At 59.2% G+C, this 57,671-nt stretch carries 49 protein-coding genes and 1 other RNA gene (1 of these 50 running past the window's edge); 34 read left to right on the top strand and 16 right to left on the bottom strand.

Going from position 1 to position 57,671, the window contains the following annotated elements; genetic code table 11:
- Window positions 1-1,578, bottom strand: partial view of an ATP-dependent RNA helicase HrpA gene (gene hrpA / locus HX812_RS14020; protein WP_038848016.1) — the beginning only. It extends 2,334 nt beyond the left edge of the window; only the first 1,578 of its 3,912 coding nucleotides appear in the window; its start codon is at window positions 1,576-1,578; the stop codon falls past the left edge of the window.
- Window positions 1,579-1,858: 280 nt separating this feature from the next.
- Between hrpA and HX812_RS14015 the strand changes: the two genes are divergently transcribed.
- Window positions 1,859-2,113: a hypothetical protein gene (locus HX812_RS14015; RefSeq protein WP_152514734.1), complete on the top strand. Its 255-nt coding sequence runs from the start codon at window positions 1,859-1,861 to the stop codon at window positions 2,111-2,113.
- Between the two features lie 70 nt (window positions 2,114-2,183).
- Complete coding sequence (locus tag HX812_RS14010) at window positions 2,184-2,747, top strand: hypothetical protein (protein WP_038848014.1); 564 nt, start codon at window positions 2,184-2,186, stop codon at window positions 2,745-2,747.
- Between the two features lie 53 nt (window positions 2,748-2,800).
- Here the strand turns inward: HX812_RS14010 and aceK are convergent, their stop codons facing one another.
- Complete coding sequence (aceK, locus tag HX812_RS14005) at window positions 2,801-4,516, bottom strand: bifunctional isocitrate dehydrogenase kinase/phosphatase (RefSeq protein WP_038848011.1); 1,716 nt, start codon at window positions 4,514-4,516, stop codon at window positions 2,801-2,803.
- A 389-nt stretch (window positions 4,517-4,905) separates the two neighbouring features.
- On the opposite strand from aceK, the gene HX812_RS14000 reads away from it, so the two are divergent.
- From HX812_RS14000 to HX812_RS13945, 12 genes are all read left to right on the top strand, one after another.
- Entirely contained in the window at window positions 4,906-6,531 is a 1,626-nt protein-coding gene (locus HX812_RS14000; RefSeq protein ID WP_038848009.1) for a methyl-accepting chemotaxis protein, read from the top strand.
- A gap of 52 nt (window positions 6,532-6,583) precedes the next feature.
- Window positions 6,584-7,468, top strand: a complete 885-nt coding sequence (locus HX812_RS13995) for a DMT family transporter (protein ID WP_038848007.1) — start codon at window positions 6,584-6,586, stop codon at window positions 7,466-7,468.
- A 103-nt stretch (window positions 7,469-7,571) separates the two neighbouring features.
- Complete coding sequence (locus HX812_RS13990; RefSeq protein WP_038848005.1) at window positions 7,572-8,369, top strand: CPBP family intramembrane glutamic endopeptidase; 798 nt, start codon at window positions 7,572-7,574, stop codon at window positions 8,367-8,369.
- 792 nt (window positions 8,370-9,161) lie between these two features.
- Window positions 9,162-10,310 carry a non-hydrolyzing UDP-N-acetylglucosamine 2-epimerase gene (gene wecB, locus HX812_RS13985; RefSeq protein WP_080642404.1) on the top strand — a complete coding sequence of 383 codons (1,149 nt, stop codon included), beginning with the start codon at window positions 9,162-9,164 and terminating at the stop codon, window positions 10,308-10,310.
- Window positions 10,307-11,569 carry a UDP-N-acetyl-D-mannosamine dehydrogenase gene (gene wecC, locus HX812_RS13980; protein ID WP_038848002.1) on the top strand — a complete coding sequence of 421 codons (1,263 nt, stop codon included), beginning with the start codon at window positions 10,307-10,309 and terminating at the stop codon, window positions 11,567-11,569. The genes wecB and wecC overlap by 4 nt, the downstream gene beginning before the upstream one ends.
- Window positions 11,570-11,583: 14 nt before the next feature.
- Window positions 11,584-16,650: a glycosyltransferase gene (locus HX812_RS13975; RefSeq protein WP_038848000.1), complete on the top strand. Its 5,067-nt coding sequence runs from the start codon at window positions 11,584-11,586 to the stop codon at window positions 16,648-16,650.
- Window positions 16,651-16,693: 43 nt separating this feature from the next.
- Window positions 16,694-19,675: a DUF6270 domain-containing protein gene (locus HX812_RS13970; protein WP_235165473.1), complete on the top strand. Its 2,982-nt coding sequence runs from the start codon at window positions 16,694-16,696 to the stop codon at window positions 19,673-19,675.
- The gene (locus HX812_RS13965; RefSeq protein ID WP_038847997.1) at window positions 19,672-20,061 is read left to right on the top strand and encodes a hypothetical protein; all 390 of its coding nucleotides are present in this window, start codon (window positions 19,672-19,674) and stop codon (window positions 20,059-20,061) included. The genes HX812_RS13970 and HX812_RS13965 overlap by 4 nt, the downstream gene beginning before the upstream one ends.
- Window positions 20,062-20,104: 43 nt before the next feature.
- On the top strand, window positions 20,105-21,880 hold the full coding sequence (locus tag HX812_RS13960; protein WP_038847995.1) for a hypothetical protein: 1,776 nt from the start codon (window positions 20,105-20,107) through the stop codon (window positions 21,878-21,880).
- Window positions 21,862-23,094 (top strand): glycosyltransferase family 4 protein, encoded by a 1,233-nt coding sequence (locus HX812_RS13955; protein WP_038847994.1) that lies wholly within the window; start codon window positions 21,862-21,864, stop codon window positions 23,092-23,094. The genes HX812_RS13960 and HX812_RS13955 overlap by 19 nt, the downstream gene beginning before the upstream one ends.
- Complete coding sequence (locus HX812_RS13950; RefSeq protein WP_080642403.1) at window positions 23,085-24,407, top strand: glycosyltransferase family 4 protein; 1,323 nt, start codon at window positions 23,085-23,087, stop codon at window positions 24,405-24,407. The genes HX812_RS13955 and HX812_RS13950 overlap by 10 nt, the downstream gene beginning before the upstream one ends.
- Before the next feature lie 113 nt (window positions 24,408-24,520).
- On the top strand, window positions 24,521-26,086 hold the full coding sequence (locus tag HX812_RS13945; protein WP_038847993.1) for a PAS domain-containing methyl-accepting chemotaxis protein: 1,566 nt from the start codon (window positions 24,521-24,523) through the stop codon (window positions 26,084-26,086).
- 94 nt (window positions 26,087-26,180) lie between these two features.
- On the opposite strand, the gene HX812_RS13940 is transcribed toward HX812_RS13945, so the two are convergent.
- Complete coding sequence (locus tag HX812_RS13940) at window positions 26,181-26,873, bottom strand: alpha/beta family hydrolase (RefSeq protein WP_038847990.1); 693 nt, start codon at window positions 26,871-26,873, stop codon at window positions 26,181-26,183.
- 79 nt (window positions 26,874-26,952) lie between these two features.
- Here HX812_RS13940 and ccoN (HX812_RS13935) point away from each other — a divergent pair, with 79 nt between their 5' ends.
- From ccoN (HX812_RS13935) to hemN, 16 genes are all read left to right on the top strand, one after another.
- Complete coding sequence (gene ccoN, locus HX812_RS13935; protein ID WP_016979314.1) at window positions 26,953-28,377, top strand: cytochrome-c oxidase, cbb3-type subunit I; 1,425 nt, start codon at window positions 26,953-26,955, stop codon at window positions 28,375-28,377.
- Window positions 28,378-28,387: 10 nt separating this feature from the next.
- Window positions 28,388-28,996 carry a cytochrome-c oxidase, cbb3-type subunit II gene (gene ccoO / locus HX812_RS13930; RefSeq protein WP_038847986.1) on the top strand — a complete coding sequence of 203 codons (609 nt, stop codon included), beginning with the start codon at window positions 28,388-28,390 and terminating at the stop codon, window positions 28,994-28,996.
- A 3-nt stretch (window positions 28,997-28,999) separates the two neighbouring features.
- Complete coding sequence (locus tag HX812_RS13925) at window positions 29,000-29,200, top strand: cbb3-type cytochrome c oxidase subunit 3 (protein WP_010208563.1); 201 nt, start codon at window positions 29,000-29,002, stop codon at window positions 29,198-29,200.
- A complete protein-coding gene (gene ccoP, locus HX812_RS13920; protein WP_038847984.1) occupies window positions 29,197-30,144 on the top strand; it encodes a cytochrome-c oxidase, cbb3-type subunit III in 948 nt (315 codons plus the stop codon). Before HX812_RS13925 ends, ccoP (HX812_RS13920) begins: the two co-directional genes overlap by 4 nt.
- A gap of 349 nt (window positions 30,145-30,493) precedes the next feature.
- Entirely contained in the window at window positions 30,494-31,936 is a 1,443-nt protein-coding gene (gene ccoN / locus HX812_RS13915) for a cytochrome-c oxidase, cbb3-type subunit I (protein ID WP_016979311.1), read from the top strand.
- On the top strand, window positions 31,936-32,544 hold the full coding sequence (gene ccoO, locus HX812_RS13910; protein WP_003193167.1) for a cytochrome-c oxidase, cbb3-type subunit II: 609 nt from the start codon (window positions 31,936-31,938) through the stop codon (window positions 32,542-32,544). The genes ccoN (HX812_RS13915) and ccoO (HX812_RS13910) overlap by 1 nt, the downstream gene beginning before the upstream one ends.
- Before the next feature lie 6 nt (window positions 32,545-32,550).
- Window positions 32,551-32,736 (top strand): CcoQ/FixQ family Cbb3-type cytochrome c oxidase assembly chaperone, encoded by a 186-nt coding sequence (locus HX812_RS13905; protein ID WP_003175465.1) that lies wholly within the window; start codon window positions 32,551-32,553, stop codon window positions 32,734-32,736.
- Window positions 32,733-33,710: a cytochrome-c oxidase, cbb3-type subunit III gene (gene ccoP, locus HX812_RS13900; RefSeq protein ID WP_038847980.1), complete on the top strand. Its 978-nt coding sequence runs from the start codon at window positions 32,733-32,735 to the stop codon at window positions 33,708-33,710. Before HX812_RS13905 ends, ccoP (HX812_RS13900) begins: the two co-directional genes overlap by 4 nt.
- 171 nt (window positions 33,711-33,881) lie before the next feature.
- Entirely contained in the window at window positions 33,882-34,136 is a 255-nt protein-coding gene (locus HX812_RS13895) for a type II toxin-antitoxin system Phd/YefM family antitoxin (protein ID WP_038847979.1), read from the top strand.
- Window positions 34,136-34,546, top strand: a complete 411-nt coding sequence (locus HX812_RS13890; RefSeq protein ID WP_038847976.1) for a type II toxin-antitoxin system VapC family toxin — start codon at window positions 34,136-34,138, stop codon at window positions 34,544-34,546. The genes HX812_RS13895 and HX812_RS13890 overlap by 1 nt, the downstream gene beginning before the upstream one ends.
- Window positions 34,547-34,753: 207 nt before the next feature.
- Window positions 34,754-36,157, top strand: coding sequence for a cytochrome c oxidase accessory protein CcoG (gene ccoG, locus HX812_RS13885; RefSeq protein ID WP_038847975.1), 1,404 nt, complete (start codon window positions 34,754-34,756; stop codon window positions 36,155-36,157).
- 14 nt (window positions 36,158-36,171) lie between these two features.
- Window positions 36,172-36,711 carry a FixH family protein gene (locus HX812_RS13880; protein ID WP_015885303.1) on the top strand — a complete coding sequence of 180 codons (540 nt, stop codon included), beginning with the start codon at window positions 36,172-36,174 and terminating at the stop codon, window positions 36,709-36,711.
- Between the two features lie 7 nt (window positions 36,712-36,718).
- Window positions 36,719-39,169: a heavy metal translocating P-type ATPase gene (locus tag HX812_RS13875; RefSeq protein ID WP_038847973.1), complete on the top strand. Its 2,451-nt coding sequence runs from the start codon at window positions 36,719-36,721 to the stop codon at window positions 39,167-39,169.
- Window positions 39,170-39,191: 22 nt separating this feature from the next.
- The gene (gene ccoS, locus HX812_RS13870) at window positions 39,192-39,404 is read left to right on the top strand and encodes a cbb3-type cytochrome oxidase assembly protein CcoS (protein ID WP_038847971.1); all 213 of its coding nucleotides are present in this window, start codon (window positions 39,192-39,194) and stop codon (window positions 39,402-39,404) included.
- Window positions 39,397-40,080: a sulfite exporter TauE/SafE family protein gene (locus HX812_RS13865; RefSeq protein WP_038847970.1), complete on the top strand. Its 684-nt coding sequence runs from the start codon at window positions 39,397-39,399 to the stop codon at window positions 40,078-40,080. The genes ccoS and HX812_RS13865 overlap by 8 nt, the downstream gene beginning before the upstream one ends.
- Before the next feature lie 103 nt (window positions 40,081-40,183).
- Window positions 40,184-41,566 (top strand): oxygen-independent coproporphyrinogen III oxidase, encoded by a 1,383-nt coding sequence (gene hemN, locus HX812_RS13860; RefSeq protein WP_177128236.1) that lies wholly within the window; start codon window positions 40,184-40,186, stop codon window positions 41,564-41,566.
- On the opposite strand, the gene HX812_RS13855 is transcribed toward hemN, so the two are convergent.
- Window positions 41,567-42,034 carry a hypothetical protein gene (locus HX812_RS13855; RefSeq protein WP_080642402.1) on the bottom strand — a complete coding sequence of 156 codons (468 nt, stop codon included), beginning with the start codon at window positions 42,032-42,034 and terminating at the stop codon, window positions 41,567-41,569. It lies immediately after the preceding gene.
- Between the two features lie 153 nt (window positions 42,035-42,187).
- On the opposite strand from HX812_RS13855, the gene fnr reads away from it, so the two are divergent.
- Window positions 42,188-42,922 carry a fumarate/nitrate reduction transcriptional regulator Fnr gene (gene fnr / locus HX812_RS13850; RefSeq protein ID WP_033900561.1) on the top strand — a complete coding sequence of 245 codons (735 nt, stop codon included), beginning with the start codon at window positions 42,188-42,190 and terminating at the stop codon, window positions 42,920-42,922.
- An 80-nt stretch (window positions 42,923-43,002) separates the two neighbouring features.
- Window positions 43,003-43,551, top strand: a complete 549-nt coding sequence (locus HX812_RS13845) for an adenine phosphoribosyltransferase (RefSeq protein ID WP_038847960.1) — start codon at window positions 43,003-43,005, stop codon at window positions 43,549-43,551.
- On the opposite strand, the gene HX812_RS13840 is transcribed toward HX812_RS13845, so the two are convergent.
- From HX812_RS13840 to dnaX, 5 genes are all read right to left on the bottom strand, one after another.
- On the bottom strand, window positions 43,552-44,700 hold the full coding sequence (locus HX812_RS13840; protein ID WP_038847957.1) for an acyl-CoA dehydrogenase family protein: 1,149 nt from the start codon (window positions 44,698-44,700) through the stop codon (window positions 43,552-43,554).
- Window positions 44,701-44,900: 200 nt separating this feature from the next.
- The gene (gene recR / locus HX812_RS13835) at window positions 44,901-45,503 is read right to left on the bottom strand and encodes a recombination mediator RecR (RefSeq protein WP_028617479.1); all 603 of its coding nucleotides are present in this window, start codon (window positions 45,501-45,503) and stop codon (window positions 44,901-44,903) included.
- A gap of 58 nt (window positions 45,504-45,561) precedes the next feature.
- Entirely contained in the window at window positions 45,562-46,587 is a 1,026-nt protein-coding gene (locus HX812_RS13830) for an NADP-dependent oxidoreductase (RefSeq protein ID WP_038844688.1), read from the bottom strand.
- Window positions 46,588-46,721: 134 nt separating this feature from the next.
- Entirely contained in the window at window positions 46,722-47,060 is a 339-nt protein-coding gene (locus HX812_RS13825; protein WP_003175481.1) for a YbaB/EbfC family nucleoid-associated protein, read from the bottom strand.
- 42 nt (window positions 47,061-47,102) lie between these two features.
- Window positions 47,103-49,151, bottom strand: coding sequence for a DNA polymerase III subunit gamma/tau (dnaX, locus tag HX812_RS13820; protein WP_038844690.1), 2,049 nt, complete (start codon window positions 49,149-49,151; stop codon window positions 47,103-47,105).
- 133 nt (window positions 49,152-49,284) lie between these two features.
- Here dnaX and HX812_RS13815 point away from each other — a divergent pair, with 133 nt between their 5' ends.
- Window positions 49,285-50,043, top strand: coding sequence for an ABC transporter substrate-binding protein (locus HX812_RS13815; RefSeq protein WP_038844691.1), 759 nt, complete (start codon window positions 49,285-49,287; stop codon window positions 50,041-50,043).
- On the opposite strand, the gene HX812_RS13810 is transcribed toward HX812_RS13815, so the two are convergent.
- On the bottom strand, window positions 49,994-50,893 hold the full coding sequence (locus HX812_RS13810) for a DMT family transporter (protein ID WP_038844692.1): 900 nt from the start codon (window positions 50,891-50,893) through the stop codon (window positions 49,994-49,996). The two genes, HX812_RS13815 and HX812_RS13810, sit on opposite strands and share 50 nt — an antisense overlap.
- 102 nt (window positions 50,894-50,995) lie before the next feature.
- Between HX812_RS13810 and HX812_RS13805 the strand changes: the two genes are divergently transcribed.
- Window positions 50,996-51,859, top strand: a complete 864-nt coding sequence (locus HX812_RS13805; protein WP_038844693.1) for a LysR family transcriptional regulator — start codon at window positions 50,996-50,998, stop codon at window positions 51,857-51,859.
- Here HX812_RS13805 and HX812_RS13800 read toward each other — a convergent pair whose 3' ends face one another.
- The 6 genes from HX812_RS13800 to HX812_RS13775 all read right to left on the bottom strand — a co-directional run bounded on the left by HX812_RS13800 (window position 51,860) and on the right by HX812_RS13775 (window position 57,572).
- The gene (locus HX812_RS13800; RefSeq protein ID WP_038844695.1) at window positions 51,860-52,450 is read right to left on the bottom strand and encodes a hypothetical protein; all 591 of its coding nucleotides are present in this window, start codon (window positions 52,448-52,450) and stop codon (window positions 51,860-51,862) included. It abuts the gene before it with no gap.
- Window position 52,451: 1 nt separating this feature from the next.
- The gene (locus tag HX812_RS13795; protein ID WP_038844696.1) at window positions 52,452-53,498 is read right to left on the bottom strand and encodes an N-acetylmuramidase family protein; all 1,047 of its coding nucleotides are present in this window, start codon (window positions 53,496-53,498) and stop codon (window positions 52,452-52,454) included.
- A 156-nt stretch (window positions 53,499-53,654) separates the two neighbouring features.
- A complete protein-coding gene (locus HX812_RS13790) occupies window positions 53,655-55,616 on the bottom strand; it encodes an AAA family ATPase (RefSeq protein ID WP_038844698.1) in 1,962 nt (653 codons plus the stop codon).
- Between the two features lie 20 nt (window positions 55,617-55,636).
- Window positions 55,637-56,068 carry a hypothetical protein gene (locus HX812_RS13785; protein ID WP_038844702.1) on the bottom strand — a complete coding sequence of 144 codons (432 nt, stop codon included), beginning with the start codon at window positions 56,066-56,068 and terminating at the stop codon, window positions 55,637-55,639.
- Window positions 56,069-56,195: 127 nt separating this feature from the next.
- Window positions 56,196-56,292, bottom strand: an RNA gene (ffs, locus tag HX812_RS13780) — signal recognition particle sRNA small type.
- Window positions 56,293-56,408: 116 nt separating this feature from the next.
- Entirely contained in the window at window positions 56,409-57,572 is a 1,164-nt protein-coding gene (locus HX812_RS13775; protein WP_038844700.1) for a putative zinc-binding metallopeptidase, read from the bottom strand.
- Window positions 57,573-57,671 lie beyond the last annotated feature (99 nt).

Genomic DNA, 57,671 nt, shown 5'->3' with positions numbered 1-57,671 from the left:
GGCACTGGCGACGATCAGCACTTCCTGCAAGCTGCCGAGCTTGGCGGCTTCCAGCAGCATGTGGCCCATGCGCGGGTCCACCGGCAGGCGCGCCAACTGACGGCCCAATGGCGTGAGCTGGCTGTTGCGGTCCACCGCCGACAGCTCTTGCAGCAAGTTGAAACCGTCGCTGATGGCCTTGCCGTCCGGCGGCTCGATAAACGGGAAATCGGTGATCTCGCCGAGGCGCAGGTGCAGCATCTGCAGGATCACAGCCGCGAGGTTGGTGCGTAGGATCTCCGGGTCGGTAAATTCCGGACGCCCGATAAAATCTTCTTCGCTGTACAAACGCACGCAAATGCCGGGCTCGACCCGACCGCAGCGGCCTTTACGCTGGTTGGCGCTGGCCTGGGAAATCGCCTCGATCGGCAGGCGCTGCACCTTGGCGCGGTAGCTATAGCGGCTGATGCGCGCGGTGCCGCTGTCGATCACATAACGAATGCCCGGCACGGTCAGCGAGGTTTCCGCAACGTTGGTCGCCAGCACCACGCGCCGGCCCGGATGGGACTGGAAAATGCGCTGCTGTTCGGCCGGCGACAGGCGCGCATACAGCGGCAGGATCTCGGTGTGCTTGAGCTGGGCCTTGCGCAGCATGTCCGCGGCGTCGCGGATCTCGCGCTCGCCCGGCAGGAAGACCAGCACATCGCCAGGGCTGCGGCGCTCGCTGCGCTCGTAGGCGGCGATTTCATCGAGGGTGGCGAGGATCGCCTGGTCAACGGTCAAGTCATCCTCGACGCGGTTGCCCTCCTCGTCCTGCTCCAGGGTCAACGGGCGATACCAGGTGTCCACCGGGAAAGTACGGCCCGACACTTCGACAATCGGCGCGTCGTCGAAATGCTTGGAAAAACGCTCCAGGTCGATGGTTGCCGAGGTGATGATGACTTTCAGGTCCGGACGACGCGGCAGCAAGGTCTTCAGGTAGCCCAGCAGGAAGTCGATGTTCAGGCTGCGTTCGTGGGCTTCGTCGACGATGATCGTGTCGTAGCGTTCCAGGTAGCGATCGTTCTGGGTTTCCGCCAGCAGGATGCCGTCGGTCATCAGCTTGATCAGGGTATTGGAATCGCTCTGGTCTTCAAAACGTACCTGATAGCCGACCAACGCGCCCAACGGTGTGGCCAACTCCTCGGCCACCCGACTGGCAACGCTGCGTGCTGCAATTCGCCGTGGCTGGGTGTGACCGATCAGGCCGAACTGGCCGCGACCGATTTCCAGGCAGATCTTCGGCAACTGGGTGGTCTTACCCGAGCCGGTCTCACCGGCAATGATCAGCACCTGGTGCTTGTTCAGCGCGGCTTTGATCTCATCACGCTTGGCCGCAATCGGCAGGCTGTCGTCGTAGCGGATCACCGGCAGGCTGGCACGCCGCGCCGTGACCTGGGCGCAAGACGCCTGCATGCGCGCGACCCACTGCGCCAGCTTTTCCTCGTCGGGTTTCTTGCGCAGCTCAAGTAACTGCCGCCGCAAGCGGTGGCGGTCGGCGAGCATGGCGTGATCGAGGGTCTTGAGCAGTTGGTCGATAGTGGGCGCTTGGTCGGTCATCAGGGTGGCAAAGGTCTTCTGGGTGAGGCAGGGCGCGCCTGCATAACGGTGGACGGAAAAAACGAGGGGCGATTGTCGCAGATTTCTACATTTCTGGAGATGTTCAGTCAGTGACGGGACGCGTAACACCTGCGAGTGAGCACCTTTCTTACAGAAGAAAGTCGCTCACCCGACCACTTTTACAGTGCAAATCCGATGGATTGAGTGGCGTATCCAAGGCCAAATCAATCTGCCAGAAACCCTGGCAGATCGCTGTATCGTTCATGAAACCGGAGCTTTTATGCCTATCGATTCGACAAACAGCCAACCTTATCTACCCAGCTACTCTGTATCCATGCAGGCCCAACCGCGCTCCGCAGCGTCGGAACCACCGCCCAAATATGAGTTCCCGCCCGCCTACACCGAAAAGCCGTCATCCAACGCAGCCCCGCAGAGCGCCTCGACACCGTCCACCAATTTGACGGCCAACCGAATCTCGAACTTCCACACGACCAGTCAGGCAGTACGCGGCATGAATTTCATGAGCGGCCTGTGACGCAATAGTAGTGGAACCACTCGGCACATTAGAAACAACAGCCCCCCCAAGCTCATCGCACGAGGTATGTATGCCCATCAACTCCAACAACCACGCGTACAGCGGCAATACCCACAGTTATGCCGACAAATATCAGTCTATCGCACCTGAAAACAACGCATCCCAAGGCTCCTGGCTTAAACCCTCCGGGAGCCAGTCATCCGCGCCACTGCTCGATCAACAACCCACTTCAGCACTGAGCCCAAACAGACAAAAGAAACTCGAAGCGCTCAAAAAAAACAAAGACAAGCTGGAAAACCTGCCCGCCACGTTCCCGACACCCGCGCTTCCCGCGTCAAGTTTTCAACCTGCTATCAATCTGACGCAAAAACGCATCGATCAACTTTCGAACCCGCCAAAAACCAGCAACCCGATCACAAAGTTCAATAACGCCCGCGAAGTCAAACAAACCGATAACGCGCTTAACAAAGAAATGGCATCCCTATACAAACAGGCTCGCGACGTGCAAACCAACGGTACCAATCCCACCGATAAGAACCGAGCGTCCAACGTTACGGATGAGCTGACGGTGATGGGTCGAGACCAATCCTGGCTGAAGGATGTCCGCAAGGAAAACCGTAAAGGAAACAGCTGACGCTACCAAGGCTGCCTGGCCTGAGCGGCGCTTTAAGGTTTAGTTAAAAGCTTTTACTGGTTCTCCTCCCACCGACGCCGGTAAGGAAACACATCAATCACCTTACCGGCGCGAATCGCCTCCTGCAGCCCTTTCCAGTAATCGGCGTTGTACAACTCGCCATGCAGCTCATCGAACAACTTGCGTTGGCCAGCATCCGCAAACAGGAACGGCGGGAATTCCTCAGGGAATACATCCAGCGGGCCAATGGAGTACCAGGGCTCGGAAGCCATTTCATCTTCTGGGGTACGCGGCGCGGGGATGTGGCGGAAGTTGGCCTCGGTGAGAAAGCAGATCTCATCGTAGTCGTAGAACACCACGCGGCCATGGCGAGTGACACCGAAGTTTTTCAGCAGCATGTCGCCGGGAAAGATGTTGGCCGCCGCCAGTTGTTTGATCGCCAGGCCATAGTCTTCCAAGGCTTCACGCACCTGGGCGGGGTTGGCGTTGTCGAGGTAGAGGTTGAGCGGGGTCATGCGCCGTTCGGTCCAGCAGTGGCGGATCAACACCGTGTCGCCTTCGACTTCGACGGTGCCAGCGGCCACTTCCAGTAATTCGGCCAGGCATTCGGGCTCGAATTTGCTCAAGGGGAAACGGAAGTCGGCGAACTCCTGGGTATCGGCCATGCGCCCGACCCGGTCGACGCTTTTGACCAGCCGGTACTTCTCGATCACGGTGGCGCGGTTGACGTTTTTCGACGGTGAAAAGCGGTCCTTGATGATCTTGAACACCGTGTTGAAGCCCGGCAGCGTGAACACGCTCATGACCATGCCACGCACGCCGGGGGCCATGATGAATTGATCGTCGGTGGTCGCCAGGTGGTTGATCAAGGCGCGGTAGAACTCTGACTTGCCGTGCTTGTAGAAACCGATGGAGGTATACAGCTCAGCGATGTGCTTGCCCGGCAGAATGCGCTTGAGAAAGCCGATGAATTCCGCCGGCACCGGCACATCTACCATGAAGTAGGAACGGGTAAACGAGAAGATGATCGACACGTCGGCTTCGTCGGTGATCAGCGCGTCGATCTGGATGCCCTGCCCTTCACGGTGCAGCAGTGGGATCACCAGTGGCCATTGTTCGTCGCGAGTGTAGATACGCCCTACAAGGTAGGCGCCTTTATTGCGGTAGAGCACCGAGGAAAACAGCTCGACCTTGAGGTCCGGGTCCTTGCACACCCAGTCCGGCAGGTTTTCCCGCATTTGGGTCTCAAGGCGGCGCAGGTCGCCGGCCAGGTCGGCGTAAGGCTCGCTGAAACGGTAGTCGGCAAAGATCTGCGCGAGCATTTCCGGGATTTTCCCGGCAGGCGTGTAGGTACGCGTCTGCGCGGCCCGTGCCCGGCGCAGGCTGGGCCGGGTGGTGTGGATGAACATGCAGCCGTCGCTGATCAGGTCGTGGCTGAACAGACCACAGAAGATCGAGTTGTACCAGGTCTCGGACAGCTCATCGTCGAAACGCAGATCGATCAGGCCGATGTAGGCGCTTTTCACCACGGGCCACTGGTCGACATCGAGTAATGCGCCGTCATCAAAGCTGCTGCGCAAACGCGCAATCACTTCGCTGACCTTTTCTTCATAGAGGTTGATCCGCGCCGCCGACGCCGCCTGCCCCTGCTGCCACTGGGCCTTTTCAAAACGCTCGCGGGCGCCATCGGTGATCTGGCGAAAGTGCTCACGGTAATCGTCGAAGCCATCGAGGATCATCCGGGCGACAGCGAGGGCGGATTGGGACATGCGGGAAACCTCTGCGGGCATCTGGAAGCCCTGAGCTTAGCCAGTGTACGAGAACAGGAGAAGGGTCATTTCTTGCGCTGCCTTGTACAACTTCGTTCATTTCGTACATTTATTTTCAATTTTTTTAATTCGACCATCCGGTCAATAAACGCACCCAAAAGTCGCACTGCGCTTTTCCCGCACGCCTGCAACGGCGGGGCTTGGCTGTCCAATGCCGAAAAACCTTGCTCAACGCTGGGCGCGATCTCCGCTCGGCGCTTTGGATCCAACTAAGGGAAACCCTGATTACCAGGGTGATGGCACTTTGATATATAGCGCGCCCTCTCCCACCCTAACAAGGTCCAAAGACCGATCCGGGAACAGGTTCTAATCGCCCAAGGAGCATTGAGATGTCATTGAGGAACATGAGGATCGGTCTGCGTGCCAGTCTGAGTTTTGGGGTTTTGGCCAGCTTGCTGGTGATCGTCGGGATGTTTGGGCTGGGCCAGATGGCCAAGTTGCGGCAGAGCGCACTGGTTATCGAAGAATCGTGGATGCCGAGCATCGAGAACATCCACGACAGCGCGGCCTTCGTGGCCAGTATCCGCCTGGAGGCGTTGCGCCTGGCAACCACCGACGAATCGCGAATCCGTGACAACAGCAAAGCCTTGATCACCCGCCAGCGCACCGAGCTGCAAACCTTGCTCGATCATCACAAAACCCTGCTCAGCGGCGATGAAGAACGCGAAATGCTCAAGCAGCTCGAAGGTAACGTGAATGCCTACCTGACCCTCGTCGCGCAGATCGTTGCCCTGGTGGACAAGGACCAGCAACAGGACGCCATCGATCTGCTCAACAGCCGCCTGGCGCCACAGGGCGTGATCCTCAACAAAAGCCTGGAGGACATGATCACCTTCAACCAGAGCGGTGTGGAGACCGCCGTGGACTCCGCCGCGCAGACTTATTCCAGCGCACAGTGGATCGTCGGTTCGATCATCGTGTTCGCGCTGATCGCCACCTTGCTGCTGGCCTGGCTGCTGACCCGCAGCATCACCGCCCCGCTCGGCCAGGCCCTGATCGTGGCACGCACCATTGCCGGCGGCGACTTGAGCCAGCCGATCGCCGTCAGCGGCAAGGACGAACCGGCTCAATTGCTCACGGCCCTGGCCACCATGCAGGCGCAGTTGCAAGGCACCATCCGTGGCATCAGCGAGTCAGCGCAGCAGCTGGCTTCTGCGGCCGAAGAGATGAGTTCGGTGATGGAACAAAGCACCCGAGGGCTGCAAGCGCAGAACGACGAGATCGAACAGGCCGCCACCGCCGTGACCGAAATGAGCGCGGCCGTGGACGAAGTGGCGGGCAATGCGGTGTCCAGCGCCGAGGCGTCCCAGGCCTCCGACGAGGACAGCAAGCACGGCCACTACCAGATCAGCGAAACCATCAGCTCGATCCAGAACCTGGTGGACGAAGTGCTCGGCGCTTCAAACAAAGCCGAAGGCCTGGCGGTACAGGCCCAGGACATCAGCAAGGTGCTGGAAGTGATCCGAGGCATCGCCGGGCAGACCAACCTGCTGGCACTCAACGCCGCCATTGAAGCGGCCCGCGCGGGCGAGGCCGGGCGCGGTTTTGCCGTTGTCGCCGATGAAGTGCGCTCCCTGGCGCAACGCACCCAGGATTCCACCGAAGAAATCGAGCAGATGATCACTGGTATCCAGCAAGGCACCCAGGACACCGTCGAAGCCCTGAACAGCAGCGCCGAACACGCCGGCCAGACCCTGCAACGCGCCAACAGCGCCGGCAGCGCCCTGGAAAAAATCACCGCAGCCATCTCGCAGATCAGCCAGCGCAACCTGGTGATCGCCAGCGCCGCCGAACAGCAGGCGCTGGTGGCACGCGATGTGGACCGCAGCCTGGTGAACATCCGTGACCTGTCCACCCAGACCGCCGCCGGTGCCACCCAGACCTCGGCGGCCAGCCAGGAACTGTCGCGCCTGGCAGTGGACCTGAATGGGCTGGTGACGCGGTTTGTCCTGTAATCATTGGAAATGTCATGCAACACTCGCGGGCTTATTGAGGTAGGAGTGTTGCGTGAGACCTGTCGACAGCCTGTATTTGCTAGGGCTCGCTGCTATTTGGGGGGCGAGTTTCCTGTTCATGCGCATCATTGCGCCGGAGATCGGCACGGTGCCGACCGCGTTTTTCCGCGTGTCGATTGCCGCCGCCGGGTTGCTGGTGATTTTGGCGATGATGCGCGTGAGCTGGGATTTCCAGGGCAAGTTCAAGACCGTGTTGCTATTGGGCGTGATCAACTCCGGGATCCCGGCGACCATGTACTCGGTGGCCGCCCAGGTGTTGCCGGCGGGTTACTCGGCGATCTTCAACGCCACCACCCCGTTGATGGGTGTGTTGATCGGCGGGCTGTTTTTCAGCGAACGCCTGACGCCGTCAAAAATTGCCGGCGTGTGCCTGGGCTTGTTCGGTGTGGGTGTACTGACCCGCGCCGGGCCCGTGGCGTTTGACCTGGAATTGTTGATGGGCGCGCTGGCCTGCTTGCTGGCGACCACCTGTTATGGCTTTGCCGGGTTCCTGGCGCGACGCTGGCTGGACCAGCGCGGCGGCTTGGACAGTCGCCTGTCGGCCCTGGGCAGCATGCTCGGTGCGACGTTGTTCCTGCTGCCGTTTTTCGCCTACAGCGCAATCAGCCAACCGCCCGCGAGTTGGGGTGGGTGGAAGGTGTGGGTGTCGTTGCTGGGCTTGGGGCTGGTATGCACGGCGTTTGCCTACATTCTTTACTTCCGCTTGCTGACATCCATCGGGCCGGTGAAGTCGATGACCGTGACCTTCATGATCCCGCCGTTCGGCGTACTGTGGGGCGCGTTGCTGCTGGATGAGCCGTTGTCGATGGCGCATTTGTATGGCGGGGTGTTGATTGCGGGGGCGTTGTGGTTGGTGTTGCGACCGAAAAAACTGTGAGCGGGCTTACCACAACAATCCAACCGCGAATGTAGAGGGAGTTTCATCGGGCCCAGCAGGACGGGTGGCTATAATGCCGCGCAGATTTTCCCAAGGATTCCCCATGATCGCATTACCCTGGCTGTACCTGGCGCTACTTTCCCTCGGCTACCTGCTGGCCTTGATCTACGGGCAACTGGGGATACTGGCGGGGGTGTCCGTCGCCCTGCTGCTGATCGCCGGCTACGCCGTACGCCAGCAACGCACGCCGTGGGCACGCTACCTGGGCCACGGGTTGTTTATCGTATTGGCACTGAGCCTGGCGATGCACTGGTTGCCCGGCTTCTACAACGGACGTGGCATTGCCCCACAACGTCTCACCGACGATGCCGTGCCCTTCTCGATGTTCCTGAACCAGGACAAACCGCTGATCGGGTTCTGGCTGCTCCTGGCCTGCCCGTGGATCGTGGCACGGCGCTCGCTGCGCCTGTCGATCTGCGTGACGGCGCTGGCGTTGACCCTCACCGCCATCACCGCTTTGGGCACCGCCGCCTTGCTGGGTGTCATCAGTTGGGCACCGAAATGGCCGGACCAGGCCTGGCTGTGGGTGCTTAACAACCTGTTGTTGGTGACGTTGGTCGAGGAGGCGCTGTTCCGTGGCTATGTCCAAGGTGGCTTGAGCCAGCGTTTCAAGCATTTGCCCTACGGCGACAACCTCGCGCTGCTGCTGGCCTCGCTGCTATTCGGGGTGGCGCACCTTGGCGCGGGCTGGCATTGGGTGCTGCTGGCGAGCATCGCTGGGGTGGGTTATGGCCTGGCGTATCGGTTCGGCGGTTTGGGCGCGGCAATAGCTACGCACTTTGGCTTGAACTTGATTCACTTCGGATTACTTACGTATCCAATGTTAAGTCCCACAACGTAGGACATGTACCACACAATAAAACGATAATTCGCTCAAACATTTCGCCCCTTAAAAACTCAACATCAAAGTCTTCGCCACACTTTTAAACTTCAACTTGCAAACCCATTAGCGTACAGCTTCATATTACAATCAGGTGGGCCTGCGCTGATCAAAGCCCGCGCCGAACGTTCAAGAAAATCATGCGCCCACCGCCCTCTCCCCCACTCGGATACGGTTGGGTTGCACCCCGATTTTTTCCGCGCGGCGCTCCTCCCCAGCGCCCTGTCAACGCGTTTTTTTCGCCCCGTTACATTTTTGTTATTTCTTGTAACAATTTCGTCATTTCCGACCAGCGGCGCCCATAAATTCTTGAAAAAGTCTATTTTGAATATTTTTTTCCTTATTTTTCAATGATTTACTTAAAATTATTCATTTCCGATTAGTTCCATTGAGATTCGCCCCGATACCTGCTGCCAGTACGAAAGTAAACCGTTTGATCAATTTTTTTCGCAAGGATTTATCGGATCCAAAGTGGTACGGTGCCTGCGGCTTAAGGTATGACTACGCGCCTCTCAGAAGGATTGTCGCGACATGCCTGAGCGAATTTTCGGAGTCACATAGGCCACGGATCGCGCTAAATGGAACTGTTTTCTTTTTCAATATCCCCCTTCCTTTAGAAGCTTCGCACCCCGTTGCGAAGTTCGGTCTTTCTGTTTTTTAATATTGGGACAGTTAGTTAATTTACACCCAAGCGGCGTATTTAAATTATCAAACACCAATCGATGCTTCGGTAATAAAGTGATTAAAAACCCCATTAAAACCCTGTCAATTTTTGGCACACGCCCCGAAGCCATCAAGATGGCGCCTCTGGTCATCGAGCTGAAAAACGACGATCGATTTGAATCGAGGGTTTGCGTTACCGCGCAACATCGGGAAATGCTCGACCAAGTCCTTGATCTGTTTGACCTGACCCCCGACTACGACCTCAACATCATGAAGGCGGGCCAAGGCCTGACAGGCGTGACAACGGCCATCCTGCAGGGGCTCAAGCCCGTGCTCGAGGACTTCAAGCCGGATGTCATCCTGGTCCACGGCGACACCGCAACCACCTTCTCCGCAAGCCTGGCCGCCTATTACCAGCAAATCCCCATCGCCCATGTCGAAGCGGGTTTGCGCACCAACAACTTGTATTCACCGTGGCCTGAAGAAGGCAATCGGCGCCTGACCGGCAGCCTCGCGACCTTGCATTTCGCGCCGACCCAGAACTCTCGACAAAACTTGCTCAATGAAGGGGTCGACGAGGGCGCCATCCACGTCACGGGAAACACCGTGATCGATGCCTTGCTTAAAACCGTGCAGAAACTCGACGACCCCGCCACCCGCGTGCGTGCCCAGTTCGACGAGCAGTTCTCGTTTTTGCCCAAAGAGAATCGCCTGGTCCTGATCACCGGCCACCGTCGGGAAAATTTCGGTGATGGCTTCGAGCGCATCTGTCAGGCCTTGGCCAACGCGGCGCGCGAATATCCGTTGGTGGAGTTCGTTTATCCGGTGCATTTGAATCCCAATGTACGCGAACCCGTACAACGCCTGCTGGCGGGTATCAGCAACGTGCATCTGATCGAACCGCAAGACTACCTGCCGTTTGTCTACCTCATGACTCGCTCCTACCTGATCCTCACTGACTCCGGCGGCATACAGGAAGAAGCACCCGCGCTGGGCAAGCCCGTGCTGGTGATGCGTGACACCACCGAACGCCCTGAAGCCGTGGACGCCGGGACGGTGAAACTGGTGGGCACGGACGTGGAATCGATCACCCACAACTTGAGCGTTCTGCTCAGTGACAACGCGGCCTATCAAGCCATGAGCTTTGCCCACAACCCCTATGGCTCGGGCGAAGCATGCGCATTGATCCGGGAAGCGTTGATGACATTGCACGTTGAAAAAAATCGGGGCGCGCCATGAATTTTCCAAGAGTATCGGTCATCGGCCTGGGTTACATCGGCCTGCCCACAGCAGCCATCTTTGCCTCTCGCAAAAAGCAAGTCATCGGTGTCGACGTCAACCAGCACGCTGTAGACATCATCAACCGCGGCGAAATACATATCGTCGAGCCCGACCTGGATATGCTGGTGCACGCCGCCGTTACCGAAGGGTACCTGCGTGCGACCACCACACCCGAGCCGGCCGATGCATTCCTGATCGCCGTACCCACGCCGTTCAAGGAAAACCACCAACCGGATCTCAGCTACATCCAGGCAGCCAGCCAAGCCATCGCCGCAGTCTTGAAAAAGAACGACCTGGTGATCCTGGAATCGACCTCTCCCGTCGGTGCGACAGAACAAATGGCCGCGTGGCTTGCCGAAGCGCGTCCGGACCTGACCTTCCCCGCCACCCATGGGGAACAATCCGACATCCGTATTGCCCACTGCCCGGAGCGGGTATTGCCGGGGCACGTGCTGCGCGAACTGGTCGATAACGACCGGATCATCGGCGGCATGACGCCTGCCTGCTCGTCCGCCGCCGTACGCCTGTACGAAGCGTTTGTCGAAGGCGAATGCATCATCACCGACACCCGCACAGCCGAGATGTGCAAGCTCACCGAAAACAGCTTTCGCGATGTGAACATCGCGTTTGCCAATGAGCTTTCGATGATTTGCGCCGAACTCGAGATCAACCCTTGGGAGTTGATTCGCCTGGCCAATCATCACCCCAGGGTCAACATCCTTCAACCTGGCCCCGGCGTGGGCGGACACTGCATTGCGGTCGACCCCTGGTTCATCGTGAGCAAGACGCCAGACCTGGCCAACCTGATCCGCTGCGCCCGCGAGGTGAATGATCGCAAGCCGCTGTGGGTCATCGGGCAAGTCAAGACGGCCTTGGCGGAGTTTCTGCTCAAGCATCGCGACATGTCGGCACGCCAGGTACGTATCGCCTGCTACGGCCTTGCCTTCAAACCCGATATCGATGACTTGCGCGAAAGCCCGTCGCTGAGTATCGCCCAAGTGTTGGGTGAAGAACTGGGCGTTGAATTGATGTTGGTCGAGCCGAACATCGAAGCGTTGCCCGCCTCGCTTGCCGGCCACCAACTGGTGGACACCGCGTATGCGCTGGACAGCGCTCACATCCACGTTTTGCTGGTCAAGCACCGAGAGTTCAAATCCATGGGCGATTTGCGCAACGAGGCGATCGTGATCGACGCCGCCGGCGTGTTCGCGGCCTGATAAGGATATTGAAGATGAATAGCGTCCAACTCCCCACGCCAGCGGAAGCGCCTGCGCCCCTGGCAGACATTCATGATCGCGTAATGGAGGCGTATTACGGGAAGTTGGGCGAACACTTCATGCGTGAAACCCAGGCACGTATTCACTGGATTTGCGCCCAGGTCTGCGGGAGCAAAGTGCTGGATGTGGGCTGCTCCCAGGGTATCGTCCCGCTGCTGCTTGCCCGTGAGGGTTGCAATGTCACCGGCGTCGACACCAGCCCCCAGGCCATTGAGGAAGCCAGGCACTACCTGGCCAACGAACCCATCCACGTGCAAGAAAAAGTCTGCTACGTGAATGCCGACTTCTTGACGCTGAACACTCAGGACACCGAGCCGGACACTATTGTGATCAGCGAAGTGCTCGAGCACCTGGTGCGTCCGGAATTGTTTGTGGAGAAAGCCGCCTCCCTGCTCAAACCGGATGGCTGCCTGATTATCACTGTGCCGTTCGGCGTCAATGATTTCATCGACCACAAGCACACGTTCTACTTGCTTGAGCCCTTGCGCCTGCTCAGCAAGCATCTGCACATCACTCAGGTAAAGGTGCTGGGCAAATGGCTTGGCGTAGTGGCCGTCAAACCAAAAGACGCAACCACACCGGCCCCTCTGGACATGGGCATCGAACAGGTGGCCAACCTCGAAAAAGCGTTCGAAGCCATCGAACGCAACCTGCAAAACAGTTTGACCCACACCAGTAAACAGCTGGCAGAGGCGAACACGAAATATCGAGCCGCCACCGAACAGATTGCCCAACTCAAGCCCGAAGCGGCGAAGGCCAAGGCGCTGGAGCAGACCGTCAGCGACCAGCGATCCGAGCTGGCCAAACTGGCGGAGCTCACGTCAAGCCTGGACGAATCCAATAAAAAGCACCAGGTGGCCATCGAGCACAACCAGCAACTCAAGACACGCTTGAGCGAGCTGGAAGCATTGAAGCTTGATCAGCACACGCAGTACCAGTGCGAACTGGACGAACTGCACGGCCGGCATGCTGACGCGCAGGCCCGATTGAACGTGCTGAACGATGAGCTCCAAACGCTCAACGAGCAGAACCTGCGCCTGCAGGAACACGTCACGGAGGAACGGACAAGCCGTCACCTGGCACAAACCGAACGGCTGAATGCCGTTCACCAAGCCGAAGAGCAGCGCCATGCACAGGAATCGCTCCAAGCGAACCTGGAAAAAGACATCGACACGCTGCTGCTGCAAATCGACGGGCTTCATGTCCAGTATGAGCAACAAATCCTTGAACTCAATCAGGCACTCAAGGCTTGCCGTACACAGATCGTGGAACTGACAGACGCACTTGATCAGGAGCGAACCTCTCGCCCGCTGCTGGAAAGTGATCTGCAGCGCAAGGCCGAACATCTGGATGAACGCGAACAGACCTTGAGCCTGGTACAGCGTGAGCTGGCCTCGTGCAAAAGCTGGCTGGAAGAGGCCAACAAAAAATACCGAGAGGCGACGGATGCCCAGATTCCGCGACTGAACGCCGAGCTGAATACGCTGCGCGAACAAAGCGACGCCCAACAGCGTCAGATCGAAGCGCTGAATGACGACCTGCGCAACTCAGAAGCCAAGCGTCACCAGGCGGAACAGCGCCTGATCAAGACACGTTCGAGTCTTACCTACCAATTGAAGTCGAGCGCCGGTTCATTGGGTGGCATGGTGCGTCTGCCGGCCAATCTGCTCAACCTGTATCGTCAAGCGGCCAAGACCCGCAAGAACAGCCATACCTCGGGCAACATCGTTGAAACACCGGTTGCAGCACTGCTGCCCCCCCCTACCGAGCCGGTGTCGCTGCCCTCTTTGCTGGACGATATCAGCCATGCGCGCAGCAGCCTGCTCAACGATGCAACAGGCACGACAAGCCCCTTGAAAGTCGCCTGTGTGATGGACGAATTCACCTTCGGCTCGTACCGTAATGAGTGCAACCTGCTGCCCCTGACACCGCACAACTGGCAAGTAGAGCTTGAAGCGTTCCAGCCAGAGCTGCTCTTTATCGAATCGGCATGGCGCGGCAAGGACGATCTGTGGGGCAGCAAGATCGGGCACAACAGCCATGAGCTGCAAGACATCCTCAAATGGTGCGGCGAGCACAAGGTTTCAACGGTTTTCTGGAACAAGGAAGACCCGGTCCACTTCGAGACCTTCCTCTCCACTGCCAAACAGTTCGACTTCGTGTTCACCACCGATATCGACTGTATCCACCGCTACAAAGGTGCGCTGGGTCATGAGCGCGTATACCTGCTGCCCTTCGCTTGTCAGCCGGCCGTGCATAACCCGGTGGAACTGTATGAACGCAAAGACGCGTTCTGCTTCGCAGGCGCCTACTACGCGCGCTATCCCGAGCGTACCCGCGACCTCGCCAGCTTTGTCGGCGAATTGCCGCGCCTGCGTCCACTGGACATCTTTGACCGCAACTTCGGTAAGGACGACAAGAACTACCAGTTTCCCCCGCAATACCAGCCCTACATTGTCGGTACCCTGAGTTTTGACCAGATCGACCTGGCCTACAAAGGCTACCGCTATGCAATCAACCTCAACTCGATCAAACAGTCGCAGTCGATGTTCGCCCGTCGCGTGTTTGAACTGCTGGGCTCCAACACCATCACCGTCAGCAACTTTTCCCGAGGCGTGCGCCTGCTCTTTGGGGATTTGGTCATCACCACAGACAATGGCCCGGAAATGCTGCGCCGGCTGAGCCTGCATACCACGGATGAGCGATACAGCGACAAATTGCGCCTGGCTGCCCTGCGCAAGGTCATGCAAGAGCACACCTACGCGCATCGACTGAACTACGTGATCAGCAAGGTAACCGGCGAGCCACAAGCAAACCTATTGCCTCGTGTGTGCATCGTCGCGAAAGCGGAGAACGCCACGCAGCTTGCGGCGTTGAACCAGCACGTCATGCGTCAGCGCCACCCTGATTTCCTGATGCACGTCGTGGTAGATGAAGACCTTTGGTGCGCGTTACCTGCCTGTGATCCGCGCGTGCAACTGCTGACGCCGGCACAGGTCGCGTCTACCCCACTGAAAACCCTGGCGGGCGATACGGCCTGGCTGGGAACAATGGTTGCCGACGATTATTACGGCCCCAACTACCTGCTCGATCTGGTCTTGGCGACACGCTACAGCCAGGCGCGGGTGCTGGGTAAAACCACGTACTTTGTCCAGGATGCCAACGGTATCCAATTGGTCAACCCAGGCCAGGCATACCACTGCCCTGAGACGCTGGCCGTACGAACTGCACTGATCCACATCGACTTAATTGGCGACCAGAGCGTCAACACCTGGCTGAAAAACGCACCCGAGTTGCACTATCCCCACGCGCAATGCCTGGCCATCGATGCCTTCAACTACTGCAGGCACGCAGGCCGCACGGATGTTTCGGCCGTGGTAGACGACCTTGAACTGGACACCGGCATCAGCATTCATGAGCTTCAACGTCGCGCCGAAGCCATCGCCCCCCTGCAGAACAGCCATACCTCGCCAGAAATCTGCGGCAGCCAACTGGCAGCCTTGTTTGAGCCAATGCGCAGCAAGCACCTCAAGGAAACGGTTGAGGGCCGCGAATGGCAAATCGAGTCCACCCTTGAAGATGGCAAGCATGAGTACCACTACGCCAAGCAGGAACTGACCGTCGATGTGCTCGGTGGCGGGAACAAGGTCAAGCTCTACCTCGACGCGACACCAGGGCTGAATATCCAATGGGTGGTGCTGTTCCTCGATGCGCAGAAGCAGCGCATCAGCCATGTGATGCAACATGCCAACCGCAACCACACCTTCGACGTCCCGCCCGAAGCGGCCTTCGTCCGCCTGGGCGTGCGCGTCTACGCCAACGGCAGCGCACATATCAAGGCGCTGGTGCTGGGCCATCGTGATCTGCAGCCATCAGACATGCTGGGCAAAGCCGAGCACTTACTGATCACCAACCATTACCCGGCCTACGACGATCTGTACCGCAACGGTTTCGTCCATACGCGTGTCACGGCCTATAAAGAACAAGGCATCAACGTCGACGTGTTCCGCCTGCGCAACAACGAGTCGGTGAGCTACCACGAGTTCGAAAACGTGGATGTTGTCACCGGTTCTCAGGCAACACTGACGAAGATGCTCGAGTCCGGCGCCTATCGGTCAGTACTCGTGCATTTCCTCGACCCCGCCATGTGGGAAGTGCTGCGCAAGCACCTGGACCACATCAACCTCACCGTATGGGTCCACGGCGCTGAAATCCAACCCTGGTGGCGCCGCGAATACAACTACAACACGCAAGAGCAACTGGCACTGGGCAAACTCGACAGCGAAAAACGCATGGCCTTCTGGCGTGAGTTGCTGCAGCCAATGCCGGCCAATCTGAAGCTGGTGTTTGTATCGCGCTATTTCGCCGAAGAAGTGATGGAAGACCTTGGCTTTCGCTTGCCAGAAAGCCAATACGAGATCATTCACAACCCGATCAATACCGAGCTGTTTTCCTACGAGGAAAAGCCGGTTGAGCAGCGCAAGAAGATTTTATCGATTCGGCCGTATGCGTCTGCCAAGTACGCGAATGACTTGAGCGTCAAAGCAATTAAGTTACTGGCACACAAACCATATTTCTCAGAATTGGAGTTTCTCATGATGGGTGATGGCGCTCTCTTTGAGCAGACGCTGGCCCCTCTGCGTGAATACGCCAACGTCAAAATAGAAAGAGGCTTCCTTACGCATGCGCAGATTGCTGCGTTGCACAAGGACTATGGAGTGTTCCTATGTCCGACCAGAATGGATGCACAAGGCGTATCACGCGATGAAGCAATGGCCTCTGGCTTGGTCGCAGTGACCAATGCGGTCACCGCCATCCCGGAATTCGCTGATGAGCATTGTGCAATTCTTGCTCCTGGCGACGATGCTGCAGCCATGGCCGAAGGAATAGCGCGAATTGTAGAGCATCCTCAACGGTTCAGCTCCATGTCGAGCGCAGCAAGATCGAGGGTCGAGAAGCAGACCTCGATGGCTGCGATCATCGGCCTGGAAGTTGCCCTGCTTGCAGAAGTGTCCAACTGATGCCTGTGCTATCTCCAATTGGTAAAGGCGCGAGAGTCGCTGTATGAACCCGTTCAGAATTCTGATCGCGGGCAGTTGTGTCAGCCGGGACATCTTGAACTATGACACAGAACATGCCTTTGAACTGAGCGCTTACTATGCCCGCAGCTCGTTCGCGAGCGCCTTTGCGACGGTCAAAACTGATGATCGTTTCAGCCAGAATATTAAATCTAAATTTCAGGCGGCGGTCGTCAATGCAGATCTGGAAAAGCATTTACAACAGTCCTTGGCACAAACAGAATTCGACATTCTGCTTGTAGACTTGATAGATGAGCGCTTCAACATCTTCTGTGAAAGCAGGGGAGGCATATTCACGCTCTCAAATGAGCTATTCAGCGGAGGCTTCAATTCAGACTCCGGCAGCGGCGCTATTATAAAAGCATTCAGTGATGACTTTTATAATAAATGGGTCTGCGGATGGCGTCGCTTTATTAGTCAAATGAAAACGACGAATCAACTCCACAAAGTCATCATTCATAAAACCTTTTGGAGTACGTTTACCCAAACGGGAAACACTTACGCTCCGCACTTCACTGACGTACAGATCAATACAGCCAACCACTTCTTGCAGCGCCTGTATAACCGTGCCGCCGAGGACGTCCCCGACACCCAGTTTATCGAGCCCCTTTCAACGCTTCTTCAGGGCGCTGATGAGCACAAATGGGGCGTCAGCCCGTTTCATTACATCGATGATTACTACAGTTTTATGCTAGAAAAAATAAAATCACTTGCCTCCATTCTGCGTACTGTGAAAACAGAGCCTTCCATGGACTCAAGGGCCGTCACCCTGCTCAACCCGGACAGATCGATTGAGTCTAGCCTCCTCTTCACTAATAGTGTGGATAACAATCACCGTTACGCACTTAGACCCGATCTATTCAAAGGCAATGCGAGGACAACCAAAACAGCTTCGGGCCTAAAGTTCATATTTGAGAATGCAAGCGAAACCCACCAAGTCCGATTCAAGTTGCCTATTGCGTGCGTTGTCGACGGACTGAACGTTCGGTTCAAAATTTCAGAGTGGCAGTCCCTCAATTATTTGGCGATTGGCTACGTGGTGGGCAGCGATTATCATCACGTAAAAATTGTGCACACGCTCAGAGACCAATGGGTTGACTTTTCCTTGGGTTATTCCGACTTGGCATTTGGAATACAGAACAACTGGCAACGCCCTCCCGCATCAGAAGCATTGGAAGTAAAGCTATTTTTCAAAGGACGCCCTTTGCCCCAGGGTTCTACTCTGGAAATAGAAGAGATCGCGTGCTGGAAAGAAAGTAGCGAATTTCCATTCTGGCTGGACGCCCCCCCTAATTACCCAGCGGGAAACGTCAATGCGGCTGCCGGGCTTGAAAAAAATTTAGTCCATTCAACTTATACCTATCTCGGAAAATGCTTCCGCGATGTAGGCGCTCAAGTTACGTCATTTCTTTCAGACGGCACCTGCCCTCTTTACGGGAATAAAAACCTGCCCTGGCCCTCAGACAACAGGCTTCCAGATACTCTTGGGGACGTGGGTACTTACAGATTTTCCTGGCACGCTTTGCATCCCGCTACCATGATGATGATGCACGCACGGACAACAGGTAATCTTGCTACAGTTTTTTCCGCGCGTGATTTCATCAACCAGTGGCTGGATCACAGTTACTTCAGCAATGATCCTGACAAAAAATTCGCTTGGTACGACCATGGCACAGCAGAGCGTTTACTTTCGCTGATCTTGATGTGCGACTTGGGAGCAAAATACCAATTCGATACAAGATTCATGACCCGCTTGAGAGGCGCAATTTTCAAGCACGCCCAGCTGCTCAGTTCGGAGATGTTTTACTCTTCGCATCAAGTTTCCAGGTACCATAACCATGCTTGGTTTCAAGACGTGGCGTTGTTAGCAGCTGCGTTAGCCTTGCCGGAGCTACCCTGTGCACAGCTTTGGACGACCACGGCACTCAAACGACTAGAGGACCAACTTGAAAAGTTGATTATCCGTGACAATGGCTACGCCGTCTTTATAGAAAATTCAATTGGGTACCACCAGGGCGTACAACGCCTTCTGTCATTCGCTGGTGAATTAGCACTCCTAAGTGGTAGACCCACCGACATACCAGCCATTGCCAATGAATTGATCAGGTTTTCTGAACTCCTCAAATATCCTGACAATAGGGCTCCCGCTCAGGGCGATACCTTCCGCAGAAAAAATCCTGGAGGCCGTCCCTCATTTCCTCCAAAACCTTATAAAGAAAACAACGTAACACTATTACCAAAAGCCGGATACGCAATAATCAAGGGCAACCATGAAGACCGAGCGTATATGCTGTCTGTGTTCGCAACATCTCTCTGCCAGACGCATAAACATGAAGACAATTTATCGTTTACCTTATTCATGGACGGCATTGAGTGGCTGATTGACCCTAGTTTCTACTCACACGAGTACGCTAAACCGCTACAGAAATTTCTAAGAAGCGCTTGGGCTCACAACAATGTGGTCGCAGTAGGTCACACCTACTCGATCTTGCCAGGTAAAGCCGAACTTTCTGGAACGTCCAACGAATCATGTTTCACGCTCGCAGGCCGCCATACGGCTTACGAAAATCTTGAAGTTTCGAGGCGTATCAGTGGTGACATAGATCAGTTGAACTTCACCATAACCGACTGCGTCACTGGTAACACACACGGCAACACGCTATCACTGTTTCATTGCGGCGATGGAGTGACCGTCAACACTCTGGGAAATGTCATTCAACTGTCTCACCCGGCCTCCGACTACCACATCCTTATCACCAGTGAGTGTGAAGTAAGGGTCGTAAACGGGTGGCTGGATGAGCGCGACATAAATGCAGTCACGGGCCTTGGATTCATGGAAGACGTACCCACCTCTGTCGTCGCCTACACACTACCCCAAGCACAGGCATCTTCGTTCAGCATCACCGCCTCGAAAGTAGGCAGCACGTATAACCCACAGCACGCATTACAATCGGAAAGCAAAAAATGAAAAACCTGCTCCTCGCTGTATCTTTTCTGGTGTCCGTCACGGCGTGTGATAACTCGACACAAGAAACTCATACAAGTCTGACCAGCCTTAGCAACGGCATTCAAGTACCTTCCAGTGCAAAGGAAGTTAAGAGTTATATTGCCAAGAAAGATAATGTTGACCGACAGCATTATCTGTTTGACATCGACAAGCCTGTCTCCGAGGCCAATGAAGAACTATCACGCGTCATGAAATCACAGGGATTTGCACAGCTTATTAAGTCCCAGGAAAAAGACGTTTCACAGTTTTACTTCAACAAAGAAAAATCGCCGACTGTGGTGGCGGTGCTCAAACCCATCAATTCAAGTCAAACACGACTTGCTATGTCTTGGGAAATGATCAACTGAATCATTCACCCTTGACAATCCTTTTTCATTGCGAGCCTTTTTAATGTCCCCCAACACTATCAGCCCCATCAAATCATTACGCTGGTATTATTCGGTCTCGCTAAAAATGGCTCGCATAGTACCTGGTTACACGCTCACGCTAATTGCGCTGACCTTGGCATCGCAAATGACTCTTTTAGCGGCATCATTTTTGCCACTGAAGGCCATCCTATTGATAGGTTCGCCCGATATCCCAGCCTATTTCCCCGAGACGCTCAAAGTGCTCGGACGAGATACACTCTTTCTGATACTCAGCTGTTCAACAGCGATAGCGTACTTTCTCCATCTTACATCCGAGAAGCTCATCAAAACCCTGACGGACGCTGGATCACAGAGTTTGCTCGCCAACAGCAGCAAGATGGTTTTATTTCAGGAACAAACGTTCGTTGCGAACCGTGCCTATTTACGATTCACCCGTAGCCTGGCAAGTGTCGTTTTTGTCGCCTTTACCATATTTTTGCTAGGGCTGTTGTACAACGACCTGATGCTCGCAATCATCCTATTGTGGACTGCACTCATAGCCGGCTACTTTCTCACTCAAGCAACGCAGAAAACACTGCACAAAAAAATTCAAAATGTCATCAATGAAACGCCTAGTACCGTTGCGTCTCTTTGCTTCCTGGCTGCTTTTGGCTTCATGGCTTATGACTTTCTGGATGATGACCCTCCGCAGGTTTTCGCTGCACTCATCAGTCTTCTACTGACTCGCCAACTCATGCAGCGTGTCGCTCTGCTTTTGCAGGACACGACCCAACTCTTCGCACAAAAACTTCAAGTTTCCGCTCTTTTTTTTCACTCGCATAAAATACCTGCCCACACCCCCCCTGACAACGATGGGTTTTGGGAGTACTTTGGGGAAGAAACCAAAATCCCGCTTATTGAGTCCTTATTGTCCAGCGTGACAGGGGACACATACACCGTATCAAGCGTGCTCTGGCATCAAGTCGGCGTGCATGATGTAGCCGCATTTGAAGTTTCTGCAAAAAAACAGCCCGGATCATCGACACGGCAATTTCTGATAAAAATCTTCAACACCAACAGAAGCACTTTCGCTATTAACGAAGCCACGTTGTTTGCACATTCAAATCCTGAACACTTGCCCACACTCCCATTCATTGGCGCCGTTATCATGGGAAGGTTTCACTGCCACCTCTTTGAATGGGACAGTATTAAAAAGTGCGATCCACTCAACACTAAAGAGCCCACTCGCCAAGCACTTAAGCGTTTGATGTGCACCTCGCCCGGCGTGGATTTATTCAAGCTTTTCTCGCGTTCTCACCCTCTGATCTGGGAGCGCCTCAGCGCTCAGTCACTGCACAGTTTCAGCGTGGCTTCCAACATGACGTGCTATGCCAGCAGCCTGAAAGCGTTTCTTGATGACAGGGCGAATATTCTTGGCTTAATAAAGGGTATTCCCTTGCAGGTGGCCAATTTTGATATTGGAAAAGACCATCTGCTTGAGAACTCCAGCGGGGAAATCATCGTAAGTCACTGGGGCTTATGGAGCCTGGAACCTGTAGGGGCAGGTTGGCCCACGTCCCCGAAAGAACTTGAACGGCTACCGTTCCTTTTTGAAGAAGTCAAAACAACGCGTGGGGACATGGCTCACATTTCGTTCTCCCTCTTCAAACTGTCGGTACTACTCTGCGCACTCGACAGATTTTTGATCAGACAGCACTTCATTTATGCCGCCCAACTGCTCCCGGACATTATGAACACCTATCACCAACTGACAATGCCGGTAGCCCAGGAGACTTTACAGTGCCCCGTATCGCCATGATCGTCTGGAATGAATTCCGCAACGACGCACGCGTGTTGAAGGAAGCCCAGACGCTCCAGTCCGCCGGTTACCAAGTGACGGTGTTTGCCTTGCACACGCCCGGCGTCACCCTGGAAAAAGAAACCCTGGAAAACGGAACTCACGTGGTTCGCGTGGCACGCAGCCCGCTCTGGAAGCTGCGCAAGTCCGGCACAGCAGCGCCTGTCTCGGCAGTTGGCAGTGGCGCCATCGGCCGCCTGAGCCCGGCCAGGCAAGTCCTGCGCATTGTTGCCCGACTGTGGACACATTTGGGCCTGCTTGCGCGAGTCGCTTGCCACCGTGCAACGGTCGTCCATGCCCATGACGTCAATACCCTGCCCACTGCCTGGCTGGCCGCCAGGCTGAGCGGTGCGAAAGTGGTGTATGACGCCCACGAAATCAGCACCAGCCGCGAGGGCTACAACAGTTTTCGTGGCCTGGTTGCCCGCGTGGAGCGGACATTGATGCCCAGGGTCCAAGGCACCATCACGACGACCGATGCGCGCGCCAAGTTCTTTGCCCGGGCCTACGGGATACCTCGCCCCGTGGTGCTGCAAAATCGACCACGCTTCACCAGCAGCCCCGCCAGCGCACGTATTCGCGAAGAGCTCGGCTTGACGCAACCATGGCCGGTGGTGGTCTACCAAGGGGGATTGCAGCAGGGGCGTGGTCTCGAACGGTTGGTGCGAGTGGCGGCCACCGTGCCCAACACTTACTTCGTGTTTATCGGGGGCGGCCGCCTGGCCAAGCCCTTGACCGCGCTCAGCCAGGAACTGGGCCTGACGGAGCAGGTGCATTTTATCCCGACAGTCTCCCTGGCTGATCTTCCCAGCTATACGGCGTCGGCGGACATTGGGGTGCAGCCCATTGAAAATACCTGCCTGAACCACTTCACTACCGACTCGAACAAACTCTTCGAATACTTGATTGCCGGCCTGCCCGTGGTGGCGACGGACTTTCCGGAAATCCGACGCATTGTCAGGGCCCACGACATCGGCTTGCTCGTCCGTGATCGCGACGATGAGGCCTTGAGCGCGGCAATCAATCGCTTGAGCAGTGATGCGACATTGCGCAAGGCATTCGCCAACCATGCGGCTCAAGCCGCTGCGCAATTGAATTGGGAACAACAGGAACACCAGCTGCTGGACCTCTACCAAAAAGTCCTGGAACGCGAGCACTGCGCCACATGCCCGTAATCCGGCGCGTTCTGCTCCTGAGTTTCTATTACCCGCCGGATCTGGCGGCAGGCTCGTTTCGCGTCGAAGCATTGGTCAAGGCGTTGCTGGCGCACGGCAGTAGCGAGTTGCAGATCGACGTACTCACCACGCAACCCAACCGGTATCACTCGTACAACACCCAGGCCGATATCTTTCAGGAAAGCGCTCGCCTGACGATTCGACGCATTCCCCTGCCCATTCACAAAAGTGGGATTGCCGATCAAGCCCGGGCATTTGCCACCTATGCCCGAGGCGTAAGCAACGCCGTCAAAGGTCAGGACTACGACTTGATTGTGGCGTCTTCGTCGCGCCTGATGACCGCCGCACTTGCCGCGGCGATAGCGTTCAGAACCAGGACTCCGTTGTATCTGGATATCCGGGATATTTTCGTCGACACCCTACCGGAGCTTTTCCCCAGCAGGTTTGGCCGAGCGGGGACCTTGCTCTTCTCATGGGTGGAGCGTTTCACGATCCGCCAGGCGAGCCGGGTAAACCTGATTTCCCCAGGGTTTGAGGATTACTTCTTCGAACGCTACCCGAACCTGACATTCTCGACGTACACCAATGGCGTCGATGATCTGTTCCTGCAACCACTGGTAAACCTGGAAAAAACGGCGACCAGCGCAGCCCGGCTCAAGATCGTGTACGCAGGCAATATTGGGGCTGGCCAAGGCCTTGAGCATATCCTGCCGACGTTGGCCCTGAAGTTGTCGCACACGGCTCAGTTCTACGTGATCGGCGATGGCGGCAGTGCGGGCAAACTGCGCAGCGCCCTGGCGGCCCAGAATGTCACCAACGTCGAGCTGATTGCGCCGACGAGGCGGTCCAACCTTATCGAATTCTATCGGCAGGCGGACATCCTTTTCCTGCACCTCAATACCTTCAAGTCTTTCCGCCGGGTCCTGCCTTCCAAACTGTTTGAATACGCCGCTACCGGCAAGCCGATCCTGGCGGGGTTGGCCGGCTACGCCAAGCAGTTCACCAAAGCCAAGATCGCCAACGCCTGTGTGTTTGAGCCCGGCGACACCGACAGCGCGCTACAAGCCCTGGAAAGACTGAGCCTTGCCTCCATCAACAGAGACTCGTTCAAAGAGAACTACTCTCGCACGCTTATCCAGCGCAACATGGCGCTGGACGTGCTCAGCACCCCCTTGGTGGTGAAAACCCCGGGCCGGCTCCTTCAACGCTATGTGACGATCAAGCGTTGGGCGTTTTTGCGCCTGGACTGGTTTATTTCACCTTGCAGGTACCCCGTGGCTGCCGAACTGATGGCTGCTTCCTTGTGGGGCTGAGTGCCCCCTCATCAGCGAAGAGGCCTTCGGCAGCGATGGATTATTGCAAAAATAAGTTAAATAACCGCCTGTAGCTGCCGATACCCCCTGAAAGCCTTGCGGATTGAACAATCATGCGTAATAACCAACCCGTTACCCAGCGCGAACGTACCTTCCCCGCTCAGCAACGGTTGATCTCCACCACAGATGCCAAAGGCGTGATCACCTACTGCAACGACGCCTTCGTCGAAATCAGTGGGTTCTCCCGCGACGAACTGGTGCGTGCCCCGCACAACCTGGTCCGTCATCCGGACGTTCCGGCGGCGGTGTTCGCGCACATGTGGTCGACGCTCAAACAAGGCTTGCCATGGATGGGCATTGTCAAGAATCGCTGCAAGACCGGTGACCACTACTGGGTCAACGCCTATGTAACGCCGGTTTTCGAAGGCAACCAGGTGGTCGGCTACGAATCGGTGCGCATCAAGCCCACCGCCGAGCAGATCCGCCGGGCCGAAGCGCTCTACCACCGCATCAACCAAGGCAAGTCAGCAATCCCTCAGCGGGACAAGTGGCTGCCGGTGTTGCAGGACTGGCTGCCGTTTATCCTGGTGAGCCAGTTGAGCTTCATGATCGGCGCCACCCTCACCTCCCAATGGGGCTTTGCCCTGGCGGCGGGGCTGTCGGTGCCGCTGGGCCTGCTGGGCTTGAGCTGGCAACAGCGCGGCCTCAAGCGCTTGCTGCGCCTGGCCGAACAGACCACCTCCGACCCGTTGATCGCGCAGATGTACACCGACAGCCGTGGCGCCCAGGCGCGGCTGGAGATGTCGATCCTCAGCCAGGAAGCCCGTCTGAAGACCTGCCTGACGCGCTTGCAGGACACTGCCGAACACCTGAACGACCAAGCCGCGCAATCCAACACCCTGGCGCATAACAGCTCCAGTGGCCTGGAACGCCAGCGCGTCGAGACTGAGCAGGTGGCGACTGCCGTCAACCAGATGGCAGCCACTACCCAGGAAGTCGCCAGCCACGTTCAACGTACCGCCGATGCGACCCAAGAGGCCAACCGCCTGACCGGTCGCGGCCGCGATATCGCCGGGGAAACCCGCGAGGCGATTCAGCGTCTGTCCGTCGCAGTGGGTGAGACCGGCGTGACCGTGACCCAACTGGCCAAGGACAGTGATGAGATCGGCGGCGTGGTCGACGTGATCAAGGGCATTGCCGACCAGACCAACCTGCTGGCACTGAACGCGGCCATTGAAGCGGCACGTGCCGGCGAGATGGGTCGTGGTTTTGCGGTGGTCGCGGACGAAGTCCGTCAACTGGCGCAACGCACAGCTGAATCGACCGGGCAGATCCACGCCCTGATCGCCAAGCTGCAACAGACTGCCGCCGCCGCCGTGCAAACCATGGACGCCGGGCACCGCCAGGCTGAAGAAGGTGTGGCGCGGGTGATGGAGGCGGATCAGGCGCTGGTGGGCATCAGTGAGGCGGTGGCGCATATCACCGACATGACCACGCAGATCGCGGCGGCAACTGAAGAGCAAAGCTCGGTGGCCGAAGAGATCAGCCGTAACATCAGCACCATTGCATTGCTGGCGGATCAGACGTCGGAGCAGGCGTTGAACTCGGCGCAGTTAAGTGAAGAATTGACTCACACAGCCAATACCCAGTACTCCCTGGTCGAGCGTTTTAACCGGTAGACCGCTTTCGCGAGCAAGCCCGCTCCCACATTTAACCGCGCACATCCCTTGGAATGCGGTCGAATGTGGGAGCGGGCTTGCTCGCGAAGAGGCCCTAACAGCCGCCGAGAAATTCAGCCACTCTCACCGCCGCAGCCTCCAGATGTTGCTCATGGCTGAACCCCGACGCCTTCAACGGCTTCAAGTCATGATCCCCCGCCACCAGCCACATCACCTCGATGCTCGGCGACAACGCATACCCCTCCACCGCCGCCCGATTGCCCAAAGCATCCCGCTCGCCCTGCACAATCAAGGTCGGCGTCTTCAACCCAGCCAGATGCTCAGTCCTCGGCTTCTCCGGTTTACCCACCGCATAAAACGGATACCCCAGGCACACCAACCCGTCCGCGCCCACTTCATCCGCCAGCAAACTGGCCATGCGCCCGCCCATGGACTTGCCGCCAATCGCCAGCTTCCCAGCGACATGACGTCGCACCTCGGCCACCACCTCGCGCCAGGTTTCCAGCAGTTTCGGCGCCGGGTTGGGTGGGCGTTTGCCGCCGTCGACACGGCGCTGGGCCATGTAGGGAAATTCGAAGCGCAATACGTTGACGCCATGCCCGGCAAGGCGTGCAGCCATGTCGTTCATAAAGGATGAGTCCATCGGTGCACCGGCACCGTGGGCCAGGATCAGCGTCACAGGTGTACCTCCTGCTACGTCCGCCGCGACATCCCACAACCAGCCGCGGTCCCGCACACACTGCGCCCATTGATCCCCGTCAATACTGGCCTTGTGCTCTTTGCCCATGCTTGCCTCGCTTTTTAGTCTGCCTATAACTCCAGCCCAAGTGCCGCATTGGCTTGGGTTGAACCGTGGATGGGGAACCATGAACACTACATTAAGTACCGCCTATAACTACAAGGTGGTCCGCCAATTCGCCATTATGACGGTGGTGTGGGGCATCGTCGGCATGGGGCTCGGGGTTTTTCTCGCCGCCCAATTGGTCTGGCCTGCACTCAACTTCGACTTGCCGTGGACCAGCTTCGGCCGCCTGCGCCCGTTGCACACCAACGCGGTGATCTTCGCCTTCGGCGGCTGCGCGCTGTTCGCCAGCTCCTTCTACTCGGTGCAACGCACCTGCCAAACCCAGCTGTTCGCGCCGAAAATCGCCGCGTTCTGCTTCTGGGGCTGGCAGCTGGTCATCCTGTTGGCTGCCATCTCCTTGCCACTGGGCTACACCAGTTCCAAGGAATACGCCGAGCTGGAATGGCCGATCGACATCCTCATCACCATTGTCTGGGTGGCCTACGCCATCGTGTTCTTCGGCACGGTGATGAAGCGCAACACCAAGCACATCTACGTCGGTAACTGGTTCTTCGGTGCGTTCATCATCACCGTGGCCATCCTGCATATCGTCAACAACCTGGAAATCCCGGTCAGCCTGACCAAGTCCTACTCCCTCTACGGCGGTGCGACGGATGCCATGGTGCAGTGGTGGTATGGGCATAACGCGGTAGGCTTTTTCCTCACCGCCGGCTTCTTGGGGATGATGTACTACTTCGTGCCCAAGCAGGCCGAGCGTCCGGTGTATTCCTATCGCTTGTCCATCGTGCACTTCTGGGCGCTGATCACCCTGTACATCTGGGCGGGCCCACACCACTTGCACTACACCGCGCTGCCGGACTGGGCACAATCCCTGGGCATGGTGATGTCGCTGGTGCTGCTGGCGCCGAGCTGGGGCGGCATGATCAACGGCATGATGACCTTGTCGGGCGCCTGGCATAAGTTGCGCAGCGACCCGATCCTGCGCTTCCTCGTGGTGTCCCTGGCGTTCTACGGCATGTCGACGTTCGAAGGCCCGATGATGGCGATCAAGACCGTCAACGCCCTCTCCCACTACACCGACTGGACCATCGGCCACGTACACGCCGGCGCGCTGGGTTGGGTGGCGATGATCTCCATCGGCGCGCTGTACCACATGATCCCGAAAGTCTTCGGTCGCGAGCAGATGTACAGCCTCGGCCTGATCAACGCGCACTTCTGGCTGGCCACCATCGGCACCGTGCTCTACATCGCCTCGATGTGGGTCAACGGTATCGCCCAGGGCCTGATGTGGCGTGCGGTCAACGAAGACGGCACCTTGACCTACTCCTTCGTCGAAACCCTGGTGGCCAGCCACCCTGGCTTCATCGTGCGGTTGGTGGGCGGCGCGGTGTTCCTCTGCGGCATGTTCCTGATGGCTTACAACACCTGGCGCACCGTGCGTTCGGCGCAGCCCGTCGAAGCCACTACCACTGCGCAGCTGGCCTGAGGAGTCTGTGATGAAACACGAAACGATTGAAAAGAACGTCGGCCTGCTGATGCTGCTCATGGTGCTGGCCGTGAGCATCGGCGGCCTGACCCAGATCGTCCCGCTGTTCTTCCAGGACGTGACCAACAAGCCGGTGGAAGGCATGAAGCCCTACACCGCACTGCAACTGGAAGGCCGTGACATCTACATCCGCGAAGGCTGCGTACAGTGCCACTCGCAGATGATCCGCCCGTTCCGCGCCGAGACCGAACGCTACGGCCACTACTCGGTCGCCGGCGAAAGCGTGTGGGACCACCCGTTCCTGTGGGGCTCCAAGCGTACCGGCCCGGACCTGGCCCGCGTGGGCGCGCGCTACTCGGACGACTGGCACCGCGCGCACTTGTACAACCCGCGCAACGTGGTGCCCGAGTCGAAAATGCCGGCCTACCCGTGGCTGGTCACCGCCGCCGTCGACAGCAGCCACACCGAGACCAAGTTGAAGGTGATGCGCACCCTCGGCGTGCCGTACACCGACGACGACATCAGTGGCGCCGTCGCCAGCCTCAAGGGCAAGACCGAGATGGACGCGCTGGTTGCGTACCTGCAAGTGCTCGGCACTGCCATCAAGAGCAAGAGGTGAGCCATGGGATTTGAATTCGATGCGGGCACCATCCGCGGCCTCGGCACGCTGGTGGTCGCCATCGCCTTTATCGGCCTGTCGCTGTGGGTGTTCAACAACCGGCGCAATGCGGAATTCGAGCAGGCACGCCTGCTGCCCTTCGCCGATGAACCTTCTCCATCCGACGCTCAAGAAGAGCCTGCAATAAGGAGCACTCGGCCATGACCCTATTCTGGAGTACATGGATCTGCGTACTGACCCTCGGCAGCCTGATCGGCCTGACCTGGCTCTTGGTCGGCACCCGTAAGGGCGAGACCAAGGGCAGCGTCGACCAGACCATGGGCCACGCCTTCGACGGGATCGAGGAATACGACAACCCGCTGCCCCAGTGGTGGTTCATGCTGTTCGCCGGCACCCTAGTGTTTGCGGTCGGCTACCTGATCCTCTACCCGGGCCTGGGCAACTGGAAAGGCGTGTTGCCGGGCTATGAAGACGGCTGGACCCAGACCAAGGAATGGGACAAGGAAATGGCCAAGGCCGACGCCAAGTTCGGGCCGATCTTCGCCAAATTCTCGGCCATGCCCGTGGAAGAAGTGGCCAAGGACCCGCAAGCGCTGAAAATGGGCGGTCGCCTGTTCGCCTCCAACTGCGCGGTGTGCCACGGCTCGGATGCCAAGGGCGCGTTTGGTTTCCCGAACCTGGCGGACAATATCTGGCGCTGGGGCGGCTCGGCCGAAGCGATCAAGACCACCATCCTGAACGGCCGCCACGCGGCGATGCCGGCCTGGGGTGACATGCTCGGCGACGACGGTGTGAAAAACGTCGCCGCTTATGTGCGCCACGATATGGCCAAGCTACCGTTGCCCGCCGACAACAGCGCCGACCTGGCCGCCGGCAAAGCAGCGTTCAACACCACCTGTGTCGCCTGCCACGGTCCGGAAGGCCACGGCATGGAAGCCATGGGCGCACCTGACCTGACCAAGCCGGCCGGCTACATCTACGGCACCAGTCTCGCGCAGTTGCAGCAAACCATCCGCCACGGCCGTCAAGGCCAGATGCCGGCGCAGGAAGTGCTGCAAGGCAACGACAAGGTGCACTTGTTGGCCGCCTATGTTTACAGCCTGTCCCACAACGCTGATGGCGCAACGCCAGAAAGCCAGCCTGAGTAACCGCTGAGCGCTGCCCCAACCTGGGGCAGCCGCTCTACCTGGCTAGCGACCAAGTGTCGCACCCTTCCAAAGCACAACTTTCCCCTCCTCACTTTCGGGTCTACGCTTGTTCCCACAGCGGACCAATCCTGGCGTACGCGACGGCATTCGTTGCGACCCCAAAATTTTCCTGTCCACTCGATCAGCTTTCGATTTCGGATTTTGTCCTTACGCCAAACATGGAAAGGGCGCAGAATCTGGCGTGGAACGCATTGATACAGGTCAGCCATTGCGTTGCAATGGCCCCTCGCTTTCTACATACTTGCGGCCGATTTTACCTATAAAAAAACCTAAACCGTGGAACCTTAGAATGAGCACAGCAATCAGTCCGACTGCTTATAACTATAAGGTAGTCCGCCAGTTCGCCATCATGACGGTGGTCTGGGGGATCCTTGGCATGGGGCTCGGGGTGTTCATCGCCTCGCAACTGGTTTGGCCGGAATTGAATTTCGGTTTGCCATGGACGACCTTTGGCCGCCTGCGCCCGCTGCACACCAACCTGGTGATCTTCGCCTTCGGTGGCTGTGCATTGTTTGCCACCTCTTACTATGTCGTGCAGCGAACCTGCCAGACGCGACTGATCTCCGACAGCCTCGCGGCCTTCACCTTCTGGGGTTGGCAAGCCGTCATCGTGAGCGCCATCGTCACCCTGCCCCTGGGCTACACCACCACCAAGGAATACGCCGAGCTGGAATGGCCGATCGCCATTTTGCTTGCCATCGTATGGGTGACCTACGCCGTGGTGTTCTTCGGCACCATCGTCAAGCGCAAGACCAAGCACATCTACGTGGGCAACTGGTTCTACGGCGCCTTCATCCTGGTGACGGCGATGCTGCACATCGTCAACCACGCGTCGTTGCCGGTGAGCCTGTTCAAGTCCTACTCGGCCTACGCCGGGGCCACGGATGCGATGATCCAGTGGTGGTACGGCCACAACGCCGTGGGTTTCTTCCTGACCACCGGTTTCCTGGGGATGATGTACTACTTCGTGCCCAAACAGGCCGAACGTCCTATTTACTCGTATCGTTTGTCCATCGTGCACTTCTGGGCGCTGATCACCCTGTACATCTGGGCAGGTCCGCACCACTTGCACTACACCGCGCTGCCGGATTGGGCGCAGTCGCTGGGCATGGCGATGTCGATCATTCTGCTGGCCCCGAGCTGGGGCGGCATGATCAACGGCATGATGACCCTGTCGGGCGCGTGGCATAAATTGCGCACTGACCCGATCCTGCGCTTTCTGGTGGTGTCGCTGGCGTTCTACGGCATGTCGACCTTTGAAGGGCCGATGATGGCGATCAAGACCGTCAACTCGCTGTCCCACTACACCGACTGGACCATCGGCCACGTACACGCCGGGGCGCTGGGTTGGGTGGCGATGATTTCCATCGGCGCGCTGTACCACATGATCCCCAAACTGTTCGGCCGTGCGCAGATGCACAGCGTCGCGCTGATCAACACGCACTTCTGGCTGGCCACCATCGGCACCGTGCTCTACATCGCCTCGATGTGGGTCAACGGCATCACCCAGGGTCTGATGTGGCGGGCGATCAACGATGACGGCACCCTCACCTACTCCTTCGTCGAAGCGCTGCAAGCCAGCCACCCGGGCTACATCGTCCGCGCCCTGGGCGGTGCGTTCTTTGCCGCCGGCATGCTGTTCATGGCCTACAACGTCTGGCGCACCGTGCGTGCCTCCGACCCTGCAGAAGCCGAAGCCGCCGCCAAGATCGCCGTTGTGGGAGCCCACTGATGAAGCATGAAGTAGTCGAGAAGAATATCGGCCTGCTGGCCTTCTTCATGGTCATCGCCGTGAGTATCGGCGGCCTGACCCAGATCGTTCCGCTGTTTTTCCAGGACGTGACCAACAAGCCGGTCGAAGGCATGAAGCCGCGCACCGCCCTTGAACTGGAAGGACGCGACGTCTACATCGCCAACGGCTGTGTCGGCTGCCACTCGCAGATGATCCGCCCGTTCCGCGCCGAGACCGAACGCTACGGTCACTACTCGGTCGCTGGCGAAAGCGTGTGGGACCACCCGTTCCTGTGGGGTTCCAAGCGCACCGGCCCGGACCTGGCCCGTGTCGGCGGTCGTTACTCCGATGACTGGCAACGTGCGCACTTGTACAACCCGCGCAACGTGGTGCCTGAGTCGAAAATGCCGGCGTACCCGTTCCTCGTGGAAAACAAGCTCGACGGCAAGGACACCGCGAAGAAGATGGAAGTCTTGCGCACCCTGGGCGTGCCCTACACCGACGAAGACATCGCCGGTGCAGCCGCAGCCGTGAAGGGCAAGACCGAAATGGACGCATTGGTGGCCTACCTGCAAGGCCTGGGCACCATCATCAAAAGCAAACGGTGATTCTTCATGGATATCGGGATGATTCGTGGCCTGGGCACCGTTGTGGTGATGGTGGCCTTTATCGGCCTGGCGTTGTGGGTGTTCAGCCCCAAGCGCAAGTCGGAGTTTGAAGACGCGACCTTGCTGCCCTTTGCGGATGATCCCGAAGCCATCAAGCACGTCGAGCAAGCTTCTAGGAGTAACAAAGAATGACTACGTTCTGGAGTCTGTACGTCACAGTCCTCAGTCTGGGTACCATCTTCGCCCTGACCTGGCTGCTGCTGTCGACCCGCAAGGGCCAGCGCGCCGAGCAAACCGACGAGACCGTCGGCCACTCGTTCGACGGCATTGAGGAGTACGACAACCCACTTCCGAAATGGTGGTTCATGCTGTTCGTCGGCACCATCATCTTCGCCCTCGGCTACCTGGCGCTGTACCCCGGCCTGGGCAACTGGAAAGGCCTGCTGCCGGGCTACAACTACCTCGACACCGAAAAGCAAATCCCCTTCGCCAACGGCCAGACCGGCTGGACCGGCGTACACGAATGGGAAAAGGAAATGGCCAAGTCGGACGCCAAGTTCGGCCCGATCTTCGCCAAATTCGCGTCGATGCCGATTGAAGAAGTGGCCAAGGACCCGCAAGCCTTGAAAATGGGCGGCCGCCTGTTCGCCTCCAACTGCTCGGTGTGCCACGGTTCCGACGCCAAAGGCGCCTATGGCTTCCCCAACCTGACCGACGCCGACTGGCGCTGGGGTGGCGAGCCCGCCACCATCAAGGAAACCATCATGAAGGGCCGCCATGCCGTGATGCCGGCCTGGCTGGATATCCTCAAGGAACAAGGCGTCAGCGACGTCGCCGCGTTCGTGGTGACCAACCTCGACGGCCGCAAGCTGCCCGAAGGCGTGAAAGCCGATGTGGCCAACGGCGAGAAACTCTTCGCCGCCAACTGCGTGGCCTGCCACGGTCCGGCCGGCAAAGGCACCCCTGCCATGGGTGCGCCTGACCTGACCCACCCCGGTGCGTTCATCTACGGTTCCAGCTTCGCCCAACTGCAACAGACCATCCGTTGGGGCCGCCAGGGCCAGATGCCGGCGCAGGAACAACTGCAAGGCAATGACAAGGTGCACTTGCTCGCGGCGTATGTGTACAGCTTGTCCCATGGGGATAAGAAGGCTGAAGAGCAGTAAGCCCTCGAAACATCAAAGCCCCGCGCAGCGAAAGCTGGCGGGGCTTTGTTCATTCTGGCTCTCGGGGTTATGTCAGCAGGAACCCACTACCACTTGTAGCCTCACACTTGCGGTTTGTGACAGCCAAGTAGTAACGTAACTACATCCAGTCTAACGAAGGGGGAGCACCCCATGACCATCACCACCATTTCCAGCCGCGAATTCAACCAAGACACAAGTGGTGCCAAAAAAGCAGCTCGCCAAGGGCCGGTTTTTATCACTGATCGCGGCAAGCCGGCCCATGTACTGCTAAGCATTGAGGACTACCAGAAACTGACAGGGCTCAATGCCGACATCGTTGATCTGCTAGTGATGCCAGAAGCGGCCGATATCGACTTCGAAACCGAACGCGGCGTGATCACTCATCGACCTGTGGACCTCTCTTGATGTACCTACTCGACACCAACGTTATTTCTGAACTTCGCAAACCCCATGCCGATGCAAAGGTGGTCGCATGGGCAAAAAGTGTCATCGCTGCGCGCATGTTTATTTCTGCGATAACGCTTAAAGAATTGGAGACCGGGGTATTGCGTATCGAGCGCCGAGACCCGGTACAAGGCAAGGTGCTAAGAACTTGGCTCAAGCGCCATGTAATGCCCGCTTTTGATTCCAGGATTCTGCCGGTGGATACCGCAGTCGCCCTGCGTTGTGCACATCTGCATGTGCCTGACCGGACCAATGAAAGTGATGCACTGATCGCCGCTACCGCTCTGGTTCACGGGCTGACCGTCGTGACGCGCAACATCAGTGATTTCAAATCCAGCGGCGTCCCACTGATCAATCCGTGGGACGAATGACCTGCTTACTCACCAAAACCGGCCATACTTCCCAAGTCAATTGATCCAGATCACGTACACCATCAATTGATTTCCCCCAACGCGACCAAAGGTCGCACCCTTTGCACAGCATCGGGGGCGTATCATTAGGCCACTGCAACACCCCTAATTTGACCCCGGTTGGCACGTACTGGCCGAGGCAAATCTCCACCGCCGTGGGATGCAATGATGAGCGACCAAATACCGGTACATGACGTTACCCCGCCTGCCAAAACTGTCGACCTCTACGCCTCGCGAGAGAAGATCTACACCCGCGCCTTCACCGGCCTGTTCCGCAATCTGCGTATGCTCGGCGGTGCCGGTCTGTTCCTGCTTTACTTCGGCACCGTGTGGCTGAACTGGGGTGGCCACCAGGCCGTGTGGTGGAACCTGCCGGAGCGTAAATTCTTTATTTTCGGCGCGACTTTCTGGCCCCAGGATTTCATCCTGCTCTCGGGCATTCTTATCGTCGCGGCATTTGGCCTGTTCTTTATCACCGTGTACGCCGGGCGCGTGTGGTGCGGTTATACCTGCCCGCAAAGCGTGTGGACGTGGATCTTCATGTGGTGCGAAAAGGTCACCGAAGGCGACCGCAACCAGCGCATCAAGCTCGACAAGGCCCCCATGGGCGCCAATAAATTCCTGCGCAAATTCAGCAAGCACACCCTGTGGCTGCTGATCGGTTTTGTCACCGGCATGACCTTTGTCGGCTATTTCTCGCCGATCCGCGAACTGGTGTTCGACTTCTTCACGGGCCAGGCCGATGGCTGGTCATATTTCTGGGTGGGTTTCTTCACCCTCGCCACCTACGGCAACGCCGGCTGGCTGCGCGAACAGGTGTGCATCTACATGTGCCCGTACGCGCGTTTCCAGAGCGTGATGTTCGACAAGGACACCCTGATCGTTTCCTACGATCCGCGCCGTGGTGAACTGCGTGGCCCGCGCAAAAAAGGCGTCGACTACAAGGCCCAGGGCCTCGGCGATTGCATCGACTGCACGATGTGCGTGCAGGTGTGCCCGACCGGTATCGACATCCGCGACGGCCTGCAGATCGAGTGCATCGGCTGCGCCGCGTGCATCGACGCCTGCGACAACATCATGGACAAGATGGAGTACCCACGCGGCCTGATCAGCTACACCACCGAGCACAACCTGTCGGGGCAGAAAACCCACAAGCTGCGCCCGCGCCTGATTGGTTATGCATTGGTGCTGCTGGCGATGATCAGCCTGTTGGTGGCCGCGTTCTTTATGCGCTCGCTGGTGGGTTTCGACGTGAGCAAGGACCGCGTGCTGTACCGCGAAAACGCCGAAGGCCGCATCGAAAACGTCTACAGCCTGAAGATCATGAACAAGGACCAGCGCGACCACACCTACGTGCTCGACGCCGCAGGCTTGCCCGACCTCAAGCTGCAAGGCCGCCGCGAAATCAGGGTGGCCGCCGGCGATATCGTCAGCATGCCGGTGGAGCTGTCGAGTGCGCCAGAACAACTGCCGTCGAGCACCAACGAGGTGAAATTCATCCTCACCGATGCCGATGACGCCAGCGTCCATATTGAAGCCAAGAGCCGATTCATCGGCCCACAAGTTCGTTAGAAGAGAGCAGAACCATGTCCGTAGCCACTGCCGCAAGCCCCTGGTACAAGCACCTCTGGCCCTGGATCATCATTGGGATCCTGGCCTGTTCGGTGACCTTGACCCTGTCCATGGTGACCATCGCGGTGAACAACCCGGACAACCTGGTCAACGACAACTACTACGAGGCCGGCAAAGGCATCAACCGCTCCCTGGACCGCGAACTGCTGGCCCAGACCCTGCAACTGCGCGCCAAGGTGCACCTGGATGAGCTGACCGGTGAAGTCGAAGTGAACCTCACCGGCAACAGCAACCCGACCACCCTGGAATTGAACCTGATTTCCCCGACGCAGCCGGAGAAGGATCGCAAGATCAACCTGGCCCGCAGCGACAGCGAACCCGGCCGCTACATCGGCCAGGTCACTGACAAGGTCGAAGGCCGTCGCTTCGTCGAATTGCTCGGCGTCGAAGGCGACCGCACTTGGCGCATGTTCGAAGAAGAACAGGTCAGCCACGACAAGGACTTGCTGCTGGGCGATGAACCGTTGCAGGGTGCTGAAGACCTGAAAAAATAGCAGCGCCATGACCAGCCCAATCCCCTGCTACCACTGCGCCCTGCCCGTTCCGCCGGGCAGCCGCTTCACCGCAGTGATCCTCGGCGAACGCCGCGAGCTCTGTTGCCCAGGCTGCCAGGCGGTGGCCGAAGCCATTGTGGCCGGCGGCCTGGAAAGCTATTACCAACACCGTAGCGAAGCCTCGGCCAACCCCGAGGCATTGCCGGTGCAACTGGTGGACGAGTTGGCGCTGTACGACCGCGCCGATGTGCAAAAACCCTTTGTGCGCCACGAAGGCGAACTGGCCGAAGCCACCCTGTTGATGGAAGGCATCAGCTGTGCTGCGTGCGGCTGGTTGATCGAAAAACACCTGCGCAGCCTGCCCGCCGTGGCGGAGGCGCGGCTGAACCTGTCCAACCATCGCCTGCAAGTGCGTTGGGCCGACGGACAACTGCCGCTGAGCCAACTGCTCAGCGAATTGCGTCATATCGGCTACGCCGCCCACCCCTATCAGCCGGACCGCGCCGCCGAGCAATTGGCCAGCGAAAACCGCCTGGCCCTGCGCCAGCTGGGCGTGGCCGGGCTCTTGTGGTTTCAGGCGATGATGGCAACCATGGCCACCTGGCCGGAATTCAATATCGACCTGAGCCCGGAGCTGCACGTGATCCTGCGCTGGGTGGCGATGTTTCTTACAACGCCCATCGTGTTCTACAGCTGCGCACCGTTTTTCAAAGGCGCCATGCGCGACCTGCGCACGCGTCACCTGACCATGGACGTTTCGGTGTCGTTGGCCATCGGCGGTGCCTACTTGGCGGGGATCTGGACCGCGATCACCGGCGTGGGCGAATTGTATTTCGACGCGGTGGGCATGTTTGCGCTGTTCCTGCTGGCCGGTCGCTACCTGGAGCGCCGCGCCCGCGAACGCACGGCGGCCGCCACTGCGCAATTGGTCAATTTACTGCCCGCCTCATGCCTGCGCCTTAAAGCCGATGGCCAAAGTGAGCGCATCCTTCTCCCTGAGTTGGCACTCGGCGACCGCGTATTGGTCCACCCTGGCGCCGTGCTGCCAGCAGATGGCGTGATCCTCGATGGGCAATCGAGCATCGATGAGTCCCTGCTGACTGGCGAATACCTGCCGCAACCGCGCCAGACCGGCGACGCGGTCACCGCAGGCACCCTCAACGTCGAGGGCGCGCTGACCGTCGAAGTGCGCGCCTTGGGCCACGACACGCGCTTGTCCGCCATCGTGCGCCTGCTGGAACGGGCCCAGGCCGAGAAACCGCGCCTGGCGCAGATCGCCGACCGTGCCGCGCAGTGGTTCCTGCTGTGCTCGCTGATCGCCGCCGCGTTGATCGGCCTGTTGTGGTGGGAGCTGGATGCGTCGCGGGCGTTCTGGATTGTGCTGGCGATGCTGGTGGCGACCTGCCCCTGTGCGCTGTCCCTCGCCACACCCACCGCCCTTACTGCCGCCACCGGCACCCTGCACAAACTCGGCTTGCTGCTGACGCGCGGCCATGTGCTGGAAGGCTTGAACCAGATCGACACGGTGATTTTCGACAAAACCGGCACCCTCACCGAAGGGCGCCTGGCGTTGCGGGCCATCCGCCCTCTGGGCAGCTTGAGCACCGACCTGTGCCTTAGCCTCGCCGCCGCCCTGGAAAACCGCTCCGAACACCCGATTGCCCGCGCTTTTGGCCGCGCGCCACTGGCCGCCGATGAGGTCATCAGTTCGCCAGGGCTGGGTCTTGAAGGGCGTGTCGGCGAGCGCGTATTGCGCATTGGCCAACCGGGTTTCGTCTGTGAACTCAGTGGTTGCCCAACCCCAGCTGCGCCTGAGCTTTCTGGCCAATGGCTGCTCCTGGGCGACCGCGAAGGCGCCCTGGCCTGGTTCGTCCTCGACGACCGCCTGCGCAGCGACGCGCCGGCCTTGCTCGCTGCGTGCAAGGCGCGTGGCTGGCGCACGTTGTTGCTGTCCGGCGACAGTTCGCCGATGGTCGCCAGCGTCGCCGCCGAACTGGGCATCGACGAAGCCCACGGCGGCTTGCGCCCCGATGACAAGCTGCACGTGCTGCAACAACTGCACAAGGAAGGCCGCAAGGTGCTGATGCTCGGCGACGGGGTCAACGATGTGCCGGTCCTCGCCGCCGCCGATATCAGCGTGGCCATGGGCACCGCTACCGACCTGGCCAAGACCAGCGCCGACGCGGTGTTGCTGTCCAACCGCCTGGACGCCCTGGTACAAGCCTTTACCCTGGCACGGCGCACCCGTCGGGTGATCATTGAAAACCTGCTGTGGGCCGGGCTGTACAATGGCCTTATGCTGCCGTTTGCCGCCCTGGGTTGGATCACCCCGATCTGGGCCGCAGTGGGCATGTCCCTCAGTTCGTTGACCGTGGTGCTCAATGCCCTGCGCCTGACTCGCCTGCCGAGCGCGCCAACGGCCCGAGCCCCCTCAGTAACCCGCCCGCTGCCGGTGTGAGCCGCACGGCCATGGAGTGCAGATGCCAGCTTTATACGTGATGATTCCGGCGGCGCTGCTGTTAGTGGGCGTGGCCATCTACATCTTCTTCTGGGCGGTGGACAGCGGCCAGTACGACGACCTCGACGGCCCGGCCCATAGCGTGCTGTTCGACGACCAGGACCCCAACCACCTGGCCGGCGTCGAAGAGGCCAACCACGCCGAACAACCGCCGAAAGACCCGCCCCATGCTTGAGCTGGCGCCACTGCTGGTCTCCGCGCTAATCCTCGGCCTGCTTGGCGGTGGCCATTGCCTGGGCATGTGCGGCGGGCTGATGGGCGCGCTGACCCTGGCGATCCCCAAGGAACAGCGCGGCCGCAGGTTTCAACTGCTGCTGGCGTACAACCTGGGGCGCATCTTCAGCTATGCCGCTGCGGGCGTGTTGATCGGCCTGGCCGGTTGGGCAGTGGCCAACAGCCCGGCGGCGATGTTCATGCGCGTACTGGCCGGGTTGCTGTTGATCAGCATGGGCCTGTACCTGGCTGGCTGGTGGAGCGGCCTGACCCGTATCGAAAGCCTCGGGCGTGGCCTGTGGCGCTATATACAACCCGTCGCCAACCGTTTGCTGCCGGTGTCCAGCGTGCCGCGCGCCTTGCTGCTGGGCGCGCTGTGGGGCTGGTTGCCGTGCGGATTGGTCTACAGCACCCTGCTGTGGGCGGCGAGCCAGGGCAATGCGCTGGACAGCGGGTTGCTGATGCTGGCGTTCGGGCTAGGGACTTGGCCTGTATTGCTGGCGACAGGATTGGCCGCCGAGCGGGTCACGGCGTTATTGCGTAAACGCAGCGTGCGGATGACTGGTGGCTTGCTGGTGATACTCTTCGGTATCTGGACGTTGCCCGGACCTCATCAGCACTGGTTGATGGGCCACTAAATCGCCATGTGGCATAGCGCCGCTCCCCGTTGATGCAAATCAAGATGGCACCTGCGCCACGCCCCTAGACTCGGCCCACTAGCCTATCCGGGGGAACGCCCGCATGCTCGACGCCATTCGTTGGGACACCGATCTGATTCACCGCTACGACCTGGCGGGACCGCGCTACACGTCCTACCCCACCGCCGTACAATTCGATAGCCAGGTCGGCACCTTCGACCTGCTCCACGCCCTGCGCGACAGCCGCAAAGCCGTGCGACCGTTGTCGCTGTATGTGCATGTGCCGTTCTGCGCGAACATCTGCTACTACTGCGCCTGCAACAAGGTCATTACCAAGGACCGTGGCCGCGCCCAGGCCTACCTGCAACGCCTGGAGCAAGAGATCCAACTGGTGGCCTGCCATCTCGATCCGAAACAGCGGGTTGAGCAACTGCATTTTGGCGGCGGCACCCCGACCTTTCTCAGCCACGATGAACTACGCCAGGTCATGGGCTGCCTGCGCCAGCACTTCAATTTGCTGGATGACGATTCCGGCGACTACGGCATCGAGATCGACCCCCGTGAAGCGGACTGGGCCACCATGGGCCTGCTGCGTGAGCTCGGCTTCAACCGCGTGAGCATCGGCCTGCAAGACCTAGACCCCGAGGTGCAACGGGCGGTGAATCGCCTGCAGAGCCTTGAGGAAACCCGCGCGGTGATCGATGCAGCGCGCACCCTGCAATTTCGCTCGATCAATATCGACCTGATCTACGGCCTGCCCAAGCAAACGCCGATCAATTTTGCGCGCACTGTAGAAGAAGTGATCAGGCTGCAACCGGACCGCCTGTCGGTGTTCAACTACGCGCATCTGCCGGAGCGTTTCATGCCCCAGCGGCGCATCAACACGGATGAACTCCCCTCCCCCGCGTCAAAGCTCTTGATGCTGCAAACCACCATCGAGCAACTGACCCAGGCCGGTTACCGCTACATCGGCATGGACCACTTCGCCCTGCCCGACGACGAACTGGCCATCGCCCAGGAAGAAGGCACCCTGCAACGCAACTTCCAGGGCTACACCACCCACGGTCATTGCGATTTGATCGGGCTGGGCGTGTCGGCGATCAGCCAGATCGGTGACCTGTACTGCCAGAACAGCAGCGACCTCAACGGCTACCAGAACACCCTGGCCGGCGCGCAGCTGGCCACCAGTCGCGGCCTGGTCTGCACCACGGACGATCGGTTGCGGCGGGAAGTGATTCAGCAGTTGATCTGCAATTTCAGCCTGGCATTCGAGACGATCGAGCAGGCCTTCAACATGGATTTTCGTGGGTATTTCGACGACATCTGGCCGCAACTGACGGCGATGGCCGAGGATGGCCTGATCGAACTCGACGCACAGTGCATTCGCGTATTGCCGGCCGGGCGATTGCTGGTGCGTTCGGTGTGCATGGTGTTCGATGCCTACCTGGAGCACCAGAACAGGCAACGGTTTTCACGGGTGATCTGATTACATCGCCAGTGAGGCGGTTTTCATCGAATCCTCGGCACTCATACCTTTCATCGACTTGGCGAGTGATGTCTGGGCCGACATCAGGCCCGCCTGCAAAGAACTGATCTCGCTCTGCAACGCGCTGGTTTTCGCGCGCGCCTCTTCAGGGGAAAGATTATTGGCCGCTGCAACGGCCGCCAGCTCGGCCTGTTTTTCGGCGATCTGTTGTTTCAACTGACGGATCATTTTCAGCACCTGCTTGACGTTGTCGTCCAGGCCGCTGTCATCGATATCCGCATTGGAGCTTTTGGCCGCACCTGCCGCCTTGAACGCATCGGCAGAAATAGTCACCGTCACACCTTCCACCACTTTGGGTGCATGGGTGGTTTCAACCTCTGGCGCTGCTTCCTTGGCCTCAGCCGCAGGCTTTGCATCCGGGACGGTCGGAATGCGGATGGCAGGGTTGTAGGCAGCTATAACAGACATGATCCAAGCTCCGACTCAATAGGTATGCCTTCTGTATCGACCCCGACACAAAAACCTTTATACCGCTGCCGGTTTTTTGTACAGGCTGGCCTCAGCGCCCCCCAGTGCGTTACCCTTACGTCTTATGTGTGTTTTCCCACAAGGATTTAAGAAATGTCCGAGCCAGTCAAACTGCGCGCTCACAGCCAGGCTCATTGCAAGGATTGCAGCCTGGCCCCCCTCTGCTTGCCACTTTCGTTGAATTTGGAAGACATGGATGCGCTGGACGACATCGTTAAACGTGGCCGCCCGCTGAAAAAAGGCGAGTTTCTGTTCCGCCAGGGCGACAAGTTCGATTCCGTTTATGCAGTACGTTCGGGTGCGTTGAAGACATTCAGCCTGAGCGACAGCGGCGAAGAGCAGATCACCGGTTTCCACTTGCCCAGCGAACTGGTGGGCTTGTCGGGCATGGACACCGAGATTCACCCGGTGTCGGCGCAGGCGCTGGAAACGACATCCGTTTGCGAAATCCCCTTCGAACGCCTGGACGAACTGGCCATCCAACTGCCACAACTGCGCCGCCAGTTGATGCGTGTGATGAGCCGCGAGATCCGTGACGACCAGCAAATGATGCTGCTGCTGTCGAAGAAAACCGCCGACGAGCGCATCGCCACCTTCCTGGTCAACCTGTCGGCGCGGTTCCGGGCCCGGGGTTTCTCGGCCAACCAGTTCCGCCTGAGCATGTCGCGCAATGAAATCGGCAACTACTTGGGCCTTGCGGTGGAAACCGTGTCCCGCGTGTTTACCCGCTTCCAGCAGAACGAGCTGATCGCCGCCGAAGGTAAAGAAGTGCATATCCTCGACCCGATCCAGCTGTGTGCGCTGGCCGGTGGCTCGCTGGAAGGTTGATGCAGACACTTGCGGCCGCGCCAACCGGCGAGGCCGCAGGTATACTTCGAGTCCGTTTCCAGCCCCAGGACTCTTCGACGATGACCTCTGATTCGTTCGACATCAAATCCCTGATCCGCCCCGTCATCGACTTCCCCAAGCCTGGGGTGATCTTCCGTGACATCACGCCGTTGTTCCAATCGCCCCGCGCCTTGCGCCTGGTGGCAGACAGCTTTGCCCATCGTTATGTCGAGGCCGAATTCACCCATATCGGCGCGATGGACGCGCGGGGCTTCCTGATCGGTTCGATCATCGCCTACCAACTGAACAAACCGCTGATCCTGTTCCGCAAGCAAGGCAAGCTGCCAGCTGACGTGCTGGCCGAGGGTTACCAGACCGAGTACGGCGAGGCGTTCCTGGAAGTGCATGCCGACAGCTTGTGCGAGGGCGATTCGGTGCTGATGTTCGATGATTTGATCGCCACCGGCGGCACCCTGATCGCAGCGGCGAACCTGGTGCGACGCATGGGGGCGACGATTTTCGAAGCGGCGGCGATTATTGATCTGCCGGAGCTGGGCGGTTCGCAGCGCCTGGAAGACATGGGCATCCCGACTTTTTGCCTGACGCAGTTTGCACTGAGCGAACAGTGATCAAAGCCCCATCTGCTTGCTGATGATTTCATTCATCACTTCACGGGTGCCACCACCGATGGACAGGATGCGGTTGTCGCGATACAGCCGCTCCACCAGGCTGCCGCGCATGTAACCCTGGCCCCCGAGGATCTGCACGGCGTCATAAGTGACGCGGTCGGCGGTATCGGTGGCGAGGTTCTTGGCCATGGAAATCTCTTTGATCACGCTGATGCCCGCGGCCATCTTGGCCGCCTGGCGGTAAGTGAACTCCCGTGAAACCTCCACGGCGGTGGCCATCTCCGCCAGGCGATGCTTGATCACCTGGAATTTGCCGATGGGTTTACCGAAGGCTTCGCGTTGCGCAGCCCATTCGAGGCTTTCCTCCAGCGCCATCTGCGCCGTCATATTGGCCATCAATGCCAGGGCCAGACGCTCGCTCTGGAAGTTGCCCATGATGCAGGCAAAGCCCATGTTTTCAGCGCCGATCAGGTTGCCGACGGGCACGCGGCAATCGTCGAAGAACAATTCAGCGGTGTCCGACGCCCACCAGCCCATTTTCTTCAGCGGCTGGCCGACGCTGAAACCAGGGGTGTCTTTTTCGATCAACAACAGGCTGATGCCGGCAAAGCCCGGCCCGCCCGTGCGCACGGCCACGGTGTAGAAGTCGGCGCGGCTGCCGCTGGTGATGAAGGTCTTGCTGCCGCTGACGCGGTAATGCTCGCCGTCGCGAATGGCGCGGGTTTGCAGGCTGGCCACATCCGAACCGCCACCCGGCTCGGTGACGGCCAGGGCGATGATCTTCTCGCCCGACAGTACTTGCGGGGCGACACGCTCGCGAATCTCTGGACTCGCCCATTTGACGATAGGCGGCAGGCCGATATCCAACGACCCCAACCCCGCCACGACGCCGCCGGAGCCGCAACGCATCAGCTCTTCGCTGGCCGCGACCTTGGCGAACAGATCGCCTTCATGGCTGCCGCCCAACGTTTCCGGGTAGCCGATGCCAAGAATCCCCGCCGCACCCGCCTTGAGGTACAGCTCTCGGGGGAAGCTCTCTGCCTCCTCCCACTGTTCGATGCCCGGCAGCATCTCGCGCTCGACGAAGCGACGCACGCTGTCGCGGACCAATTGGTGGCTAGGGTCGAAGTAGTGCTGATAGGCAGACATCGGCAAGCTCCACGGTGAGGTGGAGCGAACTTACCAAGCGCTTGCTTGGTTATCAAGCCGTGCGAAAACTCTAATGACGACATAGAACCAATGTGGGAGCGGGCTTGCTCGCGAATGCAGGGTATCAGTCAACAAAGATATTGACTGATCCACCGCATTCGCGAGCAAGCCCGCTCCCACATTTTTAACGGTGTCGCCCGTTAGAGGGCGATAGGTTTGCGACCAGCAAAGGAATGCGCCAGCGTGCCGCCATCCACCAACTCCAACTCGCCGCCCAACGGCACGCCGTGGGCGATACGCGAGGTGATCAGGCCTTTGTTGGTCAGCAATTGCGCGATGTAGTGCGCGGTCGCCTCACCTTCCACCGTCGGGTTGGTGGCCAGGATCACTTCGGTAAAAGTGCCCTGCTCTTCGATGCGCGCCACCAACTGCGGAATACCGATGGCTTCCGGGCCCAGGCCGTCCAGCGGCGACAGGTGGCCCTTGAGCACGAAGTAGCGACCGCGATAGCCGGTCTGCTCCACCGCGTACACATCCATCGGCCCTTCAACAACACACAGCAGCGTATCGTCGCGGCGCGGGTCGGCGCATTGCGGGCAGAGTTCTTCTTCAGTGAGGGTACGGCACTGGCGGCAGTGGCCGACACCGGTCATGGCCTGGCTCAAGGCCTGGGCCAACCGGGCGCCGCCGCTGCGATCACGCTCCAGCAGTTGCAGCGCCATACGCTGGGCGGTTTTCTGGCCGACACCCGGCAAAATGCGCAGGGCGTCGATCAGTTGGCGAATCAGGGGGCTGAAGCTCATGGGCGAAGGGTCCGACAAAACAACGAGACGCGGTTTATACCCGCGCCCCGGATAAGCGTCAAATGCGCACGACCAACTTGCCGAAGTTGCGCCCTTCCAACAGACCGATAAAGGCTTCGGGCGCCTGCTCCAGGCCCTCGACCACGTCCTCACGGAACTTGATCTTGCCGTCACGCACCCACGGCGCCATGGCGCTGAGGAATTCGGGCTGGCGATCACCGTAGTCATCGAACACGATAAAACCCTGGATCCGCACGCGCTTGGTCAGCAAGGTCCGTTGCAGCGCCGGCAGCCGGTCCGGGCCGCTGGGGGGTTGGTGGGCGTTGTAGCCGGCGATGAGCCCACACAGTGGAATCCGGGCCTTGGGATTGAGCAAGGGCACCACGGCGTCGAACACCTTGCCGCCGACGTTCTCGAAATAGATGTCCACACCCTTGAAGCAGGCCTGGGCCAATTCATCGGCGAAGTGTTCACTTTTGTGGTCGATGCAGGCATCGAAGCCCAACTCATCCACCACGTAGCGGCACTTGTCGGCGCCTCCGGCGATGCCGACCACGCGCAAGCCCTTGAGCTTGGCCACCTGCCCCACCACCGAGCCCACTGCGCCGGAGGCTGCGGCGACGACCAGGGTTTCCCCGGCCTTGGGCTGGCCGATGTCCATCAGGCCCATGTAGGCGGTCATGCCCGGCATGCCCAGCACTCCGAGGGCCATGGACGGGCTGGCCAGGCCCTTGGGCACCGGCATCAGGTTACGGCCATCGGAAATGCTGTGGCTCTGCCAACCGGTCGAGCCGACCACCAGGTCGCCCACTTCAAATTTCGGATTACGCGATTGCTCGATACGGCTGACAGCCCCGCCGGTCATCACTTCATCGATTTCTACCGGCGCGGCGTAGGACGGTGCGTCGCTCATGCGCCCGCGCATGTAAGGGTCCAAGGACAGGTACAACGTCTTCAGCAGGACCTGGCCGTCGGCCAACTCCGGCAAATTCACGCGTTCCAGGCGGAAGTTTTCCGGGGTCGGTGCGCCTTGGGGGCGTGAGACCAGGACAATGCGCTGGTTCAGGGTCGGTTCTTGAGGCATGAAAGGGCTCCTTTATCGAATCCATCGGTATAGGGTGCAGACCATGCGTGCCGTGCCAGGGTTCGATCAGATTTGGCACAAACAAAAATGCCAGGCACGAGGCCTGGCATTGGAGTCTAGCTAACGCTACCGGATCAGAACGGCAACTTCATGCCCGGCGGCAATTGCATGCCTGCGGTCACGCCGCCCATTTTTTCCTGGCTGTTGGCTTCGATCTTGCGCACGGCGTCGTTGACGGCCGCGGCGAACAAGGCTTCGAGCATTTCCAGGTCATCTTCACCGACGCCTGGCAGCACGCTTGGGTCGATGCTCACACGCTTGATGTCGTGACGACCGGTCATCACCACGCTGACCATATCGCCACCGGCTTTACCGGTGACTTCGGCGTTGGCCAGTTCTTCCTGCATCTTGGCCATCTTTTCCTGCATCTGCTGCGCCTGCTTCATCAGGCCGGCCATGCCACCTTTCATCATGGGAATCACCTCAAAGTACGTGGATCAAGTTAGTAGCCCGGTTTATGACGCCACCGGGGCTTCGACAGGTTCAATAGTATCGTGACGGACGACCGCACCGAACTGTTGCATCATTTGCTGGATCAGCGGATCACCGTGGATCGAGTCCTCGGCCTCACGCTGGCGGTTGATACGCCGGCGGGTCGCGGCCTGGGCCGGGGTTTCCTGCTCCGGCTTGATCAGCTCGATGGCAATGGTCAGCGTGCGCTCATGGTACTGGTTCAGTGCGTCATTCAGGCGACGTTGCTGGGTCGCATTGAACAGGGCGCTGTGGGCCGGGTCCAGGTGCAACAGCCAGTGATCGCCGTCGATGGAAATCAGCGTGCAGTTGGCGGCGATGCTACCGGTCATGCCGGAAATCGGCAGCTTCGGAAACAATTCCAGCCATTGCAGGGCCAGGCCGGTGGCCGGCGCGGCAGCGGGTTCCGCCTCGGGCTCGGGGGCCGGTTCGGCGGTGTGTTCGCTGGCCAAGTCGTCCAGGTAGCTGTAGGCCGAATCCATGTCCGGCTCGATGTAGTCTTCGTCCAGCGGCGGTTCGTCATCGAGGTCGATGCCCGGCGTGGCGGCTTCCACCTGGGCCACGGTCGGCTCGGGAACCGGCGCGGACACCCATTCCGGGGCGTCCGGCACCACACTGTCCGGGGTCGGCGTGGGCATTGGGGTCAGCTCGGGCTGCTCGCCGGTGGTTTCCAGCACGGGCTCCACGGCGGGCGCTTGCTCGGCTTCGACTTCAGCTTCAACCGGGTCATTCCAGGGCAGGTCGACGACCGGCTCAGGCTCGATAACCAGTTCCGGCTCGACCACCGGCGCAGCGACCACAGGCTCAGGCTCGGGCACCGGCGCGACTGGCGCAGGCGCAGCCACCACTGGCGCGACCACCGCCGCGCCAGCCACTGGTTTGGCGGAATCAACTGTGGCCTGGCTGATCCCCACTGGCTTTAGCGGCTGTCTCGGCGCATCCGCCGAATCGGCGGGCCGGAACGCCAGCATCCGCAGCAGCACCATTTCAAAGCCACCCCGCGGATCGGGCGCCAGGGGCAGGTCGCGGCGGCCGATCAGGCCCATCTGGTAATAGAACTGCACATCTTCGGCCGGCAATGCCTGGGCCAGGGCCAACACACGGTCGCGGTCGCCATGGCCGTTGTCGACACCCTCAGGCAGGGCCTGGGCGATGGCGACGCGGTGCAGCACATTGAGGATCTCCGATAGCACGCCGTTCCAGTCCGGGCCTTGCTCCGACAGGTGACGCACGGCTTCGAGCAACGCCTTGGCGTCGCCTTCGATCAGCGCGTGCAGCACGTCGAATACCTGGCCGTGGTCGAGGGTGCCAAGCATGGCGCGCACGTCGGCGGCCATGACTTTGCCTTCACCAAAGGCAATGGCCTGGTCGGTGAGGCTCATGGCGTCACGCATCGAGCCATCGGCGGCGCGGCCGAGCAGCCACAGCGCGTCGTCTTCGAACGGTACGTTTTCGACGCCCAGCACGTGGGTCAAATGCTCGACCACCCGCTCGGGGGTCATGTTTTTCAGAGAGAACTGCAGGCACCGCGACAGAATCGTTGCAGGAAGTTTCTGCGGGTCAGTGGTGGCCAGGATGAATTTGACGTAGGGCGGCGGCTCTTCCAGGGTTTTCAACAGGGCGTTGAAGGAATGGCTGGAGAGCATGTGCACTTCGTCGATCAAGTAGACCTTGAAGCGGCCGCGACTCGGCGCGTACTGCACGTTGTCGAGCAGCTCGCGGGTGTCTTCGACCTTGGTGCGGCTCGCGGCGTCGATCTCGATCAGGTCGACAAAGCGCCCTTCGTCGATTTCCCTGCACACCGAGCAGGTGCCGCATGGCGTAGAAGTGATACCGGTTTCACAGTTCAGGCATTTGGCGATGATGCGCGCAATGGTGGTCTTGCCCACCCCTCGCGTACCGGTGAACAGGTACGCGTGGTGCAGCCGCTGGCTGTCCAAGGCATTGATCAGAGCCTTGAGCACATGGGTCTGGCCGACCATTTCGCGGAACGAGCGCGGACGCCATTTACGTGCAAGAACCTGATAACTCATGGAAAACCGTCGCAACTGGGAAACAGAAGCCGGTAATGCTAGCGGAGCAAGGGGGAAATTGCATCCGGCACGCTTGCCTAATCTGACTAAGCTCTTGTGACTGGCCCCAAAAAGGCCTGAACCCGGAGAGCTTATGCGCGCAGTCCTGGGCGTTTTATGGATGATTGCCACGGCCAGCCTTGCAGCGCCCGCACCGCTGCGCTTCTCGGTTTCCGACAGTTGGGCGATGCCCATGGTGCAGTTGGAGGACGGCCGGCCCACCCAGGGCATTTTGTATGACGTGATGTTGAGCCTGGCCACTCAGGTCGGCCGCCCGGCGCAATTCCACGTGCTGGCACGGGCGCGCATCTCCAGCGCCATGGAACACGGTGATATTGATGTGCGCTGTTATGTCACCCAGGCCTGGGTCGACGACCAGTCCGGCGACTATACCTGGAGCATTCCGCTGATGGTGCAGCGCAACCTGTTGGTCAGCACGCACATTCCTGCGCAGCCGGTACAGGTCGACAAACTCGCGCCGCAAGCCATCGGCACCGTGCTCAATTACCGCTACGCCACCCTCGACCCGCTGTTTGCCGGCGGCCAGCTCAGCCGCGACGATGCGCGCAGCGAAGAGCAGGTGCTGCACAAACTGGTGGCCGGGCGTTTCAAGTTCGCGGTGATCAATGAATGGATACTCGACCGCTTCAACCAGCGGATGCCGGTGGGCAAACGCCTGCACAAGGTGGCGGTGATCGATGAGCAGAACCTGGGCTGCACCGTGCGCAATGACCCGAACGTGCCGGTGCAGTTGATCCTGCGCACCTTGTTGCGGATGAAGATGTCGGGCGAGATCGACCAGATCATCCAACTGTACACCGGAGAGACCGCGCCCAACGCCCCTCAAGACTGATGGCGGCCACGCTGGCCAACACGATCACACCGCCCAGCACCACTTGCAGGGCGATGTGCTCGCCCAGCAGCGTCGCCGCCATCGTCATGGCCACGGGCGGGATCAGGTACATCGCCACCGAGGCGCGGCTGACCTCGACATGTTTCAGCACATAACCCCAGGCCAGGTACGCCAGGGCACTCGGAAAGATCCCGAGCACCAGCACCGCGAGGTTTTCCGGCAACGGCGCGTGCATTACGGCGGCGGGCAGACCTGGCAGGTTCACACAGAGCATCAGCGTGCCGGCCCACACCATGTAGCACGCCATGGTCAGCGGGCTATAGCGATGGGCGTAGTGTTTCTGGATGGCGAAGTACAGGCTCCACGACACCGCCGCCAGCAGGATCAACAGGCCACGCGGGTCGATATCGCCCAGGCCGTGATCGCCCCAGATCACCACCAGCACACCCAGCAGGCCGAGCAACACGCAGCTCCAGCGCCAGAGGCTGACACGTTCCCTCAAGCAGAAAAACGCGATCAGCACGCTGAACAGCGGCGCCGATTGTGCCAACACGCTGGACGCCGCCGCCGTGACGAATTGCTGTCCATAGTTCAGGCTGGTGTGATGCAGGAACACCCCGAAAAAACTCAACACCAACAGCCACGGCAGATCCCGCAGACGTGGCCGACCAATGCCCATCACCAGCGCCACACCGGCCATGAACACCGAGGCGATCAAGAACCGCAGCAGCGCCAGCTGGCCAGGGCTGTAGCTGTGCAGCCCCATGTGCACGCCAATCGGCGAATAGGCCCAACAGAGGATGACGCTGGCGATGACTAGCGTAAGCTTCAGGGGTGACGGGGTGTTCATCGACGGCATCCGAAAACTGAGAAGGAATGCCGTCAGTCTTGGCCCGCACAAGGCGTAGGACAATTAAGCGTTTCTGACTTCTGAAATCACTGGAACTGAGCAATGGAACTGGCCCAACTGAAAATGGTGCGAGCCGTAGCGCAAACCGGCAGCGTGGCCCAGGCCGCCGTGCAACTGCATTGCGTGCCGTCCAACATCACCACGCGCATCAAGCAACTGGAAAGCGAGTTGGGCACGCCGCTGTTCATCCGCGCCGGGCGTGGGTTGGCGATCAGTGCGGCGGGGGAAATTTTCCTCGAATACTGCGAACGCATCCTCGCCCTGGTGGACGAATCCAAACGCGCCGTGGACGCCAACGCCATTCCCCGTGGCACCCTGCGCATCGGCGCGGTGGAGTCCAGCGCCAGCGGCCGACTGCCGCCGCTGTTGGCGGAGTATCACCGGCGCTACCCGGATGTCAGCCTGGAATTGGTGACCGGCGCCTGGGGCGAGCTGCTCGATGACCTGCAACACCATCGCCTGGATGTGGCGCTGGTGGCCGCCGGCAACAAACGCGCAAAGCTCGACCACAGCGTGGTCTACAGCGAGCGCCTGGTGCTGATCGCCAGCGCCTCCAGCGAACCGATCCGCAGCGCCGAAGACCTGGCTGGCCGCACCTTGCTGGTGTGGCCGCCGGGCTGCCCCTATCGGGCGGCGCTGGAGAATTGGGTTAGGCCCCACGCCTTCAAGCCGACCATTGCCAGCTATGCCAGTTGGGGCACGATCATTGGTTGCGTGAGTGCCGGGATCGGCGTGGCGCTGGCGCCGGAAGGCATCCTGGCCCGCTATGAGCAGGCCAATCAGCTGGCGTCGTACCGGTTCGATGAACTGCAGGCGGTGGACAACCTGCTGTTCTGGCACAAGGACACCCAGCGGCATCTGGCGCGAGATGCATTTGCTGGGTTGTTGCGTGAAACCTTCGGCTGATCAGCTTTTAGGGGCCGCCAAACGCGCGTACTGATCCTGGCTGATCCAGCCAGTAAACGAGCGGTCATCGGCATTGATGAACTCGACCTGGGCCCAGCCATCCTTGAAGGCCAGCACCCCGACCACGTCATTCTTGACGATGTAGGGGCGCTTGGCGGCCTTGGCACTTGGGGTTTTCAGCAGGTAAGCCTTGGCAGCGGATACCTGCACCAGGCCGATCCACTTTTTGTTGGCGGTCTGGGTCAAGTCCAGGCCAGTGGCGATCTCTGGCATCAGTACACTCAAGCAACCGGGATGCTGGCGACCCTGTTCCACGGTCAGGATCACGCCGTCCGAAGAAGGCGCCACGCTGCCGGGGTAGGCAGTGTCGTTCCAGGTGGTCAGCGCTGAGGGCTTGCCTTGCAGATAGAACGTGCAGCTGCGAGTAACGCCCTCGCCCATCTCTTCCGCGTAATAGCCTTCCACCTGATGTTCAGGCGTCACGGCCAGCATCAGCGCTTCGTATTTGCCTGAATGCAACGCCGGTGAACCGGCCAAGACAGGCGCTGCGACGCACAACGACAACACACCCACTGCTAGAAAACGGATCATCTTATTTTTTTCCTTCAAGTTTCTCGTAGGCGTCTTTCATCAGGACGTCATAGTTGCCGTAGTCCTTGCCGTTATAGTTACGGGCCATCGAAGTGAAATCCTTGGCTTTCATGGCCGTCATCAACGCCGGGCTGTTAGCGCAAAACGCGAGAAACGCCTTCAGTTGGTTACCGATATTCACTTTTAATGCCGCGGCAAACTCAAACACCGTCTTGTAACCGCATGAAGCGTAGTTAAACCCCATGGTCTGAAACATGCCCCACGACGCCGACATCAACGCCGCTTCCTGGTCCAGGGCGAATGCAGTGGCCATGGTTTCCCAGGCCTTGACCTGATCCTTGTTATTGACCTGCCACTGCGGCCCGGCCTTTCTCACATAGATGTACGAAAGCAGCGGATGCGCCTGGTCGTAGATATGCTTGGTGTACTTGCGAAATTGGTGCCCTTCAAACGCAATGATCGGTAACTTGGCCGGCCCGAAACCCGAGCGACCACCGGACTCCACCGTGGCGAAGGCCCTGATGACATTCACCGAAATGCCGTTGCCCAACTGCTTGGCGGCATTTTGAAAATCCGTATCGGTGAGCGTCATGCCGCCATCGCACGTGGCCTGCAGCATCAATTGGCGGTTGCGCCGCTCAGCCTCGATCATCGCCCGCATACGGTCCAGGTACACGTTGACGGTGGCTTGCACCGCGTCACCCTGGTTGTTACCGAATGCATTCAGAAAGCTTGGAATACGCATGCTCGGAAACGCCTTCACCGGCACCTTCACCGCCTCTTCGATCAGGCTGTTGAAGGTTTTACCCGTCGGATCGATCACCCCATCGGGATGCGAATATTTGAGATGACGGAACTGGTACTGGCTGATGCACTGCACCAACTGGCCATCGCACTTACCGTTTTCGGTCAGCGGAAAACCCAGTTTTGGAATGATCAGATTGAATAAATATTGGATGCACTGCACATCGGCGGGCAAGTTGCGGGCTTTACCGGGCGCACCTACCGAGGCACTGATAAGACGGGGCAACCCTTGCAGGCTTTTCATCAAAGACATCCTTGTTAGTTAAAGAAGTGGTGGCACTTCAATATCAACTCCGCACCTTGTCATACTCTGAAACAAGTGGCTGGCGGAAACTAACAAGGTGGTTTTAGGTTGTCCAGAGCGACCGCTGAAAGTTGTGAAACAGCCGAATTAAATAAATCAGTAACCGTGGAATTCACGGGTTTTCTGATACGTGTGGAAATCAATCCACTCAACCACGTCGTAAGGCAGGTACAGCTGCACCCGCGCCCGTGAAATGGCGATGTACACCGCACACAGTCGCTGGTCGAACGCATAGGCGTCCTTGAATTTCACGTTGGTCAGCAACTCCGGCGTGAGCAACACCCGGTCGAACTCCATGCCGCCCGCCTCCTCCGCCAACATCAGCAGGCAGCGTTTGCCGGGGACGCCGCTGAGGCGATTCAAACGCGTGATATCAGCGACGTTGAAGCCTTTTTCCAACTCGTCCTCGACCCACAGGAACGACTCGTCGTACTGGCTGGCATCGCGCACCTGTTGCCAGTCATCCATGTCGCTGAAGTACGCATGGGGGCCGTTGTCGTTGTGCTCGTTGCTGTAGAACTCTGGCTTGAACAGCGCGATGACGCTGATCATGAAGCGCTGCAGATCCTGCTGCGCCGTATTGTCGAAGAAGCCGAACGGGCAGTTGGCCTGTTGCAACTGGATGGCCCATTTCATGGTGTCCCACGGGGACGCGGTCAACACCACGCAGCCTTCGGGTGGCACGAAGCCCTGAGGATAATGCTCAATGCCGACGTCGGCATCCCGCGCGCCTTCGAAGGGCGTCTTGCCCTTTTGCGAGTGCACGCTGATCAGCGGGTTGACCAGGCGCTCGACGTTGCGGCCCGAACGCACCGAGTAATTGATATCGGTGTGCCGGACTTCGCGCTTGCGCCTGACCATTACACCGCTGGCCAATTGGTACTCATCGCCTAGGGTGATCAGCACCTGACGGCCACGCTCGATAATCTGCAACAACGAAGGCGGGATGTCCTGGCTTTCATCGATCAGCACATGGGTGTAGCGCGGCGGCACCACGCATCCGTCGAGGCTTGCACGCTTGATCAGCAACAGGGCTGCGAAGGCCGTCTGACCGGCCCATTGCGGGTTGGCTTGAACGTACGTCCACAACCGGCTGGAATACTCCAGCAACGCCTGGGCATCCACGCTGGACAGAGGCTGTTTGAAATGCGGCAGATGCCGGGCCGACAGACTGTGATGGTTGGAGTGGCAATAGCTGTCGAGCACCTTCAGGCAGATATCGAGCGTTGCCGCACCATCGTGACCACGCCAGCCATGGATATTCAGGGTCTGCGACACTTCGTGTTTGCCGGGCAACCGGGCCGGCGTGGCCTGCGCGGCGGGGCGCTGCCCTTGCAAGAGTGCCTTGGCGAAGGCGGCGAAGGTCGAGCCGGTCTTGCTGTCCTTGGCCAGCCCCATGCGTTCACGCAAAGTCGCGAGTTTTGCCCCCGTACGGGCCAATATCAGGGTCTGGGCCGGCCGCAGGCACTCCATCAACGCGCCGAGCAGGTGGCTCTTGCCGATGCCGGCGTAGCCTTGGACATGCAGGTCTTCGTTCAGGTTGGCGCGAAAGGTCCGCACCAGCTTGTCCTGGGCCGGGCTGAGCCAGCGCTCACGGTGCCGGGGCGTGACCATCTGCTGGCTGAAGGGATCGTTGCTGCGCAAATGGCGGACCTTGTAGCCGATATCCCATTTACCCGTAGGCAGCAGGTAATCCCGCGCCGCGACTTCTTCAGCCGAGAGCAGGCGCAGATTGACGGTTTTAAGGGCATTGAAGCCGAAGTACAGCTTGCGCGCATCGAACAGCCGCAGGGCTTCGGACAACAACGTGGCGGCGCTCTTTGCCTGGGTGTCCACCGACCAATCGAGCAACTTGGCCAAGATACGCTCGGCACCCGCGCACGTCAGGTCCTTTTGCGCCGCCTGGGCCAGGTTCTGGATCACCAGCACGGCGGCCAACTCCGGGTCCGTCAGGCCGACCAGGGCCTTGGCAGCGTCCGCGCCGAGCAGGGCCGTGCAGGTTTCCTCCGTGACAGGCAGGAAGACCGGGCTGGCTAAATCAAAGTGTTCCGGTTGCATAACGCCTCGCCGCCAGGGAATCAGGCATTGCCCTGACCGCCCAGTTCAAACCGATACTCCCCGAGGGAGCCTGACATACCGCCGCAATGAGGACCCGTGTCAGCCGTAGTGGCCATCGCAGTGACCTGCTGCTGAAGTTCGAAGACCGCCATATCCAGTAGCCGGCGCAGGTCTTCGGCACTCTGTGCGGCCACATTCAATTGCAGCGTGTAGGCACCTGTGAGGGGCGGCGCTGCTGGATCGGCAGGCGGTTCGGGCTCGTTGGCCACCTCCCCCGTCCGGATCATTTCCGCCTGGCTGAGGATTTCCGCGTGTTCGTCGTCCATAAGGTCCAGCACCCGCGACAATTCCAGGGTCTGTTCAGGATGGGATTGAATGCGGTCCTTGATCTCCAGGCGCCGCATCTGCCACTCCCGCAGCTTCTCGCGCGTTAGGTCGTCGACTTTTTCCACGTGTGTTGTCTCCGGATGCCAGGCACTGGAGTATGCCGCCATGGACTGCTCGATGGCAGATGGCTTGGACGCATTTTTTTGAATTGAATTTAAGGAGGTGTTGCAAGGAAGAGCGTTATGGAGGCAACCCCACCAGCCACACCCCGGCACACAATGTTCCCGCTGTGGCTGCTGCCTTCCGGCTCTGACCAGGTTCACGGGTAATCGTTGCGGGGGGACCGATGGGGTCACCATAACGACGCCTGCCTCTCGGCAAGCGGGGCCATTGTACCGATCTCATCGGAAGTTACAACCGTTGGGGGCGGATTAAAAATATGAAGGGGCTCAAGCACTTGTGCCCCTACAGAATCACCGCCTCATCGGCCCTGCCGCCCTCCTCCTGAATCACAAGGTGGATGAAGTGCAATTTGGCAATCACCGCCGGGGGCAGCACAAAGGGATAGAAATCCGGCTGGCCCATGCTGCGCGACAGCTCATTGAGCATGCCGGCCAGCTCGATCCAGGCGTTGACGAACGACAGGAATGCCACGCCGCCAGGGTGTTCGGGATCATAGAGGGTGGTGAGCGGGAATGGCTGGTAATCCAGGTCCATCTCGCGGGCGCTCATGCCAAAGCCGAGGGCGGTGTCGACGGCGTCCATCATGTGCAGGTAATGCGCCCAGGTTTCGGCCCAGTCTTCCCAGGGATGCATAGTGGCGTAGGCGCTGACGCAGGTTTGCTGCCAGTCCAGGCGTGGGCCGTTCTGGTAGTGCTGGTCGAGGGCCTCGGCGTAACTGGCGCGTTCGTCGCCGAACAGCTGGCGAAACGGTTCAAGCCAATGGGTATTGGCGATCAGCCGGTCCCAGTAGTAATGGCCGACTTCATGGCGAAAGTGCCCGAGCAGGGTGCGATAGGGCTCGCGCATTTGTACGCGGACTTTTTCGCGGTGGGCGTCGTCGGCTTCCTTGATGTCCAGGGTGATCAGGCCGTTCGAGTGGCCGGTCATGGGGGCATTGCCTTCCAAGTCGATACCCACGAAGTCGAAGGCCAGGCCGGTGTCTTCGTCGACGCTTTTGGGCACCACTTGCAGACCCAAGCTGATGAGTTGCGCCACTAGACGACGCTTGGCGGTTTCGACTTTACGCCAGCGCTCGTGGTTTTCCGGGACCGACAAGTCAGGAATGGTGCGGTTCAGGCTGCACGCCACGCACAGCGGCGCGGTGCTGTGGGCCGGGATCAGCCAGTTGCAGGCGGCCGGCGTGTCGAGGTTGGCGCAACGGCGGAAGGCGCCGGCGTCGAGGTTGCCGTCCTGTAGCCAAGTGCCTTCGACCGGGCCGGGTTGCAGGGAGGCGAGTCGACTTTGCTGGGGTTGATAGCCCAGCAGCGCCTGGCAGGCCAGGCACTGGCTGTTGCGAAAGAACAGCGATTGGCCGCAGCGGCACTGCCACACCTTGCTGTCGCGGGAGGTGCCGGCTACGAAGGGTGCTGCAATACGCGAACTGAGTTGCTCGAAGTAGCGGAACATGGCGATCTCTCCCTGGGTGACTGAGACTAGATCATTTGTTCTTCTGGATCGTTCCACATTGTTGTATGAGCGGGCTTATTGTGGCGAGCGGGCTTGTCC

This window comes from Pseudomonas sp. IPO3749, assembly GCF_013386605.1.
Lineage (GTDB): Bacteria > Pseudomonadota > Gammaproteobacteria > Pseudomonadales > Pseudomonadaceae > Aquipseudomonas > Aquipseudomonas azotoformans_A.
The sequence above is the reverse complement of the archived record's forward strand: the minus strand, read 5'-3'. Positions and strand labels throughout refer to the sequence as shown.

Coding starts and splice junctions, on each gene's coding strand:
- hemN (WP_177128236.1), top strand. CDS start 40,184: ATGCTCGACGCCATTCGTTGGGACACCGATCTGATTCACCGCTACGAC.
- HX812_RS13855 (WP_080642402.1), bottom strand. CDS start 42,034: ATGTCTGTTATAGCTGCCTACAACCCTGCCATCCGCATTCCGACCGTC.
- HX812_RS13865 (WP_038847970.1), top strand. CDS start 39,397: ATGCTTGAGCTGGCGCCACTGCTGGTCTCCGCGCTAATCCTCGGCCTG.
- HX812_RS13895 (WP_038847979.1), top strand. CDS start 33,882: ATGACCATCACCACCATTTCCAGCCGCGAATTCAACCAAGACACAAGT.
- HX812_RS13975 (WP_038848000.1), top strand. CDS start 11,584: ATGAATAGCGTCCAACTCCCCACGCCAGCGGAAGCGCCTGCGCCCCTG.
- ccoO (WP_003193167.1), top strand. CDS start 31,936: ATGAAGCATGAAGTAGTCGAGAAGAATATCGGCCTGCTGGCCTTCTTC.
- HX812_RS13845 (WP_038847960.1), top strand. CDS start 43,003: ATGACCTCTGATTCGTTCGACATCAAATCCCTGATCCGCCCCGTCATC.
- HX812_RS13905 (WP_003175465.1), top strand. CDS start 32,551: ATGGATATCGGGATGATTCGTGGCCTGGGCACCGTTGTGGTGATGGTG.
- ccoP (WP_038847980.1), top strand. CDS start 32,733: ATGACTACGTTCTGGAGTCTGTACGTCACAGTCCTCAGTCTGGGTACC.
- wecC (WP_038848002.1), top strand. CDS start 10,307: ATGAATTTTCCAAGAGTATCGGTCATCGGCCTGGGTTACATCGGCCTG.
- HX812_RS13795 (WP_038844696.1), bottom strand. CDS start 53,498: ATGAAAAGCCTGCAAGGGTTGCCCCGTCTTATCAGTGCCTCGGTAGGT.
- ccoN (WP_016979314.1), top strand. CDS start 26,953: ATGAACACTACATTAAGTACCGCCTATAACTACAAGGTGGTCCGCCAA.
- ccoP (WP_038847984.1), top strand. CDS start 29,197: ATGACCCTATTCTGGAGTACATGGATCTGCGTACTGACCCTCGGCAGC.
- HX812_RS13890 (WP_038847976.1), top strand. CDS start 34,136: ATGTACCTACTCGACACCAACGTTATTTCTGAACTTCGCAAACCCCAT.
- HX812_RS13990 (WP_038848005.1), top strand. CDS start 7,572: ATGATCGCATTACCCTGGCTGTACCTGGCGCTACTTTCCCTCGGCTAC.
- dnaX (WP_038844690.1), bottom strand. CDS start 49,151: ATGAGTTATCAGGTTCTTGCACGTAAATGGCGTCCGCGCTCGTTCCGC.
- HX812_RS14010 (WP_038848014.1), top strand. CDS start 2,184: ATGCCCATCAACTCCAACAACCACGCGTACAGCGGCAATACCCACAGT.
- HX812_RS13840 (WP_038847957.1), bottom strand. CDS start 44,700: ATGTCTGCCTATCAGCACTACTTCGACCCTAGCCACCAATTGGTCCGC.
- HX812_RS13945 (WP_038847993.1), top strand. CDS start 24,521: ATGCGTAATAACCAACCCGTTACCCAGCGCGAACGTACCTTCCCCGCT.
- HX812_RS13790 (WP_038844698.1), bottom strand. CDS start 55,616: ATGCAACCGGAACACTTTGATTTAGCCAGCCCGGTCTTCCTGCCTGTC.
- HX812_RS13815 (WP_038844691.1), top strand. CDS start 49,285: ATGCGCGCAGTCCTGGGCGTTTTATGGATGATTGCCACGGCCAGCCTT.
- HX812_RS13825 (WP_003175481.1), bottom strand. CDS start 47,060: ATGATGAAAGGTGGCATGGCCGGCCTGATGAAGCAGGCGCAGCAGATG.
- HX812_RS13940 (WP_038847990.1), bottom strand. CDS start 26,873: ATGGGCAAAGAGCACAAGGCCAGTATTGACGGGGATCAATGGGCGCAG.
- HX812_RS13830 (WP_038844688.1), bottom strand. CDS start 46,587: ATGCCTCAAGAACCGACCCTGAACCAGCGCATTGTCCTGGTCTCACGC.
- HX812_RS13805 (WP_038844693.1), top strand. CDS start 50,996: ATGGAACTGGCCCAACTGAAAATGGTGCGAGCCGTAGCGCAAACCGGC.
- recR (WP_028617479.1), bottom strand. CDS start 45,503: ATGAGCTTCAGCCCCCTGATTCGCCAACTGATCGACGCCCTGCGCATT.
- HX812_RS13960 (WP_038847995.1), top strand. CDS start 20,105: ATGTCCCCCAACACTATCAGCCCCATCAAATCATTACGCTGGTATTAT.
- HX812_RS13775 (WP_038844700.1), bottom strand. CDS start 57,572: ATGTTCCGCTACTTCGAGCAACTCAGTTCGCGTATTGCAGCACCCTTC.
- ccoN (WP_016979311.1), top strand. CDS start 30,494: ATGAGCACAGCAATCAGTCCGACTGCTTATAACTATAAGGTAGTCCGC.
- HX812_RS13965 (WP_038847997.1), top strand. CDS start 19,672: ATGAAAAACCTGCTCCTCGCTGTATCTTTTCTGGTGTCCGTCACGGCG.
- ccoS (WP_038847971.1), top strand. CDS start 39,192: ATGCCAGCTTTATACGTGATGATTCCGGCGGCGCTGCTGTTAGTGGGC.
- aceK (WP_038848011.1), bottom strand. CDS start 4,516: ATGTCCCAATCCGCCCTCGCTGTCGCCCGGATGATCCTCGATGGCTTC.
- ccoG (WP_038847975.1), top strand. CDS start 34,754: ATGAGCGACCAAATACCGGTACATGACGTTACCCCGCCTGCCAAAACT.
- HX812_RS13875 (WP_038847973.1), top strand. CDS start 36,719: ATGACCAGCCCAATCCCCTGCTACCACTGCGCCCTGCCCGTTCCGCCG.
- HX812_RS14000 (WP_038848009.1), top strand. CDS start 4,906: ATGTCATTGAGGAACATGAGGATCGGTCTGCGTGCCAGTCTGAGTTTT.
- HX812_RS13950 (WP_080642403.1), top strand. CDS start 23,085: ATGCCCGTAATCCGGCGCGTTCTGCTCCTGAGTTTCTATTACCCGCCG.
- HX812_RS13880 (WP_015885303.1), top strand. CDS start 36,172: ATGTCCGTAGCCACTGCCGCAAGCCCCTGGTACAAGCACCTCTGGCCC.
- HX812_RS13800 (WP_038844695.1), bottom strand. CDS start 52,450: ATGATCCGTTTTCTAGCAGTGGGTGTGTTGTCGTTGTGCGTCGCAGCG.
- ccoO (WP_038847986.1), top strand. CDS start 28,388: ATGAAACACGAAACGATTGAAAAGAACGTCGGCCTGCTGATGCTGCTC.
- HX812_RS14015 (WP_152514734.1), top strand. CDS start 1,859: ATGCCTATCGATTCGACAAACAGCCAACCTTATCTACCCAGCTACTCT.
- HX812_RS13810 (WP_038844692.1), bottom strand. CDS start 50,893: ATGAACACCCCGTCACCCCTGAAGCTTACGCTAGTCATCGCCAGCGTC.
- fnr (WP_033900561.1), top strand. CDS start 42,188: ATGTCCGAGCCAGTCAAACTGCGCGCTCACAGCCAGGCTCATTGCAAG.
- HX812_RS13970 (WP_235165473.1), top strand. CDS start 16,694: ATGAACCCGTTCAGAATTCTGATCGCGGGCAGTTGTGTCAGCCGGGAC.
- HX812_RS13925 (WP_010208563.1), top strand. CDS start 29,000: ATGGGATTTGAATTCGATGCGGGCACCATCCGCGGCCTCGGCACGCTG.